The 57517-nt window shown below is 50.6% G+C and carries 59 protein-coding genes and 1 riboswitch (1 of these 60 only partly in view); of the genes, 46 read left to right on the forward strand and 13 right to left on the reverse strand.

Annotation, left to right across the window (positions count from 1 at the left end):
- Nucleotides 1-144 precede the first annotated feature (144 nt).
- A complete protein-coding gene (locus BUA12_RS10885) occupies nucleotides 145-1356 on the reverse strand; it encodes an ABC transporter permease (RefSeq protein WP_072710645.1) in 1212 nt (403 codons plus the stop codon).
- A complete protein-coding gene (locus tag BUA12_RS10890; RefSeq protein ID WP_072710646.1) occupies nucleotides 1349-2248 on the reverse strand; it encodes an ABC transporter ATP-binding protein in 900 nt (299 codons plus the stop codon). The genes BUA12_RS10885 and BUA12_RS10890 overlap by 8 nt, the downstream gene beginning before the upstream one ends.
- 79 nt (nucleotides 2249-2327) lie before the next feature.
- On the opposite strand from BUA12_RS10890, the gene BUA12_RS10895 reads away from it, so the two are divergent.
- The 6 genes from BUA12_RS10895 (at nucleotide 2328) to BUA12_RS10920 (ending at nucleotide 7883) form a co-directional block, all read left to right on the forward strand.
- Complete coding sequence (locus tag BUA12_RS10895) at nucleotides 2328-4100, forward strand: ABC transporter ATP-binding protein (protein WP_072710647.1); 1773 nt, start codon at nucleotides 2328-2330, stop codon at nucleotides 4098-4100.
- The gene (locus BUA12_RS10900) at nucleotides 4097-4651 is read left to right on the forward strand and encodes a VanZ family protein (RefSeq protein WP_072710648.1); all 555 of its coding nucleotides are present in this window, start codon (nucleotides 4097-4099) and stop codon (nucleotides 4649-4651) included. Before BUA12_RS10895 ends, BUA12_RS10900 begins: the two co-directional genes overlap by 4 nt.
- Nucleotides 4652-4680: 29 nt before the next feature.
- On the forward strand, nucleotides 4681-5085 hold the full coding sequence (locus BUA12_RS10905; RefSeq protein WP_072710649.1) for a PH domain-containing protein: 405 nt from the start codon (nucleotides 4681-4683) through the stop codon (nucleotides 5083-5085).
- 75 nt (nucleotides 5086-5160) lie between these two features.
- Nucleotides 5161-6081, forward strand: a complete 921-nt coding sequence (locus BUA12_RS10910) for an ABC transporter substrate-binding protein (RefSeq protein WP_072710650.1) — start codon at nucleotides 5161-5163, stop codon at nucleotides 6079-6081.
- Between the two features lie 63 nt (nucleotides 6082-6144).
- On the forward strand, nucleotides 6145-7014 hold the full coding sequence (locus BUA12_RS10915) for a M23 family metallopeptidase (RefSeq protein WP_072710707.1): 870 nt from the start codon (nucleotides 6145-6147) through the stop codon (nucleotides 7012-7014).
- Nucleotides 7014-7883: a DNA-3-methyladenine glycosylase family protein gene (locus BUA12_RS10920; RefSeq protein WP_072710651.1), complete on the forward strand. Its 870-nt coding sequence runs from the start codon at nucleotides 7014-7016 to the stop codon at nucleotides 7881-7883. Before BUA12_RS10915 ends, BUA12_RS10920 begins: the two co-directional genes overlap by 1 nt.
- Nucleotides 7884-7924: 41 nt before the next feature.
- On the opposite strand, the gene BUA12_RS10925 is transcribed toward BUA12_RS10920, so the two are convergent.
- Nucleotides 7925-8122 (reverse strand): hypothetical protein, encoded by a 198-nt coding sequence (locus BUA12_RS10925; protein ID WP_072710652.1) that lies wholly within the window; start codon nucleotides 8120-8122, stop codon nucleotides 7925-7927.
- Between the two features lie 96 nt (nucleotides 8123-8218).
- Between BUA12_RS10925 and BUA12_RS10930 the strand changes: the two genes are divergently transcribed.
- Nucleotides 8219-8524 (forward strand): thiamine-binding protein, encoded by a 306-nt coding sequence (locus BUA12_RS10930; protein WP_072710653.1) that lies wholly within the window; start codon nucleotides 8219-8221, stop codon nucleotides 8522-8524.
- A 29-nt stretch (nucleotides 8525-8553) separates the two neighbouring features.
- Nucleotides 8554-8871, forward strand: coding sequence for a hypothetical protein (locus BUA12_RS10935; RefSeq protein ID WP_072710654.1), 318 nt, complete (start codon nucleotides 8554-8556; stop codon nucleotides 8869-8871).
- Between the two features lie 79 nt (nucleotides 8872-8950).
- Here the strand turns inward: BUA12_RS10935 and nagA are convergent, their stop codons facing one another.
- Nucleotides 8951-10108, reverse strand: coding sequence for an N-acetylglucosamine-6-phosphate deacetylase (gene nagA / locus BUA12_RS10940; protein WP_072710655.1), 1158 nt, complete (start codon nucleotides 10106-10108; stop codon nucleotides 8951-8953).
- 126 nt (nucleotides 10109-10234) lie between these two features.
- Between nagA and nagE the strand changes: the two genes are divergently transcribed.
- The 5 genes from nagE to BUA12_RS10965 all read left to right on the forward strand — a co-directional run bounded on the left by nagE (nucleotide 10235) and on the right by BUA12_RS10965 (nucleotide 14766).
- Nucleotides 10235-11704: an N-acetylglucosamine-specific PTS transporter subunit IIBC gene (gene nagE, locus BUA12_RS10945; RefSeq protein WP_072710656.1), complete on the forward strand. Its 1470-nt coding sequence runs from the start codon at nucleotides 10235-10237 to the stop codon at nucleotides 11702-11704.
- A gap of 85 nt (nucleotides 11705-11789) precedes the next feature.
- Complete coding sequence (locus tag BUA12_RS10950; protein WP_072710657.1) at nucleotides 11790-12896, forward strand: iron-containing alcohol dehydrogenase; 1107 nt, start codon at nucleotides 11790-11792, stop codon at nucleotides 12894-12896.
- Nucleotides 12897-12936: 40 nt separating this feature from the next.
- Complete coding sequence (locus BUA12_RS10955) at nucleotides 12937-13353, forward strand: (deoxy)nucleoside triphosphate pyrophosphohydrolase (RefSeq protein ID WP_072710658.1); 417 nt, start codon at nucleotides 12937-12939, stop codon at nucleotides 13351-13353.
- Entirely contained in the window at nucleotides 13350-14414 is a 1065-nt protein-coding gene (locus BUA12_RS10960; protein WP_072710659.1) for an NAD/NADP octopine/nopaline dehydrogenase family protein, read from the forward strand. Before BUA12_RS10955 ends, BUA12_RS10960 begins: the two co-directional genes overlap by 4 nt.
- A gap of 133 nt (nucleotides 14415-14547) precedes the next feature.
- Nucleotides 14548-14766 carry a heavy-metal-associated domain-containing protein gene (locus tag BUA12_RS10965; RefSeq protein ID WP_072710660.1) on the forward strand — a complete coding sequence of 73 codons (219 nt, stop codon included), beginning with the start codon at nucleotides 14548-14550 and terminating at the stop codon, nucleotides 14764-14766.
- 33 nt (nucleotides 14767-14799) lie between these two features.
- Here the strand turns inward: BUA12_RS10965 and BUA12_RS10970 are convergent, their stop codons facing one another.
- The gene (locus tag BUA12_RS10970; RefSeq protein WP_072710661.1) at nucleotides 14800-15213 is read right to left on the reverse strand and encodes a DUF2188 domain-containing protein; all 414 of its coding nucleotides are present in this window, start codon (nucleotides 15211-15213) and stop codon (nucleotides 14800-14802) included.
- 72 nt (nucleotides 15214-15285) lie between these two features.
- On the opposite strand from BUA12_RS10970, the gene BUA12_RS10975 reads away from it, so the two are divergent.
- Together BUA12_RS10975 and BUA12_RS10980 are read left to right on the forward strand one after the other, a co-directional pair.
- Nucleotides 15286-15684: a secondary thiamine-phosphate synthase enzyme YjbQ gene (locus BUA12_RS10975; protein ID WP_072710662.1), complete on the forward strand. Its 399-nt coding sequence runs from the start codon at nucleotides 15286-15288 to the stop codon at nucleotides 15682-15684.
- A 158-nt stretch (nucleotides 15685-15842) separates the two neighbouring features.
- Nucleotides 15843-16028, forward strand: a complete 186-nt coding sequence (locus BUA12_RS10980; protein ID WP_072710663.1) for a hypothetical protein — start codon at nucleotides 15843-15845, stop codon at nucleotides 16026-16028.
- Nucleotides 16029-16407: 379 nt separating this feature from the next.
- Here the strand turns inward: BUA12_RS10980 and BUA12_RS10985 are convergent, their stop codons facing one another.
- On the reverse strand, nucleotides 16408-17586 hold the full coding sequence (locus tag BUA12_RS10985) for a metal ABC transporter solute-binding protein, Zn/Mn family (protein ID WP_072710664.1): 1179 nt from the start codon (nucleotides 17584-17586) through the stop codon (nucleotides 16408-16410).
- A 253-nt stretch (nucleotides 17587-17839) separates the two neighbouring features.
- On the opposite strand from BUA12_RS10985, the gene rpmG reads away from it, so the two are divergent.
- On the forward strand, nucleotides 17840-17989 hold the full coding sequence (rpmG, locus tag BUA12_RS10990; protein WP_072710665.1) for a 50S ribosomal protein L33: 150 nt from the start codon (nucleotides 17840-17842) through the stop codon (nucleotides 17987-17989).
- A gap of 163 nt (nucleotides 17990-18152) precedes the next feature.
- A complete protein-coding gene (locus BUA12_RS10995; protein WP_072710666.1) occupies nucleotides 18153-19028 on the forward strand; it encodes a bifunctional 5,10-methylenetetrahydrofolate dehydrogenase/5,10-methenyltetrahydrofolate cyclohydrolase in 876 nt (291 codons plus the stop codon).
- Here the strand turns inward: BUA12_RS10995 and BUA12_RS11000 are convergent, their stop codons facing one another.
- On the reverse strand, nucleotides 19029-19406 hold the full coding sequence (locus BUA12_RS11000) for a YolD-like family protein (protein WP_072710667.1): 378 nt from the start codon (nucleotides 19404-19406) through the stop codon (nucleotides 19029-19031).
- A gap of 137 nt (nucleotides 19407-19543) precedes the next feature.
- Here BUA12_RS11000 and BUA12_RS11005 point away from each other — a divergent pair, with 137 nt between their 5' ends.
- Nucleotides 19544-19828, forward strand: a complete 285-nt coding sequence (locus BUA12_RS11005) for an alpha-amylase (RefSeq protein ID WP_072710668.1) — start codon at nucleotides 19544-19546, stop codon at nucleotides 19826-19828.
- A gap of 282 nt (nucleotides 19829-20110) precedes the next feature.
- Here BUA12_RS11005 and BUA12_RS11010 read toward each other — a convergent pair whose 3' ends face one another.
- Genes BUA12_RS11010 through BUA12_RS11020 form a run of 3 tightly spaced genes read right to left on the reverse strand, consistent with a single transcriptional unit; the run spans nucleotide 20111 to nucleotide 22830 of the window.
- Nucleotides 20111-21031: a manganese-dependent inorganic pyrophosphatase gene (locus tag BUA12_RS11010; RefSeq protein WP_072710669.1), complete on the reverse strand. Its 921-nt coding sequence runs from the start codon at nucleotides 21029-21031 to the stop codon at nucleotides 20111-20113.
- Nucleotides 21032-21089: 58 nt separating this feature from the next.
- Complete coding sequence (locus BUA12_RS11015; RefSeq protein ID WP_072710670.1) at nucleotides 21090-21641, reverse strand: cysteine hydrolase family protein; 552 nt, start codon at nucleotides 21639-21641, stop codon at nucleotides 21090-21092.
- A 4-nt stretch (nucleotides 21642-21645) separates the two neighbouring features.
- Nucleotides 21646-22830, reverse strand: a complete 1185-nt coding sequence (locus tag BUA12_RS11020) for an MFS transporter (RefSeq protein WP_072710671.1) — start codon at nucleotides 22828-22830, stop codon at nucleotides 21646-21648.
- Nucleotides 22831-22933: 103 nt separating this feature from the next.
- Here BUA12_RS11020 and BUA12_RS11025 point away from each other — a divergent pair, with 103 nt between their 5' ends.
- The 11 genes from BUA12_RS11025 to BUA12_RS11075 all read left to right on the forward strand — a co-directional run bounded on the left by BUA12_RS11025 (nucleotide 22934) and on the right by BUA12_RS11075 (nucleotide 36253).
- The gene (locus BUA12_RS11025) at nucleotides 22934-24385 is read left to right on the forward strand and encodes a nicotinate phosphoribosyltransferase (RefSeq protein ID WP_072710672.1); all 1452 of its coding nucleotides are present in this window, start codon (nucleotides 22934-22936) and stop codon (nucleotides 24383-24385) included.
- A gap of 6 nt (nucleotides 24386-24391) precedes the next feature.
- Nucleotides 24392-25219 (forward strand): NAD(+) synthase, encoded by an 828-nt coding sequence (gene nadE, locus BUA12_RS11030; RefSeq protein WP_072710673.1) that lies wholly within the window; start codon nucleotides 24392-24394, stop codon nucleotides 25217-25219.
- Nucleotides 25220-25243: 24 nt separating this feature from the next.
- Nucleotides 25244-25906 (forward strand): DUF2179 domain-containing protein, encoded by a 663-nt coding sequence (locus BUA12_RS11035; protein WP_072710674.1) that lies wholly within the window; start codon nucleotides 25244-25246, stop codon nucleotides 25904-25906.
- Complete coding sequence (locus tag BUA12_RS11040; RefSeq protein WP_245772811.1) at nucleotides 25860-26051, forward strand: NETI motif-containing protein; 192 nt, start codon at nucleotides 25860-25862, stop codon at nucleotides 26049-26051. Before BUA12_RS11035 ends, BUA12_RS11040 begins: the two co-directional genes overlap by 47 nt.
- 247 nt (nucleotides 26052-26298) lie before the next feature.
- The gene (locus BUA12_RS11045) at nucleotides 26299-27762 is read left to right on the forward strand and encodes a PQQ-dependent sugar dehydrogenase (protein ID WP_245772812.1); all 1464 of its coding nucleotides are present in this window, start codon (nucleotides 26299-26301) and stop codon (nucleotides 27760-27762) included.
- A 320-nt stretch (nucleotides 27763-28082) separates the two neighbouring features.
- A complete protein-coding gene (gene purB, locus BUA12_RS11050; protein WP_072710676.1) occupies nucleotides 28083-29378 on the forward strand; it encodes an adenylosuccinate lyase in 1296 nt (431 codons plus the stop codon).
- Nucleotides 29379-29397: 19 nt separating this feature from the next.
- Nucleotides 29398-30084, forward strand: a complete 687-nt coding sequence (locus BUA12_RS11055) for a M15 family metallopeptidase (protein ID WP_178138265.1) — start codon at nucleotides 29398-29400, stop codon at nucleotides 30082-30084.
- A 127-nt stretch (nucleotides 30085-30211) separates the two neighbouring features.
- Nucleotides 30212-30880: a heptaprenylglyceryl phosphate synthase gene (pcrB, locus tag BUA12_RS11060; RefSeq protein ID WP_072710678.1), complete on the forward strand. Its 669-nt coding sequence runs from the start codon at nucleotides 30212-30214 to the stop codon at nucleotides 30878-30880.
- A 30-nt stretch (nucleotides 30881-30910) separates the two neighbouring features.
- Complete coding sequence (pcrA, locus tag BUA12_RS11065; RefSeq protein WP_084670164.1) at nucleotides 30911-33073, forward strand: DNA helicase PcrA; 2163 nt, start codon at nucleotides 30911-30913, stop codon at nucleotides 33071-33073.
- A 7-nt stretch (nucleotides 33074-33080) separates the two neighbouring features.
- Nucleotides 33081-35051, forward strand: coding sequence for an NAD-dependent DNA ligase LigA (gene ligA / locus BUA12_RS11070; RefSeq protein WP_072710680.1), 1971 nt, complete (start codon nucleotides 33081-33083; stop codon nucleotides 35049-35051).
- Nucleotides 35052-35053: 2 nt separating this feature from the next.
- Nucleotides 35054-36253, forward strand: a complete 1200-nt coding sequence (locus BUA12_RS11075; RefSeq protein WP_072710681.1) for a CamS family sex pheromone protein — start codon at nucleotides 35054-35056, stop codon at nucleotides 36251-36253.
- A gap of 115 nt (nucleotides 36254-36368) precedes the next feature.
- Here BUA12_RS11075 and putP read toward each other — a convergent pair whose 3' ends face one another.
- Complete coding sequence (gene putP / locus BUA12_RS11080) at nucleotides 36369-37928, reverse strand: sodium/proline symporter PutP (protein ID WP_072710682.1); 1560 nt, start codon at nucleotides 37926-37928, stop codon at nucleotides 36369-36371.
- Nucleotides 37929-38221: 293 nt separating this feature from the next.
- Here putP and gatC point away from each other — a divergent pair, with 293 nt between their 5' ends.
- The 5 genes from gatC (at nucleotide 38222) to fdhA (ending at nucleotide 43433) form a co-directional block, all read left to right on the forward strand.
- The gene (gene gatC, locus BUA12_RS11085; RefSeq protein WP_072710683.1) at nucleotides 38222-38512 is read left to right on the forward strand and encodes an Asp-tRNA(Asn)/Glu-tRNA(Gln) amidotransferase subunit GatC; all 291 of its coding nucleotides are present in this window, start codon (nucleotides 38222-38224) and stop codon (nucleotides 38510-38512) included.
- Between the two features lie 11 nt (nucleotides 38513-38523).
- Nucleotides 38524-39999, forward strand: a complete 1476-nt coding sequence (gene gatA, locus BUA12_RS11090) for an Asp-tRNA(Asn)/Glu-tRNA(Gln) amidotransferase subunit GatA (RefSeq protein ID WP_072710684.1) — start codon at nucleotides 38524-38526, stop codon at nucleotides 39997-39999.
- On the forward strand, nucleotides 39999-41429 hold the full coding sequence (gatB, locus tag BUA12_RS11095) for an Asp-tRNA(Asn)/Glu-tRNA(Gln) amidotransferase subunit GatB (protein WP_072710685.1): 1431 nt from the start codon (nucleotides 39999-40001) through the stop codon (nucleotides 41427-41429). Before gatA ends, gatB begins: the two co-directional genes overlap by 1 nt.
- 55 nt (nucleotides 41430-41484) lie before the next feature.
- Nucleotides 41485-42090 (forward strand): class I SAM-dependent methyltransferase, encoded by a 606-nt coding sequence (locus BUA12_RS11100; RefSeq protein WP_072710686.1) that lies wholly within the window; start codon nucleotides 41485-41487, stop codon nucleotides 42088-42090.
- Nucleotides 42091-42218: 128 nt separating this feature from the next.
- On the forward strand, nucleotides 42219-43433 hold the full coding sequence (gene fdhA, locus BUA12_RS11105) for a formaldehyde dehydrogenase, glutathione-independent (RefSeq protein ID WP_072710687.1): 1215 nt from the start codon (nucleotides 42219-42221) through the stop codon (nucleotides 43431-43433).
- A 123-nt stretch (nucleotides 43434-43556) separates the two neighbouring features.
- Here fdhA and BUA12_RS11110 read toward each other — a convergent pair whose 3' ends face one another.
- Nucleotides 43557-44312 carry a hypothetical protein gene (locus tag BUA12_RS11110; RefSeq protein ID WP_072710688.1) on the reverse strand — a complete coding sequence of 252 codons (756 nt, stop codon included), beginning with the start codon at nucleotides 44310-44312 and terminating at the stop codon, nucleotides 43557-43559.
- A 126-nt stretch (nucleotides 44313-44438) separates the two neighbouring features.
- Between BUA12_RS11110 and BUA12_RS11115 the strand changes: the two genes are divergently transcribed.
- The 10 genes from BUA12_RS11115 to BUA12_RS11160 all read left to right on the forward strand — a co-directional run bounded on the left by BUA12_RS11115 (nucleotide 44439) and on the right by BUA12_RS11160 (nucleotide 55842).
- Complete coding sequence (locus BUA12_RS11115; protein ID WP_072710689.1) at nucleotides 44439-44948, forward strand: GrpB family protein; 510 nt, start codon at nucleotides 44439-44441, stop codon at nucleotides 44946-44948.
- 93 nt (nucleotides 44949-45041) lie between these two features.
- Complete coding sequence (locus BUA12_RS11120; protein ID WP_072710690.1) at nucleotides 45042-45956, forward strand: diacylglycerol kinase; 915 nt, start codon at nucleotides 45042-45044, stop codon at nucleotides 45954-45956.
- Nucleotides 45957-46013: 57 nt separating this feature from the next.
- Nucleotides 46014-47780: a 5'-nucleotidase C-terminal domain-containing protein gene (locus tag BUA12_RS11125; protein WP_072710691.1), complete on the forward strand. Its 1767-nt coding sequence runs from the start codon at nucleotides 46014-46016 to the stop codon at nucleotides 47778-47780.
- A gap of 11 nt (nucleotides 47781-47791) precedes the next feature.
- The gene (gene rlmD / locus BUA12_RS11130; protein ID WP_331463077.1) at nucleotides 47792-49156 is read left to right on the forward strand and encodes a 23S rRNA (uracil(1939)-C(5))-methyltransferase RlmD; all 1365 of its coding nucleotides are present in this window, start codon (nucleotides 47792-47794) and stop codon (nucleotides 49154-49156) included.
- 71 nt (nucleotides 49157-49227) lie between these two features.
- A complete protein-coding gene (locus BUA12_RS11135) occupies nucleotides 49228-49767 on the forward strand; it encodes a GNAT family N-acetyltransferase (protein WP_072710692.1) in 540 nt (179 codons plus the stop codon).
- Nucleotides 49768-49962: 195 nt separating this feature from the next.
- Nucleotides 49963-51021, forward strand: a complete 1059-nt coding sequence (locus BUA12_RS11140) for an ABC transporter ATP-binding protein (RefSeq protein WP_072710693.1) — start codon at nucleotides 49963-49965, stop codon at nucleotides 51019-51021.
- A gap of 133 nt (nucleotides 51022-51154) precedes the next feature.
- Complete coding sequence (locus BUA12_RS11145; RefSeq protein WP_072710694.1) at nucleotides 51155-52252, forward strand: extracellular solute-binding protein; 1098 nt, start codon at nucleotides 51155-51157, stop codon at nucleotides 52250-52252.
- Nucleotides 52253-52279: 27 nt separating this feature from the next.
- Nucleotides 52280-53947 (forward strand): ABC transporter permease, encoded by a 1668-nt coding sequence (locus BUA12_RS11150; protein WP_072710695.1) that lies wholly within the window; start codon nucleotides 52280-52282, stop codon nucleotides 53945-53947.
- A gap of 185 nt (nucleotides 53948-54132) precedes the next feature.
- A riboswitch (TPP riboswitch) is annotated at nucleotides 54133-54224 on the forward strand.
- 74 nt (nucleotides 54225-54298) lie between these two features.
- Entirely contained in the window at nucleotides 54299-54967 is a 669-nt protein-coding gene (tenA, locus tag BUA12_RS11155; RefSeq protein WP_072710696.1) for a thiaminase II, read from the forward strand.
- 83 nt (nucleotides 54968-55050) lie between these two features.
- Nucleotides 55051-55842, forward strand: a complete 792-nt coding sequence (locus BUA12_RS11160) for a VLRF1 family aeRF1-type release factor (protein ID WP_072710697.1) — start codon at nucleotides 55051-55053, stop codon at nucleotides 55840-55842.
- Between the two features lie 40 nt (nucleotides 55843-55882).
- Here the strand turns inward: BUA12_RS11160 and BUA12_RS11165 are convergent, their stop codons facing one another.
- Nucleotides 55883-56302, reverse strand: coding sequence for a hypothetical protein (locus BUA12_RS11165; protein WP_072710698.1), 420 nt, complete (start codon nucleotides 56300-56302; stop codon nucleotides 55883-55885).
- A gap of 175 nt (nucleotides 56303-56477) precedes the next feature.
- Here BUA12_RS11165 and BUA12_RS11170 point away from each other — a divergent pair, with 175 nt between their 5' ends.
- Nucleotides 56478-56714, forward strand: a complete 237-nt coding sequence (locus tag BUA12_RS11170; RefSeq protein WP_072710699.1) for a DUF1413 domain-containing protein — start codon at nucleotides 56478-56480, stop codon at nucleotides 56712-56714.
- Between the two features lie 54 nt (nucleotides 56715-56768).
- On the forward strand, nucleotides 56769-57517 hold the 5' portion of the coding sequence (locus tag BUA12_RS11175) for a DUF429 domain-containing protein (RefSeq protein WP_072710700.1). Its footprint extends 13 nt past the window's final position; the window shows 749 of its 762 coding nt (coding positions 1-749); its start codon is at nucleotides 56769-56771; the stop codon falls past the right edge of the window.

Genomic DNA, 57517 nt, shown 5'->3' on the forward strand with positions numbered 1-57517 from the left:
CTCCCGCTGCGCATTCACGGCGGTTTTTGGAGCTGAGTGAGCAGTTTTGATCTCCCGCTGCGCATTCACGGCGGTTTTTATTGTCATATGATTACCTCACAATTCAAAAATGAAAACCCCCGGAGTCTCCGGGGGTTTTCATCATTATTCGCCTTTATTGAATTTCTTTATATTTTTGATGATGCCCTGGTCCGTCGACAGGATGCTGCCCTTATAAATCCGGGCGGCGAAGTAGACGGCCACTGCGATGGTGATCAGGATCACGAGGATGCCAGTCCACACCGTCAGGTGGGAGGTGGCCGGATCCAGCACCCTGAGCGGCATCACAAATGGTGTGAAGAACGGGAAGTAGCTTGTAATCCTGACAAGCAGGTTGCCCGGGTCGAACAGGTTGAACATGCCGAGGTACATTCCGCCGAGTGACATCATCGTCACCGGCAGCAGTGCCTGCTGCAAGTCTTCCATCCGGCTGACGAATGAACCGAGCAGAGCGGAGACCGACAGGTACAATACCAGCCCGAGCAATAAGAAGATCAGGCTGTAAACGACCATCGGCACCGTGCGATCATTCGCTTCCAGGCCGAATTCGGATATCAATGAACCGATGTCCACAAGATAGAGCACCGCAATGATCGTCACGACGAAGAAAAACAGCTGGGTGAGGCTCACGCAGATGATGGCGAGTATTTTCGCAAACAGATGGTTGACCGGCGAGACGCTCGAGACGATCATTTCAATGACCCTCGATGATTTCTCCATCGCGATTTCGGTGCCGATCTGGCTGGCGTAGTTGATGACGATGAAGAACATGACGAATACGGTGATATAGAAGATGACGACGTTCAAATAGTTCGGCTCTTCGATTTCAATGATTTCTCCTGTGTCAGCGTCCGTCACTGCAGCGCCGGTGTCGTAATCGATCGTGATGCCGGCTGCCATCAAGTTTGCTTCCTCCTCCGACAGATCAAGGGACTCGATGACCATCTGACGATTGACCGCGTCCAACGCCATTTCAATTTCCGTCTGCTGTGCGGTGTTGACTTCATTGTCGCTTTCCACGGTTGCGGACAGCGGCACGGTCTCTTCAACCGTCAATGTGATGTCACCGCCACTGTCCACCACGTCGATATCGTCACTGATTTCCGACATCACTGCCTGAAACTGTGCGGTGAATGTTTCGGAAGCCTCGACTTCGATTGTGCCGACTTCTTCCGAACCGTCGAATAGATTCATGATCTTATCGAAGTTGCCGGCAAGGATGATCAGCAGCATCACTATGATGGTGGTGATGATGAATGATTTCGCTTTGACTTTGGAGAGGTAGGTGTGCCTGAAAGTGGTCATGAATTTATTCATATTGACGACCCACTTTCGCAATGAAGATATCATTCAGGGAAGGTTCGTTCACCTGGAACCGTTTGAAATAACCGAGTTTGATGATCTCGTTATAAATGTCTTCAGCATATCTCTCTTCGGAAATCCTGATGACATTCTTGTTACGGTTGGTCTTCATCTCAATCACACCCGGAAAATCCTTTAAAAATGAAATATCATGCCGCCCCTCGATGATCAGTTCTTTCTGGCCGAAGTCCGCTTTGATGTCATCAATATTCCCGCTGACGACCTGGGTCCCCTTATTCAAGATGCACAGCTCTTCGCACAGTTCCTCCACATGGTCCATGCGGTGTGTGCTGAATAATATGGTGGCACCATTATGATTCAGGTTCTTCACGGCTTTCTTCAAAATCTCCACATTCACGGGGTCGAGTCCGCTGAACGGTTCATCGAGGATGATCAGTTCCGGTTCATGGATGATCGAAGCGATCAGCTGGATCTTCTGCTGGTTGCCTTTCGACAGTTTTTCTATCTTCTTGTGCTTGTTTTCCGGCACCTCGAATTCTTCCAGCCAGAACTCCAGCTTTTCATCGATCTCGTGCTTCTTCATGCCTTTGAGTCTGGCCAGATACTGGATCTGTTCATCGACCCGGAGTTTCGGATGGAGCCCGCGTTCTTCCGGCAGATAGCCGATGCTGTCCGTCATTTCATAGCCGATTTTTTCACCCTTATATGTAATCTCTCCGGCGGTCGGTGCGAGCAGGCCGAGGAGCATCCGGAAAGTCGTCGTTTTGCCGGCCCCGTTGCCGCCTAAAAATCCGTACATGCTGCCGGCCGGCACTTCAATATTGATGGTGTCCACTGCTGTAAAGTCCCCGAATCTTTTCGTCAGATCTGAAAGTATGAGGCTCATATTTATTCCCCCTTGGATAAAATTAGTTTATCATATTAGAATACGCGTCAAACAGTAAAAACAAAATGAGGAATCAATCATGGGAAATATAAAGGAAAATAAAACATCTGCAGCGACTTTCAGGGACTTCATGTCTTTATTGGAGAGGACGCGGGTGAATAAAGGGCTGTTCATCACAGGCATCATCCTGTCCTTCTTCGGTACGGCCGGTTCGCTGATCGTACCGCTCCTGACGCAGTCTTTCATCGACGGCTTCAACACCGAAATGTTCACGGCCGGCCTGGCCGCGGCGATCATCGGCCTGTTTCTGGTGAGTGCGGTGCTGGACGGCATCTCGTATTATGTCCTCGCAAAAGTCGGGCAGACGATCATCCGGCGCCTCCGGGAGATGGTGTGGGATAAGTTCCTGAAACTGCCCGTGAAATATTATGATGCGACGAAGAGCGGTGAATCCGTGAGCAGGCTGGTCAACGATACAGCCATCATCAAAAATTTGATCACTTCGCATTTCCCCCAGGTGATCACCGGGACACTGTCCATCGTCGGGGCTGTCATCATCCTTTTCATACTGGACTGGCGGATGTCTTTGATCATGTTCATATCGGTGCCGCTGTCACTTTTCGTCATACTGCCGCTCGGGCGCCGTATGGGCAGGATATCGAAGCAGCTGCAGGATGAGACCGCAACTTTCACAGGGACCTCCCAGGAGACGCTGGGGGAGATCCGTCTGATGAAATCATTCAACGGTGAAGCGTATGAGCGGAAGAGCGGCCGCAGGGGCATCCAAACCTTATACAGGTACGGTATGAAGGAGGCATTCATCAATGCACTGCTTTCACCCATCATGTCGACTGTCATGATGTTCGTCATCATCCTGATCATCGCGTACGGCGGTCTGCGTGTCGCCGACGGCACGATGACCATAGGGACGATGGTCGCATTCCTGCTGTATCTGTTTCAGATCATCATGCCGATGACCATGTTTGCCATGTTCTTCACCGAGCTCAATAAAGCACTCGGGGCGACGGAGCGGATCATCGGCATCTTGAAGATGGCGGATGAGCCGGATGCCGGTACGGCCAAAAAGCAAGAGATCACATTCAACAGCATCGCATTCGATGATGTCAGTTTCGGTTATACTGAGGGGGCACCGGTCCTCGAAAACATATCGTTCCGGGCGGAACCCGATCAGAAAGTGGCATTCGTCGGGCCGAGCGGCAGCGGTAAATCGACGATATTCTCGCTGATTGAACGGTATTATGAAATCGATGAGGGCCGGATTCTGATCGACGGCGAGGACATCAGGAACATCCCCGTGTACGAACTGCGCAAAAACATCGGCTATGTGGCACAGGAAAGTGCGATCGTCTCGGGCACCATACGTGAGAACATCACTTACGGACTGCGGGAGGGTGAATATAGTGAAGAAGATATAGAAAGGGCGGTCCAAAGCTCATATGCTTCCGAGTTCATCGGGGAGCTTGAAGACGGCATCGATACGGAAGTCGGGGAGAGGGGCATCAAACTTTCCGGCGGCCAGCGCCAGCGGATCGGCATCGCAAGGGCTTTCCTGAAAGACCCTGAAATACTGATGCTGGATGAAGCGACAGCGAGCCTCGATTCACGTTCCGAGCGGTTCGTGCAGGAAGCGCTGGATGAGCTGATGAAAGGGCGCACGGTACTGGTGATTGCGCACCGCCTCAGCACGATCATCAATTCAGACAATATCTTCTTCATTGAAAACGGACATCTGACAGGCAGCGGGACGCATACCGAATTGATGCGCATGCACGCCATGTATAAGACGTTTACGGACCAGCAGTTCACTCGGGATCAGGGGTTGAGGACGTGATTGAACTCTATCATGCATTCGCACCCCTCATACCTGTCTTTTTCCTGTTATTCATCGGCATCGTGACGGTTTTTTTGGTGTTGAATAAAACAACCGGTCATGAACTGAATAGCCTCAAGCGGAAAATCCACCTGCTCCTATATATAGGGTTCACCGTAAATATCGCCGGCATGCTGCTGGTCACGCTGATGCCGACGGATTACCCGGACAGGATGGTGCAGCTGATACCTTTCCTGAGCATCATCGAAACGTTGGAGTATGCGACACCGCGGGCGATCTTCAATTCAATCGTGCTGAATGTCATATTGTTCATACCATTCGGTTTTTTCACATACATTTTGACAAGGCGGCCCCTGTTCACGATTTCCCTTGCCATCACCGTTTCCTTCACCATCGAAGTGCTTCAATATGTGCTGCCGATCGGGAGGATATCGAACATCGATGATGTGATATTGAACACCGCAGGCGGCATCATCGGGATGCTGTGCGGCATGCTTGCTTTAAAAACACAGATTGTTTATAATATTCTCACAAAGGGAAAGGGAAAGTAACGCAAAACAAACAAAGGGGGTTTTGCCATATGGATAAGAACAGGCATTTATACGATTTGAAAGAGCATATACTTTCAGAAAATGAAGCCATCGGACCGGAGCTGATCGGGACCATCGAATTCGAAAGCGACGGACGCTATATTTTCCAGGGTTCCCTGGTACCGACGACGGACCGGTTATTCGTCAATATAGAGAGTACTGATGGGGAGCTTCAGTATCATCAGCTCGATTATACGGACATTTCATTGGTCACAGTGGAAAACCGGCCTTTATCAGGCAGGATCGTCCATTTCTGGATCGGGAAGAAAGTTGAAGTATCGATGAATGTGACGCATGAGAAGAACTTGAAGAAGTTTTTGGAGTTCTACCGCAAGCACAGGGCGCGCGCATTGAAATATGACAACTACATCTTTGAAAAAGCGCGTGGAATATGAATTTTTAAAAAGACCGGTCAAAAACCGGTCTTTTTATTGTATAATGGAGGGGATATTTTTTAGGAGCAATCATTTATGAAGATTAAGATTTTAATGCTGCTGACAGGCGTCCTTATATTGACCGGCTGCAGCAACTTCAGGGAAACAAGTGTATCGGAAGATGGGGAGATCCGTATGCTGATGACGGATAACGAGGGAGAGGTGGAAATCCCGGCAAACCCTGAACGCATGGTGCTGATGCGGCCGGTCGATGTGCTCAATGCGCACCTTTTGGGCGGCGACATCGCAGCCGTGACGGAGACCGTGCGTGATAATGAATTCGTCAATGCACATCTCGATGATGTGGCCTTCGTCGGGGAAGAAGATTTCGATGCAGTGCATGAGGCCGATCCCGACCTCGTCATCATCAGCAGCCAGCATATGGGGCGCAGTGAGTATCAGGAACTGGCTCCGACGCTTTCACTCAATTACAGTGATGAATTCTTCAATTCATATGGAGACCGCGTATATTTGATGCAGCTTGCCAAGATGGGCGTGATCCTCGGCGCACGGGAAGAGGCGGAGGCACTCACGAACGACTGGATGGAACGGATGACCGAACACAGGCGTGCACTCGATTTCGACCCGGGTCAATATGAGGCGGCAGTGCTGGTCGAAGGGGCGGAAGGCTTCTTCATCTATGATGAATATTCATCATACGGCACCGAGATCATGTACGACCTTTTGAATTTCGACGTTGCCGAAGACATGCGCGGGCTGAGGCATGAGGAACCGTTCAGGCAGTTCCGCCCGGCGGAGCTCGAGGGGCTCGGCACCGATTATGCACTGGTCAATAAACGCCCCGGGACCGACGGGGAGGCACTCGCCGCTGAACTATCGGAGGTGCTGGGCATTCCCGGGGCGCATGTCCTTGTCGTCGAATCGGAGGACTTCATCACCAACGATTTGATCTCGCTTGAAGGCCAGGCCCGCATCATCATTGAAAAGTTCGAGTGAAGTGGATGCCGTGACGCATCCGCTTTTTTTATGTATGATGAAAGCATTAAGGACGGTGGTCATATGACAACGGAAAATATTCACCCTGAAGAGTTCGGATACCATTTTTCAAGCGGGAACTTCGATAGGATTTACAGGCAGACGGCCTCACTGTTCAAAGCCCGAATGAATATGGATGATTTTGCCGAAGCGGCGGAAGAGTTCAGGGACGGCACCGAAAAGTTCCAACTGAAGCATCAGTCGCAGCTGGAACCCGGCATCAGACGGTTCTGCTGGGTGGATGCCGGGACTGAACGGATGATCGTCACGGCTTTCAATGATGCCGGTGAGATCGTCGGTGTCCAGTTCGATATATATGAAAAGTTCAAAACGGACCGGGTGCTCACCATCAACCGCTACCAGCTGCCGTTCACCGGTGAATGGTTCGTGCTGTGGGGCGGTGCGAACAACTTCGTGAACTACCATTATCCGCATAAACATCAGCGCTATGCCTATGACTTCATCAGGAAAGAGGGGGGCATGGCACACTCCGGCGACCCGGATGATCTGAACGCATATTACGCCTACAGCAGTCCCGTGACGGCGCCTGCTGCCGGTAAAGTGGTGCGGGTGCTGGAGGGTATCGCCGATAACGCACCGTTCGAGATGAATACGGATGCCCCGGAAGGGAATGCGATCATCATCGAACATGCGAACAAAGAGTATTCGCTGCTCGCCCATCTCAGGAACCGTTCGATCCTGGTCGAAGCGGGTGATGAGGTGTCTGCCGGCGAAATGATTGCGCAGTGCGGCAACAGCGGCGCTTCCGACACGCCGCACCTCCATTTTCACGTGATGGACGGCATCGAACCCCATGAAGCGGACGCCATACGCATCCAGTTCGCCTCCGGACGCGAACCTGTGCAGGGGGATACTGTGAGGGGGCGAAAGTGATGGAGATAAAGGCCCGCGGCCCTTACAGTTTCGAAGAGACGTTACGGTATATGAAGCGGCAGGATGACTGCCTCTACACTGTGAAGAATGATGCGGTCTATAAGGCTGAGCGGTTCGGCGGCCGTAAAGTGCTGATGAAGCTGACTGCCGGAGAAAAGAACGGTGTGCGCGTCGAAGTTTTATTGAACGAAGGGGCGGCCCTCGAAGAGATACGGGAGTACTGCATCGAATGGCTGGATCTGGATTATAATCTGGAGGCTTTTTATGCGTTCGCCCGGAAAGATGCACGTTTAAGACGGGTGGTTGAAAAGCGTCACGGCTACAGGATGGTCGGAAAAGTCGATATCGTCGATGCCTTCCTGTGGGCGATACTCGGCCAGCAGATCAACATGGCTTTTGCGTACGTCCTGAAGCGTCGTATCATCGAACATCATGACCATCATGTCGAGTATGAAGGCGGAAAATACCCTCTGCTGCCCAGTGCGGCGGAGATAGCCGCAATGCGCGGTGAAGTGTTGCGGGGGATGCAGATTTCGGGGCGGAAAACGGAATATATACACAGTGTGATGCACAGTGTCGATGCCGGAGAACTTTCAAAATCACACCTTCGGACATTCGATGAATATGACGGAATGTTGAAATATATGACCGGCTACAGGGGCATCGGTCCGTGGAGCGCGAATACGGTGCTGATGCGCACTTTGAAATGCAGGAACGCCGTGCCCGTCGGTGATGCCGGGATCAAAAATGCACTCCGGCACGTCGACGGCATGGATGCGGCCCCGTCCAGGGCATACATCGACAAAGTCACCGGCGCATGGGGCGATTTTGGGATGTACGGCACCCTTTACATGTGGGAAATGCTGTAAAACCCGTTGAAGATCAAAAATAAACCCATCAGCCGACGGGTTTATTTTTGATCTTCATCACGCCGCGGCGTCTCGCGTCTGAATGCGACGATGAGGCTGACGACGACGATGAGTACGAGGCCGAACATCAGCGGGATGCGGAATTGTTCGGGGATGCTGTCGTGCAGGAAATAGTAGATTGCGATGGCGGCGATGAAAGTGAGCAGAAAGTTGAGCCATTTATATGCAGCAGTGTCCATAAGACCTCCAGATTATTGATGTGATTGATAGTCATCCATTTTTAATAATGTTATCATAAATTTAAAGGGAACCATTACTAAATAGGAGGAATTAACATGAATTATATTATGAGCATTCAGTTACTCCCGCATTATCCCGATAAGAATGAAGTATTTTCAAACGTGGACAGTGCCATCGATATCATTGAAAACAGCGGTCTCACGCATTTTGTCGGCCCGATGGAAACGACGGTCGAGGGCAGCATCGATGAACTGTTGAACCTTGTGAAAAAATTGAACAGCCATCTGGGGGAAGACGGTGCAGACAGGGTGATCAACAATATCAAACTTGTCCAGTCGTCTGAAAAAATCTCCATCAAAGAGATCCTGAAAGATTACTATGAGTTCGACGAAGAAGAGTAAGCAGGAAGCATCAGGGGCGGGGTGGAACTATGGCGAAATGTCCGATATGCGGGCATGCGTGGACCTATAGACAAAAAGTGCTGGGGTATGCACTGAAGCCGAGGACGCGGACGAAGTGCCCGGCCTGCCGTGCATACATCGAGCCGTCCACCGCATCGATCATCTTCGATTATATGGCGATCATCGCCCTGGCGGCGCTCGTCTTTGCCGGCATCCCGCTCATGCACCTGCCGGTGACGACTTCGGTCATGCTGACGGGTGCCCTCATACTCATCTATATATTGGTGATCATACCGTTGACCGTCCGCTTCAAACAATATGATTATAATATTAAAACACCCGGCTAGGGTGTTTTTTATTTTGCCTGCAGGCGGGCTGGGGTGGAAGCTGTGGAACCGCAACATCAATCCGCAACCGCCTCAAAGGTTACGAATCCGGATGATTTCCATAATAAACTTCACCGCGCACAATTGTCATTACCAGCTCTTTATCCTCATCATACATCACGAGGTCCGCAGGATGCCCTGCACGGATCAGTCCGCGTTCGCCCGTCAAGCCGAGCGATTGCAACGCATTATATGAAGTCATCCTCACGATGTCGGTCCAGCCGCAGCCTGTGAACTCAAACATGTTTTTAACCGCCTGTTTCATCGTGAGCACGCTGCCGGCAAGCGTGCCGTCTGCAAGACGCGCCGCGCCGCCCTCGACGAACACCTCCTGGCCGCCGAGATCATATACGCCGTCGCCGAGCCCCTGCGCCCGCATGGCATCGGTGATCATGATCATCCTGCCGGAAGTGATGTTGTCATAGGCGAGCTTGACCATTTCGGGGGCCGAGTGGATGCCGTCGGCAATGAGCTCCACATAAGCATCGCCGAGGAAGCTGTAGCCGACGACCCCCGGCTCCCGGTGATGGAGCCCGCGCATCCCGTTGTAGAGGTGCGTGATGTGCTGGAGGCCGTGACGGCGCGCATCTTCGAGCTGCCGGTATGCCGCATCCGTATGGCCGGCGGAGGGGAGGATGCCGAGCGCCTTCATCACCGAAGGCATTTCATATCCCGCATCCTCCTCGGGCGCGTATGTCATGATGCGGATCCGGTTTCCGGACCACGCCTGCAGTTTGCGGAGTGTGTCTGCATCCGGCGGCAGTATGCACCCAGGGTCCTGTGCACCAGGGTGCTTCCCGGAAATGAAAGGTCCCTCCAGATGGATGCCAAGCATTTCGGCGCCGCCGGCATATCGATGGGCGGAAAGGTTTTCGAGCGCGGCCTGGATGTCCGAAAGTGCAGTCGTCATGGTCGTCGCCAGGAATGCGGTCGTGCCCGTCCGGGGCAGGTGCCGGCTGATGGCAGTGATATAATTTTCATCCGCATCCATGGCATCCACACCGGCCGCGCCGTGAATATGAATTTCCACGGCCCCGGGCATGAGGTGCCGTCCCCTGCCGTCGATCGTCCGGGCCGCAGAAGGGGTTTCAGGCATCGGCCCGGCGGATGAAATAATTCCCCCCTCGATCAGCAGCCAGTGGTTTTCAAGCACTGATTCATGGGTGACGAGTGCGATATTCGTGATCAACAAAGACATGACGGATGCCCCCTTAAATGTAATTTAACAAAAAAACTGACTATTTCCACATTATTTTATGTGTGGTACATTTGTGTAAGACACACGTTGTACATATTTTATCATTTTTTCATGAGGGGGAGAAATATGTTTCGTTATATTCAAAACATGGGGCGTGCGTTCATGCTACCGGTGGCGGTGCTGCCGGCAGCGGCAATCCTGCTCGGTATCGGGTATGCCATCGATCCGGACGGCTGGGGGGAGAATAACCTTGCTGCGGCGGTGCTGATTAATGCAGGGAACGGGATTCTGGATCATCTGGCGCTGATATTCGCTGTGGGTCTCGCATTCGGCATGTCGAGGGACAAGAGCGGAGCGGCAGCTCTTTCGGGCCTGGTATCATTCCTTGTAGTGATCACTCTGCTCAGTGCCGATGCGGTCGCAATGTATACGGGTACATCGCCGGATGAAGTGAATGCGGCGTTCGGGGTCATCGAGAACAACGTTTTGATCGGCATTGTGACGGGTCTGATCGCCGCAGCACTTTACAACAGGTTCAGTGACGTGAAGCTGCCGGAGTACCTGGCTTTCTTCAGCGGCCGCCGTGCGGTGCCGATCATCGCATCATTCGTCATGATTGTCGTCAGTCTGGTTTTATTTTTCCTATGGCCGTTCCTTTACGGGGCGCTCGTGACATTCGGTGGATGGATACTGAACATGGGGGCGGTCGGTGCGGGGATTTACGGGTTTGCCAACCGGCTGCTGATTCCGACGGGTCTGCACCACGCCCTGAATTCGATCTTCTGGTGGGACACAGTCGGCATCAACGACATCCCGAATTTCCTTTCCGGCTCGGGTGAACAGGGGATCACCGGCCGTTATCAGGCAGGGTTCTTCCCGATCATGATGTTCGGACTGCCCGGTGCGGCACTTGCGATGTATCATACCGCTAAATCGAAGTATAAGAAGGCGGCAGGGTCGCTCCTGATCACGGCTTCGCTCACCGCTTTCCTGACGGGGGTCACGGAGCCTATGGAATTCTCATTCATGTTCCTGGCACCGCTCCTGTATGTGGTCCATGCACTGCTCACGGGACTCTCGATGTTCATTGCGGCCTCATTCGAGTGGACGGCAGGCTTCGGTTTCAGCGCGGGCCTCGTCGATATGGTGCTCAGCCTGAACAATCCGGTTGCGAACCAGCCGTGGATGCTGCTTGTGCAGGGCGTCTTCTTCTTCATCCTTTACTATGTCATCTTCAGGGCACTCATCCCTGCACTTGATTTGAAGACGCCGGGCCGGGACGATGCGGTCCTGAGCACTGATGGTGAAACTGCAGACCCGGATGAAGAAGCGGTCCAAAAATCCGGTGCGGACGACAAGTATACACGGAAGGCGGATCAGATCATGATCGGCCTCGGCGGCAAGGGGAACATCGATACGGTCGATTACTGTACGACACGCCTCCGCGTCAATGTCCACGATGAATCGAAAGTGGATGAGGGGCAGATAAAAGCTGCGGGCGTGCACGGCATCGCAAGACCCGGCAAAAACAATGTCCAGGTCGTCGTCGGCACCGAAGTCGAACATGTTGCGGAAGAAATGAAGAAACTGATGTAAACGGGGCACCTCTTCCGGGGTGCTTTCTTTATTGCCGAACGGGTAAAGATGGTAGTATGTATGTAAAGCGCAGGGGGGATCCGGCATGTTTTCATATCATCATCCCGTCAAGATCCATTTTGGACCGGGGATATTTTCGGAACTGTATCATGTACTCGAACCTTATAATTTTTCGTCTTTCATCATCGTCATGTCGAATTCCCAGATCGATAACGGATTGGACCGTCTGGTGGCTTCGCAGTTTGGGGATGACGTCAAAGACGTGGTGACCGGCATCACGCCGAATCCGACGCTCGAGGACGTCCGCCGGATCGTCACCGTGATGGAGGAACATGAGGCGGACTGCCTCATTGCGATCGGCGGCGGCTCGGTGATGGATGCAGCGAAGGCGGCCGGGGCCGTTTATTTGCAGAGCATCGATATCAATCATCTGCTGGAGCATACGGATTTTTCCGAAAGCCTGCCGGTGATTGCGATACCGACGACGAGCGGTTCGGGATCCGAAGTGACGCCGACGAGTGTCATCAGTGATGAAGCGCACAGGCTGAAAGTGCCGCTCATAGGGGAAGGGCTGTATCCGGAGGCTGCGGTGGTGGACCCGGAGCTGACCCTGACACTGCCGGCCGCGGTCACAGCGGTTTCCGGCATCGATGTGATCTGTCATGCACTGGACTGCCTGGGATCTGCCGGCCATAATACGATATCGGATGCACTTGCCGTGTCGGCTGCGAAACTTGCATTTGAAAACCTTGAACGTGCATATCATGAGCCGATGAACACCGGGGTGCGGGAAAACATGTCGGGCGCAAGCCTGATGGCGGGCGTTGCCGTTTCACAGACCGGCACTGCGGGCTCGCATGCGATGAGTTATCATCTGACTTCCCATTACGATGTACCGCACGGGGAGGCCTGCGCACTGACGGCGGGTGAGTGGTATATCGTCAACGCGGGGGCGAACCTGAAGCTCGATGACCACGCGAGGATGATCGGGTTTGAGGATGCCCGTGATTTGAAGCGCGGTCTTGATGAACTGAAGCTCGCGACAGGACTTGCCATGACAATCGACGATCTTGGCATCGACCGTGGGGAGATGAAGGCGATCGTCGAGCGGGGATTCGAATACCGTGATATGAAGAACAATATTGCACAACCAGATCAGGCGGAAGTGCTTAAGTTTTTAAGTGAAAAGTGAATCTGGTATAATGACTGCAAAATGGAAAAGGGACTGAACTATGGCAGGAAAAAAATACATCAGGGTCGTCGGGGCGGTCATCGTGAATTCCGATGATGAAATATTATGCGCCCAGCGACCTTCGGATAAGAATCTGGCACTGAAATGGGAATTTCCCGGTGGCAAGGTGGAACAAGGCGAAACTGAAACAGAGGCACTGACGCGCGAACTTCATGAGGAAATGGAATGCCGGATTGAAGTGTCCGATAAAATCACGACGACGGTATACGAATATGATTTCGGCATCGTGGAACTCACCACTTATTATGCGGAAGTGCTTGCAGGGGAAATCAAACTTTTGGAACATGTCGATATGAAATGGATGAGCCGGGAGAACATCGGTGACCTTGACTGGGCACCGGCGGATATACCGGCAATAGAATTAATCCAAAACAAAAGGGAGCTATCAAGCAGATGAAAGTCTCGATAATAGGGGCAGGTAACGGTGGAATTGTAGCAGCGGCGGATTTGACTGAAAAGGGACATGAAGTGACTTTATACCATTCAAAGAATGCTTTGAAGGATCCACACCCGAATATCATAGAAGGGAACGTGGGCTTCAAGGGCAGACTGGTCCACTTTCAGCAGTATACACAGGATCCGAAACTGGCTGTGGCCGAGGCGGAAGTCATCATGACCTGCCTGCCGACCAACGCACTGCTCGATATCTTCAAAGAGATCAGTCCGCATCTGAAAGACGGACAGATGATCTATATCAACGGTGCAAGTTCGATGTTCAGCATTTTGATCCATAATTATCTGAAGGAGACCAGACCGGAGCTTGAAGTTTATGTCGGCGAATCCATGTCGCTCACATATGCGGCGAGGTATGACTACACGGCAAACGAGGCGGAGGTCATCCTTTACAGTCATCACAATCTGTTCAGTGCATATCCGGCGGCACATACCGGCATCATGCTTGAAAAACTGAACCGGATGTATGATTGTTTCGTGCCGGCGAAAAACGTGATGGAACCGGCCCTGAACAACGGTAATCCGGAAAGCCATCCGGCACCGGCCATCTTAAATACGGGGTTCATCGATAATCATGGTGATGAGTTCTACCTGTATAAGGACGGGGTGACAGAGCATACGATAAAAGTGATCGAGGCAATCGATTCCGAGCGGCAGGGCATATGCAGGGCACTCGGACTTGAAGCGGTGGACAAATCCGAACGCTCCGTGCGCAGTAAGTATTTCAAGCCGGGGGAATCCCTGCAGGGCCAGTACAATACAAGCCCGATACTGAAAGACCTGGTCGGTCCGACATCACTTGAGAACCGTTACATCGTCGAAGATGTGACGAACGGCCTGATGCTGTGGAAGAGCATCGCCGAAGCGGTGAAGGTGAAGACGCCGACCATCGACTCGATCATCCATCTGACGCGGTTGATGCTGGATGAGGGATATTTCCAAAACCCGCTGACACTGGAACGGCTCGGCCTTGATGCCGGACGGGACTTGAACTCACAAGTATAGTGTGGAAGATGCCGGCCGGGGGCCGGCTTTTTCATTTCCGAAAACACCCTCAAAACTTGACCTGGGTCAATTTTTATAAGCGGAAAAGCCTCTATAATGAAGTTAAGATCAGATACAGAGGAGGCGTTATTCCATGAGGACAAATTTGAAGACAGATGACCTGACATGCCCGAGCTGCATCAAAAAGATTGAAAACAGCATCGGTAAAACGGCTGGCGTCAGCAGTGTGGATGTGAAGTTCAACCTGAATAAAGTGACCGTAGAACATGACGGGACGGTCAAAGGTGAAGAGCTGAAGCACACCATCGAAAAGCTCGGTTATCCGGTCAAGTCCATTAAAACTTCAGCGTGATAATGAAAAAAGCAGCTCAGGAGAGCTGCTTTTTCAATCGTTTTTATTATGGATTTTCACTTTCGTACTGCGCTTATCGGCAATTTCCTTCGCACGTTTTTCCGCTTCATCCTTTTTATCGTATGTGTCACTCGCCTGTTTTGCGCCCACCGTCTTCACTTTCCATTCGTCATCTTCAAAGTATACCTCAACGTCATTGTCGATCAGGTCCGGTCCGCGGCTGTTGTCGTCATCATGGTCCTTGAGATCTTTATTCTCAAGTTTTTTAAGATCTTCTTCGGAAGCATCCTTGTACCATTCCTGGGCTTGTTCCGTGCCGATCGGAATCGCCCGGCCTTCATCATATCCTTCTTCAAGCATCGCATTGATGATGTCGATCGCTTTTCTCCGTTCAAGACGGTCGAGGTTCTTCAGGGAATCCGGATAGTCATTCATTGTGTAAGCCAAGATAGTACACTCCTTTTCAAGATTCTAGTATCATTATACCCGAATCAAAATTTTTTAATGGGGGAGAGCGATATGATTTTCACTTTTGAGGTTGAGACAACCGAACGGAATGAATTCATCAATATCGACCATCTGGCCAAGGAAGTCTTGCAAAGAAGCGGCATGACCGATGGGATCATTACCGCATTCACACCCCACACCACCTCCGGTGTCACCATCAATGAAAATGCGGACCCGGATGTGACAAGGGATCTCGTCTACGGTATGGGGGAGACGTTCGAAAATAAAAAAGAATACCGGCATGCGGAAGGCAACTCCGATTCCCATATGAAATCTTCGCTGACAGGAGCGAGTGAGACGCTGATCGTCCACGGGGGCGAAATCATCTACGGCACATGGCAGAGCCTTTATTTTGCGGAGTTTGACGGACCGAGGACACGAAAGGTTTATTTTAAAGTGCTTGAGGGGTAGAGTATAAAAAAGCCCGCACCTTTTAGGAAAAAGTGCGGGTGAATATCAGGAAATATTACTTATGCAATTCAAACTGTCTATATTCTAGCTGCATTTCTGACATTTGTCCATAAGTATTTCCTGAGTTTTACAATATTTACAATCGGGAGGTTTTAAAGGTGTTTGGTCTGATCAAAGGACTGCTTGGGTTCCTGTTCAAACTGTTCATCGTCGGCCTTGCAGCCACAGCGATAGTGGTTGCTGTCGTCGTATTCCTGTTGAAGAAAGATGTGGATGAACTCAAAGAATTCACGGAGCAGCTGAAGCGCGAAGGTCTGGAAGGATTGAAGATGAACCAGCAATAATTAATGTAGATGGGGCCGGGACTTGCATCCCGGCTTTTTTGTATGGGACGGGACCGGAGGAGAGGGGGCAGGGTCCGGATAGAACCGGGGGCATGGGTGTGTCCGTCTGGATATAGGAATGGAATCCGGACAGAACCGGGGACGTGGGTGTCGCTGTCTGGATATAGGAATGGAATCCGGACAGAATGGGGGACGTGGGTGTCGCTGTCTGGATATAGGAATGGAATCCGGACAGAATGGGGGACGTGGGTGTCGCCGTCTGGATATAGGAATGGGATCCGGACAGAAACGGAGGTGGGTGTACTTCCGCCCGACTCCGTAATCAAAAGTGCATCGACCTGCAACCAACACCCAAAAAAAAAGAGGCCTCAGGGCCTCTTTACTCATTTAAAACTCTATCGAGCACAGAAATGTTATCACGCATGAGCGACTGGTACGTCGCATCGTCTGCATCTTCATCAGTCAGCACTTCCAGGTTGTGGAATTCCAGTGTCTCCGTGCCGGTGGAGCTCTGAATCGTATCCGTGACACGGGAAGTGACGTTCTGTTCATACAGGATATAATCTACATCATTTTCCTCGATATCATCAACGATTGCCGTGAGATCCTGCTGGCTGGGCTCTTCATTGTTCAGGCCATTGATGGCCGCCTGTTCAAAACCGTATCTGTCAGCCAGGTAACCGATGGATTCATGTGAAATATAGACAATGTCGCGCGTTGTATCTTCAGTGACCGTTTTTAAATCTTCATCGATCTCATCCAGATCGGTAATCAGCGATTCATAGTTCTCTTCATAGAGCGACGCTTGCTCCGGGTTCAAGTCGACCAGTTTATCTTTAATTTCTTCTGCCATGGACTGTGCAAACACGGGATCGAGCCATACGTGCGGATCGGTGGAGCCGTGATCATGGCCGTGTTCTTCATGCTCTTCGTGGCCGTGTTCTTCGTGCGCTTCATGGCCGTGTTCTTCATGCTCTTCATGGCCGTGTTCTTCATGCTCTTCATGGCCGTGTTCTTCATGCGCTTCATGGCCGTGTTCTTCATGCGCTTCATGGCCGTGTTCTTCATGCTCTTCATGGCCGTTTTCTTCATGCTCTTCGTGGCCGTGTTCTTCATGCGCTTCGTGGCCGTGTTCTTCGTGCGCTTCATGGCCGTGTTCTTCGTGCTCTTCATGGCCGTGATCGTGGTCATGTTCAAGTAACTGATCATCCGAGATGCTTGCAGCAGCCGGTAAAAATTCGGTGTGGCTGTCGACTGCATTTTTGATGGTGTTTGCGACCGGATCGAATTCATCCGTCGTATAAACGAAGAGGTCGCCTTCGGCAAAACCGACCATATCTTTCTGCGTCGGCTCGTAAGTGTGGATATCCACACCCTTCGGATAGATCGTCTGGACATTCACGGTGTCCCCGCCGATCTGTTCTGTAAAGCTTTTAAGCGGGAAGACGGTGGTGTAGACTTCAAGCGGTCCGTCTTCTGCTGCGCTGCTGCTTTCATTGCCGCAGGCGGCGAGTGTGAGCAGCATGACGGGTATCAGTGTTTTTATTATTCCTTTCATGAAAGGGCTCCTTTAAATAAGAATCATTACGTTTTAAAATTATATCGTAATGGTTACGATTAATCAACACTTATTTAAAAAATTCATTATTAATAGCGGTTGAAAAATTACGCGAAAACGTGTAGAATAGGTTGGTAACTATAAATGAAGGTCTTGAATATATACGAGTCATCCAGCACGCCGGATGATCAACTGGCCAGTTGATTAGTAAACAGACCTCATGTTCAAGAATATTATTTAGGAGGGAATATTGATGAGAGTAAATGTAACTTTAGCTTGTACAGAATGCGGTGACCGCAACTACATTACAACTAAAAACAAAAGAAATAATCCTGAGCGTATTGAAATGAACAAATATTGCCCAAGATTAAACAAATACACGTTACACCGTGAAACGAAATAATAATCTTAAAAAGTGTAAAGTCTAAATATTTGGACTTTACACTTTTTTTGTGAATAAAGCCGGGTGAGCCGTATTTTGTCCCGGCTGTATCGTTTTTGATTTTAATGGTGTCTGTATATGATATAATCAACTTAAAATTAAGATTGAAAAAGGAGTACAAAAAATGACTACAATAATGGATGGTAAGAAAGTGGCCGCTCATTTATCCGAAGAAATCAAAGAGGTCGTCGAGAAGTCGCACAGCCTCGGCATCACACCTAAAGTCGCCCTTGTCAGAGTGGGTGATTTGTCGGATTCAATTTCTTATGAAAATGCGGCTGTCAAACGCTTCGAAAAATTGGGCATCGAAACAGAACGATTCTCTTTTCCTGAAGACGTTTCGGCAAGAGCTTTCTTAAGCCGTTTCAGGGAAATCAATGAGGATTATTCCATCAATGGCATTCTGCTGCTCCAGCCGATCCCGAAACACATTGATATGAAACGGGTGGTTGAAATCATGAACCCGATCAAAGATATAGATGGCATGACACCCGATAACATGGGGAAACTCATCGTCAAGGAAAAGAATCGCCTTGAGCCCTGCACCCCTGCTGCCGTCATGGAAATGCTCAAATTTTATGACATTGACCTGAAGGGTAAAAATGTGACGGTGGTCGGTGCAAGTGCCGTAGTGGGCAAGCCGCTGTCCCTTCTGCTCATGAACCAGGAAGCGACCGTGACGACATGCAACCTGTATACGGACGACCTGGTGGCAAAATGTAAAGATGCAGATGTCATCATCAGTGCGGCGGGCGCCGTGAACCTGATCGACGAACCGCACGTAAAAGAAGGTGCAGTCGTCGTAGATGTGGGCATCAATTTCAATGAGGAAGGTAAACTTGTCGGAGACGTGAATTATGAAGCTGTGAAAGACAAAACTTCTTATATCACACCGGTTCCGGGCGGCATCGGGGCAATCACGACGACCGTGCTCGCTTATCACCTGATGCTTGCGACAGATTACCAGAAAGAACCTGTACTATTCCTGGAAAACCACTGATCAGATCATAAAGATATTCAAAATATCGATGAATGAAATGAAGGCCATCTCTTCATCATCATTCTTTTGTCCGATGACCATCATGCTCCAGACATCAACGGAGATGACCTTCATGTCGACGGAGAATCTGCAGCCGTCATAATAATACTCGATACGCACCTGCCTTTTTAAGGCAAGTGCGTTTTTTAATGTGCGGTCGATTTCCTCCAGACGGTCATCCGATAATTCCGGACGGCTGATCTTCACCTGGCTCTCCTGCATTTTCCGCACATTTTCAAACTGCTCCGGCATCGTGGCGAATGGTGCCCATTTAATCATGCCGCGGCCCTGCGGGATATTTGAATTCAATGATTCTCTCGGCATCTCACGATAATCCATCACAATCCCCCTCTTTCCTATATTCTTTCATTACCCACATTATAAGAACATATGTTCTGTTAAGCAAGGGCGGAATTTATTCACCGAGTGTAGAATCGTGTTAAAATGAATTCAACAATGAGAAAAAAGGTGACATGATGAAGAAATTGATCGTAATACTCATATTATTCGCAGCAGTGATCCTGGTGCTTACACTGCCGCTTGCACCGGAGACGAGCGATACCGAAAGGGTGATCGTCGACCATACCCTCGGCGTGGTGGTGCACCCGGTCTGCTTTGAAGAGGCGGGCCTCACGAATTACATAGATGAAGTATCCTACAGCAATGCCATGGAAAACTATGAATATGAAATTTTGGGGGAGTGCTCCGAGGAGAGGCTGCAGACAGGAAGAACGAGCATCTTAAGCAAAATATTTGATTAATAAAAATATATTGTTTTTTCTGACAATTGATGATACACTATGCACATACCATTATTTCATTCTTTCAACTATTATTTGGAAATAGCCTTCCAATGCAGAAAAGGAACCGGAGACGGTTCCTTTTCTGTGTCTTCAGAGGGTGAGGGCAGGCCGGAATATGGCAAGATTGTGAACCTCGCACGCGCAACACCGGCCACCACCATGAAACATCAAAAATGAAGACCGGCCGGAAACCGCCATTGCGGCAGTTCCGGCCGGTCTTCAGCATCCGAAGGCCTTTATTTATCCAAGCGCTTTTGTGATATTCGGCACCACTTGTTTTTTACGGGAGACGACGCCTTCCAGGAAGGCCGTATCTTCATCGAGGGAAACGTCGAAAGCCTGTTCAACGACACCTGCATCGGTGCCGAGGGCGATCACTGACGAATTGGATTCCAGGATGTTCGTGATGACGAGCACGAACAGGTCGTAACCTTCTGCGTCGATTTCTTTCTGGATCGCTTCGGTGAGTTCCGTTTTGCGCTCGAGCACTTCATCGACATCGATGACATTGACTTGGGCGATGCGTGTCGTCTTCGGACCCATTTCGAATGTCTTTGCATCGCCCGTCAAAAGTGCCTCGGCGGATTTATCCTTCGTCGAAGCGCCCGCTTTCAGCATTTCAACGCCGTATTCGTCCGGGTCGACACCGGCGGTTTCCTGAAGTGCACGGGCAGCTTCAACATCCTCATCCGTCGTGGTCGGCGATTTGAATAGAAGTGTATCGGAAATGATTGCCGACAGCATCAACCCGGCCATTTCACGGCTGATTTCAAGGTCTTTTTCCTTGTAGATCTTATGAAGGATCGTCGCTGTACATCCGACGGGCTCGGCTCTGTAGTAGAGCGGGCCTTCCGTCTGGAAGTTCGCGATGCGGTGGTGGTCCACAACTTTCAGGATGTTCGCCTGACCGATGTTTTCAGCGGACTGCTGGAACTCATTGTGATCCACGAGTATGACCTCGTCACCTTCGCCGACACCCGCGATCAGTCCGGGTGCTTCAACGCCGAAGTGATCGAGCGCATACTGCGTCTCTCCGTTGAGTTCGCCGAGGCGCGCCGCAACGACGTCATTGCCCAATTTGGTTTCAATATCCGCGAGTACTATCGCAGAGGTGATCGTATCTGTATCAGGATTCTGATGTCCAAAAATTTTAACAGCCATTTTGAAACTCCTTTTCAATCTGAGATATATTCATTTTAACATTTGATGTGCGTGCTTGCTACGGGTCGACGACGGCACCGAGCGTATTTTTGAAATGCGCGAGTGCCACTTCGTGCGCTTCCGGATTGAATGAGGCGACACATGATTCCGGCACGATGATATCATAGCCGAGATTGTAGGCGTCCATCGCGGTATGCATGATGCATATGTCCGTCACGACGCCTGTGAGGACGACCGTATCGACCCTGCGTTCCTGCAGCAGCTGGTGGAGCCTTGTACCGCAAAACGCGCTGTAGCGTGTCTTATCGAGGAAGAACACATTTTCCTGCGACTTGATTTCCTCGTATTTGGCCGAGACTTCCCCGTACAGTTCGCGTCCCGGCGTGCCGTCGATGTTGTGGGGCGGGAAGAGCTTGTATTCAGGATGGTGCGTGTCACCCTCGAAATGCTGGTCCATCATGAAGAATACAAACGCATCATCCTGTACAGCTTCGTCAATCTTACCTGCAATATTCCCCTCAATGGCCATCGCGGGTTCCCCGGCTGTGAGTTTTCCGTCGGGTGCCACAAAATCATAAGAGTAATCGATCACCAGTAAAGCTTTGTTCATTTAATCATTCCTTTACATCATTTCTTTTAATCGCCATATATACTATATTCAACATGAAGACGATGAGAATCGCAACCACGAAGAACATGAAATACACTTCACCCCCGGTTTCAGTGATGATCGCCCCGCCGATCACGGGTCCGATTATGCTGCCGATGGAGAAGGCCATGCCCGCAATCAGGTTTCCGGCAGGGAGGTTATATGCCGGTGTCATATCCGCCATATAGCTGATGCCGAGCGAATACATGGAACCGACGAAAACCCCGGCGAGCGCAAATAAAACCATCAGCAGCCAGAATGAATCCGTGTAGACTTCCATCAGGAAAAACGCGCCGGCGCCGAGGAGGAGCAGCGCGCTGATCAGGCGCGCCCGGCCGACTTTGTCCCCGAGGATGCCGATCGGGACCTGCAGGAGTATCGCACCGAAGGAGAACATCGGCAGTATCCACGTCACCTGGGAGATTTCAAAGTCGTTCCGGAGGGCGAAGACCGGGAAGTTCGTATTCAACGACCCTTCAAAAATCCCGAAGAGCATCGGCGCGAGAAAACACGCCCAGCTTGTGATGATGACGGCCCTGAAGTTCTTTAAAGTGTTGAAGAAACTGCTCGGCGCCCCGGAATCGACAGGTTTTGCACCCGGCGCATCCGGAAGCAGGAAAATCAGCGGCCAGGCGATCATCGTGAGTACGCCTGAGACGATGAACGGCAGGGCTTCATTGATGACGACAAGTTCACTCACTTTCGGCCCGATCATGAAGCCGAATGAGAAGAAGAGCCCGTAAAATGCGATGATCTTCCCCATCTGACGGGGCGGTGTCGATTGGATCAGCCATGTCTGCGTGCTGAAATGGAGCATATTATCCGCGACCCCGACGATCAGCCTGAGGACGAACCAGAACCAGATGGCTTCAAACGCCGGGAATAAAAACAGGGCGACCCCGACGGTGGCGCCGCCGATGATGATCATGGGCATGTAGCCGTATTTCCTGAGCGGCGCCTCGATGAATAAGGCGGATACGAATACGCCGATGTAGAGGCCGGAAGCGTGCAGTCCGCTCAACGCCGGAGAGATGCCGCGGTCTTCGAATATGAAGGAGATCAGCGGGAGCAGCAGCCCCTGTGAAAACCCCGAGATGCAGACGATGATGGAAAGTATGATGAATTTGCGTTTAAAGCCGTTCGTGTCCATAAAAGCCTCCGATGTTTGAATGTTATAATCCGCCGGACCTGTGGTAAAATGATTGTAACTGAATTATAACCGATTGAACGGACATACAGGAAGGACGGAAGATATGTATCAATATGAAGATGACAGTTTCATGCTCCATACGGATTTGTACCAGATCAATATGACTGAAGTCTATTATAATGAAGGCGTACATGAGCGCACAGCCATTTTCGACCTTTATTTCAGGAAAATGCCATTTGAAAATGGTTACGCCGTATTTGCAGGACTTGAGAGGGTCATCGACTACATTTCAAATTTAAGATTCAGCGATTCGGACATAGAATACCTGAGGTCGCTCGACTATGATGAAGCGTTTTTAAGTTATTTGAAAGCCCTCAGATTTACGGGCACCATCCGCTCGGTGGAAGAAGGACAGGTCGTCTTCAACAACATGCCGCTCCTGCAGGTGGAAGCGCCGCTCGCGCAAGCCCAGCTCATCGAGACGGCGCTTTTGAACATCGTCAACTACCAGACGCTCATTGCGACCAAAGCGAGCCGCATCCGTCAGATTGTACCGGATGACACGCTGATGGAGTTCGGTTCGAGGCGCGCCCATGAATTCGATGCGGCGATATGGGGGGCGAGGGCGGCTGTCATCGGCGGCTTCGACGGCACAAGCAATGTCAGGGCCGCGAAGCTCTTCGGCCTGCCGCCGAGCGGCACCCATGCCCACGCAATGGTGCAGGCATACGGTGACGACTACGAAGCATTCAAGGCATATGCAACGACACATAAAAACTGTGTCTTCCTGGTCGATACGTTCGACACCCTCCGTTCGGGTGTGCCGAATGCAATCAAAGTCGCGCGTGAGATGGGGGATGAGATCAACTTCATCGGCATCCGCCTGGATTCCGGCGACATCGCCTACCTGTCCAAAAAATCGCGGGAAATGCTGGACGAGGCAGGTTTCCATGATACGAAGATCATCGTCTCCAATGACCTCGATGAACTCACGATACTGTCGCTGCAGTCGCAGGGGGCGAAAGTCGACAGCTGGGGCATCGGCACGAAGCTGATCACGGCTTACGACCAGCCGGCACTCGGTGCCGTCTACAAACTGGTTGCGGTTGAAGATGAGGATGGGGAACTTGACAGCCGCATCAAGATTTCCGGCAATGTCGAGAAGGTGACGACTCCGGCGAAGAAGAACGTCTACCGCATCATCAACAGTCATACCGGCATGAGTGAGGGGGAGTACATCACCCATTACGAAGAAGAAGTGGACACCGGTGCACCGCTGCTCATGTTCCATCCGATCCATACGCTCAAACGCAAACTGGTGCATTCGTTCGAAGCGGTGGAGCTGCTGAAAGAGGTTTTCGTCGATGGTGAACTGGTTTACAAATCCAATTCGGTGGAAGAGATAAGGGAGCGCCTCGATTATAATCTTGGCACTTTATGGGAAGAGTATAAGCGATTCCTGAACCCCGAAGAGTACCCTGTGGACCTGTCCCGGGAGCTGTGGGACATCAAGCAGGAGCTGATCGAGGATGCAAGCAATAAAAAATTGGAGTGATCATATATGAGACCACGTCAGGAAGAAATCATCAAAAACTTACATGTTAAAAATGAAATCTCACCTGAGGAGGAAGCAAGGGAAATCATCGATTTCATGAAAGGATACTTAAAAGACCACCTTTTCCTGAAGTCCCTGGTGCTCGGCATATCGGGCGGACAGGACTCCTCCCTGCTCGGAAAACTCGCACAGATGGCAGTGGATGAGCTGAACGAGGAACAAGGCACGGGCAATTATGCATTCCACGCATTGAACCTGCCTTATGGCGAACAGCAGGATGCACAGGATGCGCTGGACGCGGTGGAATTCATCAATCCGACATCCGTCAGGAAAATCAACATCAAAGCCTCCGTCGATGCGAGCATCGATGCACTGCACGAAGCAGGCTATGAAATCAACGATTTCGTCAAGGGCAATGAAAAAGCGCGTGAAAGGATGAAGGCGCAGTATGCGGTCGCTGCGACGATGGACGGGCTCGTACTCGGTACGGACCACGGGGCCGAAGCGATCACGGGATTCTACACGAAGCATGGCGACGGGGCATGTGACCTTGCACCGCTCGTCGGTCTGAACAAACGTCAGGGCAAGGCTATTTTGAAGTATCTGGGCGCACCCCGCCATCTTTATGAAAAGGTGCCGACAGCGGACCTCGAGAGCGACCGTCCGATGCTCAGTGACGAGGAAGCGCTCGGTGTCACGTATGATGCCATCGATGATTTTCTGGAAGGCCGGGAAGTCAGCGATGAGGATTACGAGACGATCATCACCTGGTATGAGAAGACGGAACACAAACGTGTCCTCCCTTATAACCGCTACCACAAACCCACAGACTAACTCAGACCGGAAGGAAAATGTAAGATGCTTGAGATGATTTCCGAAAGTGCACTTCTGATGGTGATTGTAATTTTCGTCATCAATATATTTTATGTCAGTTTTCTGACTTTGCGCACGGTGGCCCTCACGAAGGGCTACCGATACTTAGCGGCGTTTGTAAGTATTTTGGAAACGTTCGTTTATGTCATCGGCCTCGGCCTCGTGCTTGACAACCTGGATCAGCCGGTCAATGTCATCGCTTATGCGCTCGGTTTCGGGGTCGGCATACTGACAGGCCTGTACATCGAGGAGAAACTGGCACTCGGTTATATGGTGGTCAACGTCACGAGCAGCCAGAATGATAAAGATCTGCCGGACCATTTGAGGACGCTCGGTTACGGTGTCACACACGGCACACAGTACGGTCGCGACGGCGCACGTACGACGATGCAGATCCTGACGCCGAGACGTTACCAGCGCAAGCTGATCGAGACGATCAAGGAGCTGGATGAACGGGCGTTCATCATCGCCTACGAGCCGAAGACGATCCACGGCGGATTCTGGACGAAGAAGGTGAGCAGCCGTAAAGTTGCGAACTACGAACCTGAACATGTCGAAGAGATATTGGAAGAAATCTATGAAGAGGAAGCTGCTGAAGCAAATGACGAAACCAATGAAAAAGAAGAAGTTCAAAGTCGAAAAGAATGAAACAGTAAAGGACTGCCTCGAGCGTATGAGGGGTGAGGGCTACACGCCCGTCAGACGGCACGAAGTGCCGGTCTTCAAGGAAGAGGGCGGCAAACCCGTCGTCAGTCATCAGGAGATACAATTCGAAGGCAGGAAGATGGAATGATTTCAGGAGAGTCGGGACATGACGTCCCGGCTTTTTATTTTGATCGGGGGTGCTCACAGTTCACTTGGCTCTGAAAACACCGAAAGTGTACACTTAAATCAGTGCAAAGTGATATTATAAATGACGCATGACACATAAAGGGATAAATAACATTTATAATGTAATAAGTAAAAATATTATTGAATTTTTAGATAATTGTGATAAAATTATCCTCAAAGGATTCATAATTCAGTAAGGAGGGGAAACAATGAGTAAAGTTTCGTGGTCAAGGTGGATGTTCTTTATGATGCTGATTTTTGTATTGGCTTTGGCAGCATGCGGCGATGGTGATACTGCAGAAGAAGAATCACCTGAGGAGTCGGATACTGCAACGGAAGAGGAATCAACCGATGAATCGGAAGATGCAACGGAAGAGGAATCAACCGAGGAATCGACCGAGGAATCGGAAGATGCAACGGAAGAGGAATCGACCGAGGAATCGGAAGATGCAACGGAAGAGAGTGATGACGAGGGCGCTGAGGAAAGTACAGATGCAGATGAAGAATCTGAATCGGCAGAATCTGAACCAAGAGTGACCGACTTTGAACCGGCATTCCCGGAACAGACAAGGGCACCTGAAGTGGAGACTGAAGCAGAATTGGATGTGGAAGTTGTTGTTGAAGGTCTTGGTGTGTCCTGGGGTATGGAAGAGTTTGACACAGACCGCATACTTGTCACGCAAAGGGATTCAGCAGAGCTCCTTATTGTGGACCTTGAAGATGGCTCAGTTTCAGATCCAATCGAAGGCACCCCGGAAGTGAACAACGAAGATCAGGGTGGTCTGCTTGATGTGACCATTGCACCTGACTTTGACGAATCAAGGTTGGTATTCCTGACGTTTTCTGAAGATATTGAGGGTGGTACTGTCACTTCTGTCGGTAAGGGTGCTTTATCAGAAGATGAAGCTTCACTTGAAGATTTTGAAGTGATCTTCCAGGCGACACCGGCATATGATGGTACATTGCACTATGGTGGACGTATCATCTTTGATGAAGAGGACAACCTGTTCCTGACAACCGGTGAGCGTTCGGATGACCCGATCCGCGAACGTGCACAGGACTTGGATGCTTACCTGGGTAAAGTCATCCACATTACACAAGATGGAGAACCGGTGGATTCAAATCCATTCATCGAAGATGAAGATGCACTGGACGGTATCTACAGCTACGGTCACCGTAATATTCAAGGTGTGGACTTCCACCCTGGAACCGGGGACTTATGGATTGTTGAATTCGGTCCCCAGGCCGGGGATGAACTGAATATCATCGAGCCGGGCAATAACTATGGATGGCCGACTGTTTCCTATGGTATCGAGTACACTGGTGAATTGGTCAATGAGGGTATTTCAGAACATGAGGAACAGGGCTTTGTGGAACCAAGATATTATTGGGATCCGACAAGTGCACCAAGTGGTATGTCATTCTATGATAACGATGCCATTCCTGAATGGGAGAACGACTTGTTCATCGGTGGGCTGGCGCCGAACTATATTGTACGTGTCGTCATTGAAGATGACACCATCGTCGGGGAAGAACGTCTATTGACCGAAGAAGGAGAACGCTTCCGTGATATTCTTGTCACCGAGGATGGCGCGCTGATTGCAGCCACTGATGGCGGTCTGATTTATCAGATCACTGCAGAAGGTGAAGGCACAGAAGAAGACGACGAATAATTCGCTACCCTCTAAAAGCACCCATGCTTATGTCAAGGCCATTGAGATGAGGGGTGCGACAATATTAAAGAAGCAGGCATTCGTGAATGCCTGCTTCTTTTTTGATGCCTGGGCAGATTGAAAAATTAAAGGTGGGCATGCAAAAGAATACTTAAAATATATTCAATGTGTCGTCAAAATTGACATCCGGGGCTCTTGTCGCTGAAAACTGCGGCAGGTGAACATACGGAAGGTCCCTCCGTAATTTTTCACGCGGGCATGCGGAAGATATTCATTATCTGTTATAATGACAGAGATAATGATTAAAGGAGCGAGCAGTTATGATTTCACGTTATACGAGAGATGAAATGGGTGCCATCTGGACGGATGAGAACAAGTACAAAGCCTGGTTGGAAGTCGAGATACTCGCGGCTGAGGCATGGGCGGAGCTTGGCACCATCCCGAAAGATGAAGTGAAGAACATCAGACCGAATGCAAAGATCGATGTGGAGCGCATACTTGAAATAGAAGCGGAGACACGCCATGATGTCGTCGCATTCACGAGACAGGTGTCGGAAACGCTCGGTGAAGAGAAGAAGTGGGTGCATTACGGGCTGACTTCGACGGATGTTGTGGATACGGCGCAGAGCTACATGATCAAACAGGCGAACGAAATCATCGAGCGGGACCTGGAACGTTTCATCGAAGTGCTCGGTGAGCGTGCGAAAGAGCATAAGACGACGCTGATGATGGGGCGTACGCACGGTGTGCATGCGGAACCGACGACATTCGGCATCAAGCTCGCACTCTGGTATATGGAAATGAAACGCAACCTGAAGCGTTTCAAGGCGGTACGCGAAGAAATCGAAGTGGGCAAGATGAGCGGTGCCGTCGGCACATTCGCCAACATCCCGCCGGAAGTGGAAGAGTATGTATGCGGACACCTCGGCCTCGGTTTTGCGGAAGTTTCGACCCAGACGCTGCAGCGTGATCGCCATGCCCATTACATCAGCGTGCTTGCACTGATCGCGACATCAATCGAAAAGTTCGCAGTCGAGATCCGCGGCCTGCAGAAGACCGAAACGCGGGAAGTCGAGGAAGCTTTCGGCAAAGGACAAAAAGGTTCCAGTGCCATGCCGCATAAGAGGAACCCGGTCGGCAGTGAGAACGTCACGGGGCTTGCGCGCGTCATCCGCGGGTACGTCTCCACGGCTTACGAAAACGTGCCGCTCTGGCATGAACGGGACATCTCCCATTCATCGGCCGAACGTGTCATGCTGCCGGATGTGACGATCGCGCTCGATTACATCCTGAACAGGTTCACGAACCTCGTCAAAAACCTCACGGTGTTCGAAGATAACATGAAAACGAACATCGATAAGACGTTCGGGCTCGTTTACTCCCAGCGTGTCATGCTGACATTGATCGATAAGGGGCTCGCCCGCGAGGAAGCATATGACCTCGTCCAGCCGAAAGCGATGGAATCATGGGAAACGCGGCAGCCGTTCAAGGAACTGATTTCAGCAGACGGGCGTATTACGGATGTGCTGAGCCGTGATGAGATCGATGGTTTATTCGATGAAAACCATCACCTGCAGCGGGTCGATGTCATCTTCAGACGTGCAGGCCTCGAGTAAAATAAAAAGAGGTGTAAATGTGAAACCAACCCCCCGTTTGTTTTTAATCATGGTGCTGGGCGTCGTCCTGACAGGCTGCACCGAGGCTGCAGCGGAACCTTCGGACCAGCCTGCCGGCACATTTGAAAAGACGGTCGAAGAATATGATGTAGGCAGCTTCGCCGTCCCGGTCTTCAGGGAGGTGGACGGCGTCACATATATCAATGACATCCTGATCGTCAACCGGGAGTATGATCTCCCGCCGGACTACAACCCCGGCCTCGAGCCGGAAGTCATCGATGCCACCGGGCAATTGATGGAGGATGCTGCGGCTGAAGGGTTCAGCCTCGTCATCGTCAGCGGCTTCCGTTCATACCAGGATCAGGAAGCTGTCCATGAGGACTTCGTCGACCGTCTCGGCCCGGAAGAGGCGGAGCAGTATACACTTCCGCCCGGCCACTCGGAACACCAGTCCGGGCTTGCCGTCGATATCGGGACTGTGGAGAGTGCATCGTCGGCTGCCGTTTCATTCGGTGAGACCGAAGCATATGCGTGGATGAAGGATGTGGCGCATGAATATGGCTTCGTCATCCGCTATCAGGAAGGGAAGGAAGACATCACCGGCCTGAGTTACGAACCGTGGCATCTCAGGTATGTCGGCGTCGAGCCGGCAACGGAGATGTACGAAGAAGACCTGGTGCTGGAAGAATATCTCGGCATAGATTAAACCAACGTCATGATAAGTATCGCTTATCATGACGTTTTTATGGCAATCGGCGATTTCATACATAATTGATAAAAAGATATGCGTTAAGATGATATAATATTTTTATGAAATTATTGGGGGTTTTAAAATGTTGAAGGATGCAAGACATATATTCAAGCTGGACCCCGCCAAAGAAATGACGGATGAAGACCTGGAGAAAATAGCAGAATCCGGCACGGACCTGATCCTCGTCGGCGGCACCGACGGCATCACCGAAGATAACGTCCTGAATGCCCTGGCCAGGGTGCGGCGCTTTTCCAAGCCGGTGGCCCTTGAAGTGACGGATAAGGATTCGGTCATCCCCGGGTTCGACCATTACTTCATCCCGAGCGTCTTCAATACGACGGATATCAGATGGCAGCACGGTCTGATGCTGGATGCCCTGAAGGAGTACAGCCATCTGATCGATTACGATGAGATGTCGCTGCTGCCCTATCTGATCATGAACGAGGACTGCAAAGCATTCAAAAAGTCGGAGGCGGAGCCGGTGACGATGGAGATGCTGCCGCACTACGTCGATATGATCGACAAGCTGTATAAGACTGAGTATCTTTATATCGAATACAGCGGTATGTACGGTGATCCGGCAGTGATGGAGACCGTGAAGGCGCATGCTGAAAATACGCATGTCATCTACGGCGGTGGCATATCTTCAAAAGCACAGGCCGAGGAGATGGCGCAGTTTGCGGACACCATCGTCGTCGGCAATATCATACATGATGATGTGAAAAAAGCGTTGCGTACTATCATTAATTAAATTGGGGTTTTTAAAATGGATTTATCCTTGATGAATAAAGAACAAAGACAGGCGATCAGGCATACGGAAGGGCCGCTTCTGATCATGGCAGGGGCGGGGAGCGGGAAGACCCGCGTCCTCACCCACCGCATCGCCTATCTGCTTGCCGAAAAGGGCGTGCCGCCGTACAACGTATTGGCGATCACCTTCACGAACAAGGCTGCACGTGAAATGAAGGAAAGGGTCCATAAGCTGATTCCGGACCCGGAAGATGCGGAGCGGATATGGATTTCGACGTTCCACTCGATGTGCGTCAGAATCTTGAGGCGCAACATCAACTACCTGGGCTATGAAAACAGTTTTTCCATCCTTGATCCGACGGACCAGAACTCGGTCGTCAAAGGCATTTTGAAGAACAGGAACCTGGATGTGAAACAGCACCATCCGAGGAAGATCTTGTCCTACATATCGGATCAGAAGAACCAGCTGATCGATGCCACGACGGCGATTTCCGAAGCCGACGGCCACTTTGAAGGGCTGTACAGTGAAATCTATAAGGATTACCAGGAGATACTTTACCGCAACAGTTCGCTTGATTTCGACGATCTGATCATGCTGACGATCGAACTCTTCAAAAAAGAAGCGGATGTACTGAATTATTACCAGAACCGTTTCCAGTACATCCACGTGGATGAATACCAGGATACGAACCACGCCCAGTATGAACTCGTGAACCTGCTTGCCGGGAAATACCGCAACATCTGCGTGGTCGGTGATTCGGACCAGTCGATCTACAAATTCCGCGGCGCAAATATAGAAAACATATTGAACTTTGAAGATGATTACCAGGATGCGAAAGTCATACTGCTCGAGCAGAACTACCGGTCGACTGAAACGATCCTCGATGCAGCGAATGCCGTCATCGGCAACAACACTTCAAGGAAACCGAAAGCGCTGCGCACGGAACGGAAGGGCGGCAAGAAGATCAAGACGATCCTTGCAGACTCGGAACGTGCGGAAGGCCAGGAGGTGCTGCGTCACGTCATGGCGCTCTCGCGTGAGTATTCCTACAGCGACATGGCGGTGCTCTACCGGGCCAACTCGCAGTCCCGTGCAATCGAGGATGCTTTCGTCAAAGGCAGTGTGCCCTACAAGATGATCGGCGGCATGAAGTTTTACAGCCGAATGGAGATCAAAGATCTCATGAGCTACCTTAAAGTCATCCAGAACCCGCATGACGACATCAGTTTCGAACGCATCATCAATACACCGAAGCGCGGCATCGGCCAGAAGACGGTCGAAAAGCTGCTCGCCTACGGCAGCAGCAACGGCATCAGCATGTACGAAGCGGTCATGCAGGCGGACTTCGTCGGCATCCCGAAAAGTGCGGTGGTGACGCTGATCAAACTGGATGAGATGCTGCAGAATCTGAAAGAGAAATCCAAGTACATGATGATCACCGAACTGGTCGATGAAGTGCTGGAGGATACGGGATATATCGATGCACTTGAAAAAGAGGACACGCTCGAATCGAGGAGCCGCATCGAGAACCTTGAAGAGTTCAAGACGGTGACGCGTGAGTTCGATAATGAAAACGAGATTTCCGATGAACTTTTATTCGACTTCCTGAGTGACATGGCACTCGTCTCCGATCAGGACGGTGTGGAGGCCGACAGCGGTGTGACGCTGATGACGATGCATGCCTCGAAGGGCCTCGAGTTCAAAGTGGTCTTCGTCGTCGGCCTTGAAGAAGGCATCTTCCCGTCACAGCGGGTGATGTATGATGACGATGAGCTGGAGGAGGAGAGGCGTCTGATGTATGTTGCACTGACACGTGCCGAAGACCAGCTGATCCTCTCCCGGGCGGACTCGCGCATGATCTACGGCAAGAGGGAGAGCAATGTGCAGAGCCGGTTCTTAAATGAAATCCCGGCCGGACTGATCGACGGGGAAGTCGTTGAAATCGATTCGGCGAAATCCAAGAGCCCGTTCCAAAAGGCCGGACGCGCCCACCGCAGGACACCGACGGTGCTCACGGACAACAGCGGCGTGACGTTCAAAGTCGGCGATAAGGTCGCCCATAAGAAGTTCGGCGACGGCATCATTTCCAACATCAAGGGTGAGGGTGACTCCAAGGAGCTCGACATCATTTTCACAAAAGAAGGGCCGAAACGCCTGCTCGCGAATTTCGCACCGCTTGAAAAAAAGGAGTAGATGATTCATGGAAGAGAAGATAAAATCATTGCAGGAGCGGCTGAACCGCTACAATTATGAATATCATGTACTGGATGCACCGACGATTCCTGACAGTGAATATGACAGGTTGCTTCATGAATTGATCGAATTGGAAGAAGAACACCCTGAATTCAGGACGGGGACTTCACCCACAGTGCGGGTCGGCGGCGCCGTTTTGGACCGCTTCGAAAAGGTGGCTCATGATACGCCGATGCTGAGCCTCGGCAACGGCTTCAATGAAGAGGAACTGCGTGCATTCGACAAGCGCGTACGCGACAATGTCGGCGAAGTCGAGTATGTATGCGAGCTGAAGATCGACGGTCTCGCCGTATCGCTGAAGTACGTGGACGGCGTGTTCGTCCAGGGTGCGACGCGCGGCGACGGGACAATCGGGGAAGACATCACTTCGAACCTGCGCACGATCAAGGCCGTGCCGCTGACGCTCGGGGTCCCGATGTCATTTGAAGCACGCGGTGAAGCGTATATGCCGAAGCATTCCTTCCAACGCCTGAACGCAGCGCGGGAGGAGCGGGGGGAGGCGCTGTTCCAGAACCCGAGGAACGCTGCAGCCGGCTCCCTCAGGCAGCTCGACCCGAAGCTTGCAGCACAGCGGCACCTGTCGATCTTCCTCTACAGCGTGAACGACCTCGCCCAGATTGATGCATCGACCCAAAGTGAGGCGCTCGACATACTCGATGATCTCGGCTTCAAGACGAATAAAGAGCGCCGGCTCGCCCGCAGCATCGAAGAAGTCATCGAATATGTCGAATACTGGACGAATCACCGGGCGGATCTCGACTATGACATCGACGGCATCGTCATCAAGGTGAATGACCTGGAGACGCAGGAACAGCTCGGCTATACGGTCAAGTCCCCGCGCTGGGCCATCGCATATAAATTCCCGGCCGAAGAAGTCGTGACGGAAATCGAGGACATTGAGCTCACGGTGGGCCGCACCGGGGCCATCACCCCGACGGCGATACTGACGCCGGTCAAAGTCGCAGGCACGACCGTGGCGAGGGCGTCCCTCCACAACCATGAACTGATAGAGGAACGTGATATCCGGATCAATGACAAAGTGGTCATCAGGAAAGCGGGGGACATCATCCCTGAAGTCGTCCGCGTCATCATGGAGGAACGGACGGACCAGGAAGTCTACAAAGCACCGACCAACTGCCCAGGCTGCGGGCATGAAACCGTCAAACTCGAAGAGGAAGTCGCCATCCGCTGCATCAATCTGGCGTGTCCGGCGCAGCTCGTCGAAGGCATCATACACTTCGTCTCAAGAGGGGCCATGAACATCGACGGCCTTGGGGAAAAAGTCGTCGCCCAGCTGTATGAGGCCGGTCTGATCAAGGATGTCAGCGACCTGTATAACTTGAAATACGACGATCTGATCGAACTTGAGCGTATGGGGGACAAGAAGGCGACCAATCTGCTGAATGCGATTGAAGCATCCAAGGACAACGATTTGAGCAAGTTGCTGTTCGGTCTCGGCATCCGTTTCCTCGGCGCCAAAGCATCACGTCTGATTGCAGAAGAATTTAAAGATATTGATACGATCATTTCAAAGGAGGAAGAGGATTTCATCCAGATTCCCGAAATCGGCGAAAAAATCGCCAAATCGATCGTGACCTATACACATAACCAGGATTTCCAGGAATTGATCGGGAAGTTGAAGGCATACGGATTGAATCTCACCGAAGCAGTCACCGTGCCGCAGAGTACGGCGTTTGAAGGCATGACGTTCGTGCTGACAGGAAAGCTCAGTCAGCTGACACGCAATGAAGCCAAGGGAATGGTTGAAAAAGCCGGCGGGAAAGTGACCGGCAGCGTCTCAAAAAACACGGATGTGGTCGTCGCCGGTGTTGATGCCGGAAGCAAACTCGAAAAAGCACGGGCGCTGGATGTTACAATATGGGATGAGAATGAATTTATTGAAAAGATGGAGCAATAATGATGAAAATTAAAGCAATGATGATACTCATGGCCGTCATGCTCGCCGCCTGTAACGCAGCACCCGGGCCGGAAGCGGAAGAGGGGCCGGCGGAAGATGACAATGTGACCACCACGCCGGCCGCCGAACGGGAAGAGACACTCACTCAGAGCAGCAGCACGGCAGGTTACTATCAGACCGTCATTCCGTATGAAATCTCCCCGTCGAGAGGCCTTACGAGCACGAATATGGTCTCGAGCTATAATATAGAAGCATTTGAAAAAGGCTTGTTCGATATCAGCAAAAATGTATTCCCGGTCGATGAGTACATCTTCCGTGAAGGCCAGATATTCACAGAAGAGATGGTCAGGGGCTTTTTGGGCCGCCAGTACACACGGGAAGAAATAGAGGAGATGTCCGAGGAGGAGCTTGCCGACAGCAATGCCTTCAGCAACCTCGGGCTCAATCCGTCGACTGGCGGGGAAGAAGATCCGGAAGTGATTGCGGAGGAAGCACCGCTGTACCTGTCGCATATATTGGAACAGAACTATCTGCTTGCGGATGAGGAAGGTGAACTGACACTTGACGGCATCACGATCGGACTTGCGATGAACAGCACATATTTCTACCAGACCGAACAATACGGCACGACTTATTCCCGAAGCCTGGATGAAAGCGAAGTCCGTGAACAGGGCCAGAGGATGGCGGATGAAATACTCGAGCGGCTGAGGGCGAATGAACGTTACAGTGATCAGACGATCGCTTTTGCGATATTCATCCAGTCCGGCGACACCGCCATAACCCCGGGGAATTTCGTGTCATACGCCGTTGCGGAAGGCGGGGATGATACACTCTCATCCTTCAACGACATCAACGAGGACTACGTGCTCTTCCCTTCTTCCGAGGGGGCTGAGTTCAATGAACAGATCAACAGCGATTACGAAGTCTTCAACCGTAACCTTTCCGCTTATTTCGATAATTTTACGACGTCCATCGGTCACGGCAGGTTCATAGACGACTCGCTTGAGACACTCACGATAGAGATCCCGGTCCAGTACACCAGCTACGGTGAAATCATCGGGCTCTCCCAATACGTCCATGGGCTGCTCGGAGACCATTTCGCCGGATCGGCCGTCGAAGTATCCATCGCGGACAAGAGCGAGACATATGCACTCATCACCAAAGATGAGAACGACGAAATCAGTACACATATTTATGAATGATGATGTTCATTTGAAACGCCCGCCGGTTGTGTCCGGCGGGCGTTTTATTTCCCCCGGCTTCAATAATGCGAAAAAGGGCCGGGACCTCAGTCCCGACCCTTTTAAAAAATCAATCTCAATTTTTAAGAACGCGTTCCGTTTCATCGAATTCAGCTTTCATTGCAGCTTCTTTCTCATCTGTAGGTGTTGCCATCTTACTCACGACAATACCTGCAATCAGTGCCAGGATGAAGCCCGGGATGATTTCATATAATCCCGTTCCAAATCCATCTGCCATAATCCAGATGATGACGGTTGCTGCACCAGTGATTATAGCTGCGACTGCACCGTTCCTGTTCATGCCTCTCCAATGCAAGGCGAGGATCATGACCGGACCGAAAGCGGCACCGAAGCCTGCCCATGCATTCGCAACGATATCCAGAATGACGGATTCGTCGTCCCATGCAATGATGATTGCAACGAGGGACACGAGAATGACCGCAAGTCGGCTGGCAAGAACATACATATCATCCAGCTGTTTATCCGTTTTCGTTTCTTTGTTGATGACTTTCTTTCTGACGAGCCTGTAAAAGTCCTGGACAAGTGAACTTGATGTGACAAGCAGCTGTGATGAGATTGTACTCATGATCGCTGCGAGTATCGCTGCCAGGAAGAATCCGCCGATGACCGGATGGAAGAGCACCTGACTCATCAAGATCAGAATTGTTTCAGGATCTTCGATGGCATGCTGCGTCTGTTCGATGAAAGCAAGACCGAGCAGACCTGTAAGTGATACACCGACCAGGCCGATGATCATCCATGTGATACCGATGCGCCGTGCCGCCGGCAGCAGCTTATGAGTCCTGATGGACATGAAACGCACGATGATGTGCGGCTGTCCAAAGTAACCGAGCCCCCATGCGAGGTTACTCAGTATGGTGACGATGGATACCCCGGTCACCAGTGATAAGTAATCGACATCAGCGACTGCACCGAGCTGGTCTATCGTGACAAACGGCTCGACATCGTTCCCGGTCAAATAAAACCAAGTGACGATGGGAATGAGCACTATGGCAATGATCATGATGACACCCTGCACAAGGTCGGTCAGGCTTACGGCCAGATAACCGCCAAGGAAAGTGTAGACCACGACGATGCCCGCAGTGATGATCAGTCCCCAGTGGTATGGGATGTTGAATGCATTCTCTGCAAGCTTACCGCCTGATACCATGCCACTTGCGGTGTAGACCGCAAAGAAAATGACTATGACAAGACCCGCAACGATTTTAAGAATATGATTGTTATCCTTGAAGCGGTTCTCCAGGAAGTCAGGGATGGTGATCGAGTTGCTGGCAACTTCAGAGTATACACGTAGTCTTGGTGCAACCACCCAGTAGTTGACATAGGCACCGATCGTCAAGCCGATACCGATCCATGCACTGGATAAACCAACACTATACATATCTCCGGGCAGACCCATCAGCATCCAGCCGGACATGTCCGATGCCCCGGCGGATAACGCGGTCACCCAGGGACCAAGACTTCTGCCGCCCAATGTGTATTCATCCATATTGGATGTGGACTGCTTATAGGCATAAACACCTATACCGATCAGCAATACAAAATAGAGAAATATCATGACTATTTCGACCCATCCTGCAGTGAAACTGAAACCATTCATTGAATTTAGAATCATTTTCTCGCCTCCTGTTGATTACGATACATAACCCGTTTTCCCATTGCAACATATGATTTTATTTCGTAATCGTGATAAATTGTGCCAAACCCTAATAAGATGGGGGCTTTGCAGCATGTAAAGATACACAAATAAGTTTACAATATTTGACTACGATAAACAATCTATTTTTTTGGAATTAAACGAATAATCCGAAAATGCAGAGGCGACTTCACCTTATAGTGAGATTGATTAGATTTTTACCCTGATATTTGATAAAATCTAAATGTTGTTAAAAAAATGGGAGGGTTACTATGTCTGAAATTACCAGCGACGTCGTAAGGCACGTTGCAAACCTTGCAAGGATCGATCTTCAGGATGAAAAAAAGACGCAGGAATTCACTGAGGAACTGGATGAAATCCTCAATTACGCCAAACAATTGGAAGACGTTCAGTTATCCGATACTGAACCGATGTTCCATGCGCTGGATCTGACTAACGTGATGCGTGAGGACGAAGCGAAAACGCCGCTCACCCAGGACGAAGCTCTGAGCAATTCAAAATCCACAGAAGATGGACAATTCAAAGTACCTAAAATGCTGTAAGGAGGCAGACCGTGAATATATATGAACTGACAGTAGAAGAACTCTACGACAAAATTCAGCAAAAAGAATTGAAGCCTTCGGAAGTCGTCGGTGCTTTATTCGAAGATATCGATAAAATCGACGAAACACTGGGCTCTTTCTTATTTGTGAACAAGGAAGACGCAATGAAGGAAGCTGCGAGGCTGGACGACTTGCAGGCACAGGATCAGATGGACGGTGAGCTGTTCGGAATCCCGATGGGAATCAAAGACAACATCATCACCAAAGGTGTGCTCACCACCTGCGCAAGCAGGATGCTCGAGGATTTCCACCCGATATACGATGCGACGGTGATGGAGAAGCTGAATGCCGAATCACCGGTCCTCATGGGCAAAAACAACATGGACGAATTTGCGATGGGAGGGTCCAATGAGAACTCCTACTTCAAGAATGTGCGCAATCCGTGGGACACGGATGCAGTACCGGGCGGATCATCAGGCGGGTCTGCAGCTGCCGTGGCCGCAGGACTTGTACCGTTTTCCCTCGGATCCGACACGGGGGGATCGGTCAGACAGCCCGCATCATTCTGCGGCGTGGTCGGCATGAAGCCTACATACGGCCGTGTATCAAGGTATGGCCTGGTGGCATTCGCATCCAGTCTGGATCAGATCGGACCGCTTACGAGGAACGTCCGTGACAATGCAAAAATACTGAACCTGATTTCAGGTACACATAATAAGGATGCGACCAGCATGCCGGACGTCGAAGAAGATTTCTTAAAGAGCATCGACGCGGACCTCACCGGCAAGAAGATCGCCCTGCCTGATGAGTATGTCGAAGAAGGCATCGATGAGGAAGTTGCGGAAGCCGTCAAAAATGCCGTCAAGGTTTTTGAAGATTTGGGTGCAACGGTTGAGCGCGTATCGTTTTCCGACATCAAATATGTCGTTTCAGCATATTACCTGATCGCGTCAAGTGAGGCGAGCTCGAACCTGGCGCGCTTCGACGGCATCCGTTTCGGCCACAGGGCGGAAGGTGCAGAAACACTGGAGGAATTGTATAAGAAAACACGTGCCGAAGGTTTCGGCGAGGAAGTGAAACGCCGCATACTGCTTGGCACTTTCGTCCTCAGTGCAGGCCATTACGACCAGTATTATATCCGTGCACAGAAACTGCGCAGCGTCATAGAGGCGGACATGGAACGGATCCTTGAAGATTATGACATGATCATCGGGCCGACGACGACGACTCCGGCATATGACCTGGGTGAAAAGATAGATGATAAATTGCAGATGTACAAAGATGACATCCTGACGATCCCTGCAAACCTGACAGGTATGCCGGCCATCTCCATCCCGTGCGGCGTCAGTTCCAAAAACAGGCCGATCGGCATGCAGATCACCGGCAGGCATTTCGCAGAGGCCGAGATTTATAATGCGGCGTATAAATTCGAAGAGCAGTTCAACCTGCACAACGAACTGAAAGAAATTCAAAAGGAGCTGAGATAATGCATTTTGAGACAGTGATCGGACTTGAAGTCCACGTCGAATTGAAAACTGACAGTAAGATGTTTTCAGATGCACCGGCTCACTTCGGACAGGAACCGAACTCAAGCCTGAGCGTCGTCGACCTCGGGTACCCGGGCACACTGCCTGTACCGAACAAAGAAGCGGTCAATTATGCGATGAAGGCGGCCATGGCCCTGAACATGGATATTGCGGACGTGACGAAATTCGACCGTAAAAACTATTTCTACCCGGACAATCCGACAGCGTACCAGATTTCACAGTTCGATAAACCGATCGGTGAAAATGGCCATATCGATATAGAAGTGGATGGCGAAACAAGAAGGATCGGCATCACGCGCCTTCACCTCGAAGAGGATGCAGGCAAATCCACACATAAAGACGGCTATTCCCTTGTGGACCTGAACAGGCAGGGGACACCGCTTGTCGAAATCGTCTCGGAGCCGGATATCCGCTCGCCGGAAGAAGCGTATAAATATTTGGAGAAGCTGAAGGCGATCATCCAGTACACAGGTGTGTCCGATGTGAAGATGGAGGAAGGGTCACTCAGATGTGATGCGAATATTTCCCTCCGTCCGTACGGCCAGGAAGCATTCGGCACGAAGGCCGAGCTTAAGAACCTGAACTCCTTCAACTTCGTTCGGAAAGGCCTTGAGCATGAGGAAATCCGTCAGGAGAAGACGCTGCTGAAAGGCGGCGAGATAGAACAGGAAACGCGCCGTTATGATGAAAAGACGGGTAAGACGATCCTCATGCGCGTCAAGGAAGGATCGGATGACTACCGTTATTTCCCTGAGCCGGACCTCGTGGACATCCATATCGATGATGAATGGAAAGAGCGCATCAGGCAGACGATACCTGTATTGCCGGATGCCTTGAAGAAAAAGTATGTTGAAGAATACAAGCTGCCTGAATATGATGCAGAGGTGCTGACATTGAGGAAGGAGACTTCCGATTTCTTCAATGAAATGGTGGAATCCCACGGTGCGGATGCCAAACTTGCTTCAAACTGGCTGATGGGCGGCGTGAGTGAATACCTCAATAAAAACCAGGTGGAACTTGATGAAATCGCGCTCACCCCTCAAAATCTGACAGAGATGATCGGACTGATCGAAGACGGCACGATCTCAAGCAAGCAGGCCAAAAAGGTGTTCAATGTCCTCGTTGAAAAAGGCGGGGAAGCGAAGTCCGTGGTCAAGTCACTCGGTATGGAACAGATCTCCGATCCTGCCGTCCTGACAGAAATGATCACTGAAGTTCTGGACGCGAATCCGCAGTCGATCGAAGACTTCAAGAACGGCAAAGACCGCGCAGTCGGTTTCCTGGTCGGCCAGGTGATGAAGAAGTCAAAAGGACAGGCCAACCCTAAAATGGTCAACCAGATTTTAGTTGAAGAAATGAATAAGAGGTAATATATTTGGGACAAACTCACATGGTGGGTTTGTCTTTTTTATTGGGAGGGATCGGATGGATACCGAGAAGCATATCAAAAAATTCGACAAGCAGGTGGGCATTTACGAAAGGATGCGTAACAATGACAGGTTCCATAAGCACCGCAGCGCCTTGTTCGGCGGGGCATACGGTGAAGTGCTTGAAGTTGCCGTGGGGACCGGCCTGAATTTCCCCCATTATAAGGGGGTGGACCACCTGACCGCAGTGGACTTCAGCAAAAAGATGCTGGAATCGGCTGAAAAAGAGGCGGTGAACCACCCGTTCCCGGTGCAGTTCATCAACGAAGATGTCGAGGCCCTGACGTTCGCGGACAATTCTTTTGATACCATCGTCTCATCGCTCAGCTTCTGTTCATATGAGCATCCGGGGGAAGTGCTGAACCGATTCAACAGGTGGTGCAGGCCGGGCGGCAGGATTTTGCTGCTTGAACACGGACTCGGCCGCAGCAAAGTGCTGCAGGTGATCCAAAAGGCAGTCGATCCCCTGACCATGAGGACGATCGGCTGTCATCAGAAGCGGGATATATCCAAAATCGTCGGTGATTCGGACCTTGAAATCATGAATCTTGAGCGGCGTGTATTCGGGGCCGTCTATCTGGTGGAGGCAGCACCGCAAAGATAGATGGACATCAAGTTGACAGAAAATTTAAAATCGATTAGAATGGATTTAGTATTGATGGAAGCGTATACACCGGCTTTGATGCATGACCCTTAAGCTTATCCGCACAATTATTTTCTAGGAGGTTCAACATGGCTGGAAACCGTGGTGTAGTTTATACTGGAGCAGGTAGCGTTGAAATAAGGGATATCGATTATCCGGATCTCGTACTCAGGGAAGGTCCCGGGGTACCGAAAGAGAACGTTGGACGGAAATGTGAGCATGGTGTCATTTTGAAGGTCATTACGACGAACATCTGCGGCAGTGACCAGCATATGGTCAGAGGAAGGACGACGGCGCCTGAAGGACTTGTCCTCGGCCATGAGATCCTGGGGGAAGTCATTGAAGTGGGCAGGGATGTGGAATTCGTCAAAAAAGGCGACATCGCCTCAGTGCCTTTCAACATCGCATGCGGCCGCTGTGTCATGTGTCAGGAACAGAAAACACATATTTGCCTGAACACCAACCCGGAACGTGCCGGTGCGGCCTATGGCTATGTGGATATGGGCGGCTGGGTCGGCGGCCAGTCCGAATATGTGATGGTGCCATATGCCGACTTCCAATTGCTGGTATTCCCGGACAGGGATGTGGCGATGGATAAGGTGCTGGACTTGACGATGCTCTCGGACATCTTCCCGACGGGCTATCATGGCGCTTATTCGGCAGGCGTCAAGACCGGTTCTACGGTATATATCGCCGGGGCCGGCCCGGTCGGTCTCGCTGCAGCACATTCAGCGCAGCTTCTCGGGGCGTCCCGCGTCATCGTCGGAGACCTGCAGGATGAGCGCCTCAAGCAGGCGGAAAGCTTCGGATGTGAGACGGTCAACGTCTCGAAGCATGACCGGTTGAGTGAACAGATCGAAGATCTGCTCGGAGTGGACGAAGTGGATTGTGCCGTCGATGCCGTCGGCTTTGAGGCATCAGGACATGGTGCCGATGCAGGGGAGCAGCCTGCGGCTGTGCTCAACAGCATCATGGACGTGACGACAGCCGGCGGTAAGCTCGGCATCCCGGGCCTCTATGTCACTGAGGATCCGGGGGCATCCGATAAGGATGCACAGCTGGGCACCCTGAAAGTGCGTCTCGGCCTCGGCTGGGCCAAAGCACATACATTCGTTACAGGACAGACGCCTGCAATGAAATACAACCGTGACTTGATGAAGGCCATCCTGTCCGGCCGTGCAGATATTGCGAAAGCGGTCAATGCGACGGTCATCAGCCTCGATGAAGCACCGGATGGATACCAGGATTTCGACAAGGGCGCAGCGAAGAAATTCGTCATCGATCCGCATGGTTCATTGAAGTAAAAAGCATATCGTTTTGTAAACCCCGCATCCTGGAGGATACGGGGTTTCATTTTCGATGGAGACAGGGCTGATGAACGATTGAATCCCAAAAAAAGCCCCTCCAAGCCGGAGGGGATGATTCGATCATGACGCACTGATCAAGTAGTCGTATATGTTTTCGATGATTTCATCTTCAGCTTCCGGGGTCATCGCTCCCTCAGCTTCAATCTCCTGATTGTCGATGTAGTAATAATCATTTGCCGTGAAATATGTTTCGTCCGCTCCAAGCACCTCTGATAAGATGCCGTCCCCGTCTTCGTCCAGACCGGGATTACCCAGTAAAAAGACTGTTCTGTCGGTATTGTAGATGTTCACGTAGGCGACACCGAGTGCCTCCCGGTCACGCGCCGGGAGCACGCCGTCGTTGTAATCACGGATCTGCAGTGCATCGATGATCACCGCATCACTGTTTCCGTTGATCTCCAGTGCACTTAAATCCGTTGTGTTCCCATCAATTTCCAGCCTGTTGAACTGGATCGTCCCGGTCTCGAATGTTTCCTCCATCTTTCCAATGAATGCATCGCTGTAATATTCAGGGAGAAGGACATCGATGATCATCACTTCATTATTTTGCACCGCTTCATCATGGATGTCGTCCAGGGTTTCCTGATTGAAGGCAATTTCAGCTTCAGGTGCGCTTTCCGCCGCCCCGTCATTAGCAGTTTCTTCCTCATCTCCGGAAGTTTCGTCCGGTCCTTTTTCATCATTTGCCGAAAATTCAGCTGAAGTTTCCGTTTCTTCCATTGAACCTGCCTGTTCGACACTTGGCTGCATGGCAAAATTGACATACAGGCCGCCGGTAAATAAAATTAAAGCAACAACCAATAATATTTTCTTCATGAGGTCCTCCTGGAATGTGTATATATTATTCTGATGTTTCTGTGATATAATATGTAAAATAAAGAAATATCATACTATATTATACACAAAATGATCTTGATTGATAATATATAAGGATGAATATATATGCTTACTATGAATGAATATTATAATATAACAAAACACCATTACATGGAAGCGTCGATGGAGATGCTGGAACATTTCAGGGAAAATGTCATTGAAGTTCACCACATTGGCTCCACAAGTATCAAGGAAGTGAAGGGTTACAACGATATTGACGTCCTTGTCATCCTGAAAACAATCACGGACGTATCCGATCTGGCAGAGATACTGATGGCTGAAGGCTATGAAATTGTAGAAGATTTCAACCGTTATTTCAGTGAGGAGACGATCGCACGCGGCAAATTCGGTGCGTTCAATGTGAATTTCATTTTCACGCCGCGGAATCTCAACAAAAAATCGCAAATACTGTTCTGCAAGAAGGTACTCAAAGAAGATCAGGCGCGTCTCTCGACTTTCCAGACTTTAAAAAAACAATACGATGACGGGGAATTGAATGAAGATCAATATGAAGAAAGGAAGAGACGGTTCTTTTCAGATCTGCTGGACAGTGCTGCAGATTTGAAGAGCGTATGATTTCACCGGCCTCCCTTCCAGTGTCATTCATATACACTATTTTCTTCAACGCCATGGATGGCTCAATTAATTTCAGAAGAGTAGGAGAAATAAATGAGAACTGCGAGGATCATCTACAATCCGACATCAGGTCGGGAAACTTTTAAAAACGAGCTGCCCGATGTCCTGATACGGTTGGAGCAGGGGGGGTACATCGCGAGTGCGCATGCGACGACGCGCGCAGGTGATGCAACGGAAGCGGCACGGACGGCATGTGAACTCGGCTTTGACCTGATCATTGCGGTCGGCGGGGACGGCACGGTCAGCGAAGTGCTGAACGGCATCGCCGATTTCGAGGAACGTCCGCATATCGGCATCATACCGATGGGGACGGTGAATGATTTCGCCTCTGCGCTCTATATACCGACTGATACAAAAGAGGCGGTCGATACGATTGTGGGCGGCCGGGCGATGTTCGTCGACCTCGGCAAGATGAACAACAAGTATTTCATGAATATTGCAGGCGGCGGCAAGATCACTGAAGTGTCGTACGAGGCGCCGAGCAAACTGAAGGCGATCATCGGCCCTTTGGCTTACTACATCAAAGGGATTGAAATACTGCCTCAGATGACGACGACGGATATCAGGATAGAGTATGATGAAAATGTGTTCGAAGGGGAAGTCATGCTGTTTCTGATCGGACTGACCAATTCCATCGGTGGTTTCGACAAGCTTGTGCCGGATGCAAAGTTCAATGACGGCATGTTCTCCCTGCTGATCGTCGAAGATGTGAGCCTCGTCGAACTGGCGCGCATCATGACGATGGCCACGCGGGGAGAACACCTGAAACATGAGAAAGTCCATTACGCGAAAGCGGGTGACATCAGAATATCTTCGTATGATGAAGTGCAGCTGAATCTGGATGGTGAATTCGGCGGGCTTTTGCCTGCGCGTTTCGTCAATTATCAGCAGCACATCGCAATCCGTGTACCGGATAAGTTTTATGAAGAACACATGTATAATGAGTGATGACAACACAGTGGGAATCCGCTGTGTTGTTTAGTCTTTAATCTACAGGAGGTCGACATGAAGCTGACCATTTTTGCAACGTCGGATGTCCATGGGACGATTTACCCCTATAACTACTTTGACCGTAAGCCCCTCCGGCATGGACTGCTGGTTTTAAGAACCTATATTGAACAGTATAAAAAAGAACGCCCGGATGAAATCGTGCTGACGGTGGACAACGGGGACCTGCTCCAGGGGGATGTCTGGAGCGACTACGACGTCGACCACCCGGATGATCCGCTGATCACGGCGCACCTGAACGGGATGTATGACGTGATCGGCCTCGGCAACCATGAATTCAATTTCGGCCTCGATTATCTGGACACCCTCTACAGCAAAGTGGAGACGCCGGTCATCAACTCCAACATCGATTTCCTCGGCTCGCCGCTGAAGGAAAAGATCAGGAAGAATGTGGTATTGGAATATGATGCACCGGACGGCAGGGTCAAGGTCGGTTTCGTCAGCGCGGTGCCGACACAGATCATGAAATGGGACAAACAGAATCTGGAGGGCAAAGTTGAAGTTTCACCGATGCAGGACTCGATCGACCGTGAGGTCGCGGTGCTGAAGGCACAGGGTGCGGACATGGTGATATTGCTGTCGCATTCCGGCATGAGCCGGGCCAAACAGGACCTTGAGAAGTTCGGGGAAAACCAGGCACTGCTCATGACGTTCCTGAAAGATATCGACGGCATCGTCTTCGGCCACACGCATGAAATGTTTCCCCACGATGCCTACGAGATCGATGTCAGCACGCTCGACATCGTCAAAGGCACCGTGAACGGCGTCCCGATGGTCCAGCCTGATGTTTCGGCAAGCCATCTCGGTAAGCTGTCCTTTGATATCGATATGACGGATGGCTTTGAAATCACCGATTCCCGGGCGCAGTTGATCAAAGCGTCACGGATCGAACCGGATGCGCACCTGCTGCAGAAATATGAAGGCCAGCACCAGAAAGTGCTGGAGTATTTGAGCACGGGGCTTGGAAAAATACAAAACCCGTGGCATTCATATTTTTCACGGGTCGCACCTTCATATCCGGTGCAGGCGGTCGCTGAAGCGGTGAAGCAATATACTCATGAAATCAAGGATGAAATCGGACTGCCTGACCTGCCGGTCCTCCCTTTCGCTTCAGCTGTGAAATCGGGGCGGGACGGCCCGGATGACTATACCGTCATCGAGCCGGGGCCGTCCACCTTGAGTGATGCGATCGATTTATATAAACATGCCAACAACTTCATGATCATCAAAGTGGATGGCCGAATTTTAAAGGAATGGCTGGAATGGAGTGCCTCCCAGTTCACTTCACCGGAGCATGACAGCCTGCTCCATCCGAACCGTTCGCGGGGAGGTTTCCCGGGCTACAACTTCGATCTGTTCACCGACCTGGAATATACGATCGATATCAGCAGGCCGCCGAGGTATGCGAGTGCGGCGAAGCAGATCAGCGACTCCGGGAGGATCGTCGCCATGTCGTATCGGGGTAAAGAAATCCAGGCGGATGATGAATTCATCATACCGGCCCACAACTACCGAGTTTCGTATACACCGTTTCTGCGTGAACAGGAAGTCCTGCATGAATCCGACAAATCGATACGGGATCTGGTGATCAAATACATGAAGGGCGCACCCGACTTTGAGCTGAAAAATCCAATCACCGTCATACCTTCAGGGAAATACCATTTCATATCCGCGACGAAAGCGCGTGGATATATCAAGGATGAGCCGATCAGGCACATCAGGGAAATGGGCGACGGTTTCAGTTGGTACGAAATTGAAATGTAAGAGGGATATAGATGATGCAAAGTGTCGTTAAAAATGAGTATTATACAAGTACGGTCGAGGATTATACACATCAGGGGCTCGGCGTGGTGAAAATCGACGGCTACCCGGTCTTCATCCAGGACGTGCTGAAAGATGAAAAGATAGAATTCAAAGTGATCAAGACGAATAAGAAATTCGGCTACGGCAGGATGATCAAAGTCATCGCACCGTCAAAGGAACGCATCATCCCGCCGTGCGAGTACTATTACCAGTGCGGCGGCTGCCAGATCCAGCCGCTCAGCTACACCGAACAGCGAGCCTTCAAAAAAAGCACCGTCGAAGCGAACATCAACCGGCAGGCCGGCCTGGGGGTGGAGATCCACGACACGATCGGCATGGGTGATCCGCTTTATTACCGTAACAAATCCCAGATGCCCGTCCAGAAGGTGGACGGCGAAATCAGGCTCGGTCTCTACAGGCCGAGGAGCCATGACGTGATCGACATCAAACACTGTTACATCCAGAAGGATATCCATAACGACATCATGAATGAAGTGCGGGAACTCCTTAAGACGTTCGAGATCTCCATTTACGATGAACATAAGCATAAGGGTCTGCTGCGCCATCTGATCATCCGTTCGAACCATGATGATTCCGAAGTGCAGGTGGGCTTCATCACCAATGGGCATAAGAACCCGTTCGCGGGCATCATCCAGATCCTCACTGAAAAGTTCCCGATGATCACAAGCGTCGTGCAGAACATCAATAAGGATCAGACGAATGTGATTTACGGCTCGGAGACGAAAGTGCTCTACGGCAATGAGTACGTCACCGACGCGCTGCTCGGCAAGAAGTTCAAGATCCGAACACGCTCGTTCTATCAGGTGAACCATGAACAGACGGAGAAGCTGTATACGGAAGCATTGAAACTTGCGGACTTGAAAGGCGACGAGACGATCATCGACACGTACTGCGGCATCGGCACGATCGGCCAGGTCGCAGCGGACCATGTGAAGAAACTCATCGGCATCGAAGTCGTCGATTCGGCGATCGAGGATGCGAGGGAGAATGCGCAGCTGAACGGCATAGAAAATGCCGAATATCATCTCGGCAAATCGGAAGAAGTGATGAGGCGGCTCGTCGCAGACGGCGTGCAGCCGGATATCGTGTTCGTCGATCCGCCGAGGAAAGGCTGCCACGAAGACTTCCTTCAAAGCCTGATCGACGTATCCCCTGAAAAAATCGTCTATATATCATGCAACCCGAGTACGCTGCAGCGGGACTTGAAGATATTGAGCGGAGAGGGCGGATACGAAGTCAGTCCCGTCACACCCGTCGACCTCTTCCCGCAGACGAACCATGTTGAAGCGGTGACTGTGCTGACGAAACACGAATAGTGGACACCTGAATTCCAGTACACCGACATTAATATGGATGTGAGTTTATAAAAGGAATTAGGTGAAGAATGATGAAAATCATCAATATGTCGGAGCTTGATGAAGCACAGCTGCACCAGGCTGCAGAGATTTTGACGGACACTTTGAACATCGGTTATCCCACTTTCAAGGATGCGATGGAAGAGGTCAGGGAACACCTCGTCCCTGATAACACGCTGCTTGCGGTTGTGGAAGGGGCCGCAGTCATGGGCTGGGGCGGCATCCTTGCACCGGAATATGACGGCAATGTCTTCGAGCTGCATCCTCTTGTTGTAAGGGAGGACCGGCAGGGCGAAGGCATCGGAGGCGCGCTTGTGGAAGCTCTGGAAGGTGCCGCAAGGGAACAGGGGGGTCTCACCATCTGGCTCGGAGCGGATGATGAGAGTGAAGCGGGGGAAACCTCGCTGGCGGGTGTCGATCTGTATGATGACCTGCCGGCAAAACTTGCAGAGTTTGATCCCGGCACGCATCAGTCGGGGTTTTACTTCAAATTGGGTTATAAAATCATCGGCGTACTGCCGGATGCGAATGGACGCGGCAGGCCGGATATATTCTTCGGTAAGAGGTTATAGGAAAAATTTCGGACGGGTCCGAGTGTGCATTTATATCTTTAAGAGACTTTGTTCCATCAACTTCATATTTTTGTAAAGGGATATGCATTGACTTGAGCAGTCCCGCGTTATAATATTGAGGTAAGTGAAAACCATTCTCAATTAGTCAGGCGATGGATTGTAAAGTATTATGGAACCTTTCAGGAGGTAGTGGAAATGAGCTTCATTCAACTGAAAAATATCACTAAGGATTTCAATAGTAAAGGTGCTCCGGCTGTTGATGATCTGCATTTGACCATAGAACGGGGTGAAATCATCACACTGCTTGGGCCAAGCGGGTGTGGTAAGACGACGACCCTGCGGATGGTTGCCGGATTTGAAGAACCTGATTCCGGTTCACTTGAAATAGATGGTTCAACTGTTTTTGATGATCATAAATCCGTGCCCCCGGAAAAGCGTGGGATCGGAATGGTTTTTCAGGATTATACATTATTCCCACATATGACGATTGGAAAGAACGTAGCCTTTGGTCTGTCCAAGTGGAGCCGGCACGACAGGAAACATAGAACGAAAGAAGTTTTGGAGCTGGTGGGTCTTGGTGATTACGCTGACCGGCTTCCGAGTGAATTGTCAGGAGGTCAGCAGCAGCGCGTGGCTCTGGCACGTGCGCTGGCCCCAAAGCCCCATGTGATTTTGATGGATGAGCCTTTCAGTAACCTCGATGCAGGTCTGCGCGAAAAAATGCGGTTCGATGTAGAAAATATATTGAGGCAGGCAAATACAACCGCGATTATCGTCACCCATGACCAAAAGGATGCTTTTTCCATCTCCGATCGTGTAGTGGTGATGAACGAGGGTGTCATTCAGCAGATCGATGCCCCGAGAAGGTTATATCAATGTCCAGCAAACTGTTTCGTAGCGCAATTTGTAGGTAAAACGAATTTGTTGCAAGGCAGGCTTTGTCCGAATTTGATGCATGTGGATACCCATATCGGCCGGGTTTCCCTGCCTGAAAGAAGTGAGCGGTTGCTGGAGGAAGTCCAGATTTCCATCCGTCCGGAAGGCTGCCGCTTAACGGAGCAGGGAAAATACAGCGGGAGAGTCGAAAGGGTGACGTACAGCGGTGATTATCAGGAGCTGGAAATCAGCTTGTCTGAGAATTTATTGGTGGATGAACGGATGACCATTTATGCCCCGGTGGAAAGGTATGTTGAAATCGGTTCCATTGTATCGTTTGAAATCATCCCGCAATTGGTGGCACTTGTAGAGCGTTGATATTTATCGAGAAGAGCCGGCTGCACTTTCAGTGACCACTGCCATAAAAAGAAACGGATGCAACGCGCAGTGTAATTGAGAATGGATATCAACTGTACGGCTTACATAGAATAACTTACAGGAGGACTTAAAAATGAAAAGGTATTTCCAAGGATTATTGTTCATGATCTTGTTCAGTGCATTATTTGTTTTAGCTGCCTGCAGTCCTGAGGAAGCTGAAGGACCAGCGGATGGCTCAGCGGAAGATGAAGCATCGGAGGAATCAGATGAATTGGTCATTTATTCCGCCAGAAATGAACGGTTTGTAGAGGAATTGATCGATAAATTCACAGAGGACACCGGTATTCAGGTCTCAGCATTACACGGAGTGGATCCATTGCAGGTGGAAGCGGAAGCGAATAATGTACAAGCGGACATTTTCATATCCAATGACCTTGGCGCTCTTGGCTATCTGCATGGGGAAGGATATCTGGAAGGTTCCGAACCGGAGGGCATCGATGCGATTCCGGAGCAGTTCCGTTCCGGGGATAATGCATACTTTGCCGTTTCAGCCAGGGCACGGGGATTCATTTACAATAAGGAAATGATATCCGAAGAAGATCTGCCTCATAGCATGGAGGATCTGTTCGATGACGAATGGGCCGACTTGCCGAATGGATATGCCATCACCAGGGGTGGAAACGGCGGAATGATTGGGAATGTCTCTGCCCTAAGACACGAGTGGGGGGATGAGCGTGCATCTGAGTGGATCAATGCCATCCAGGATAATGCAGCGGGCATTTATGAAGGTCACGGTGATATCAGGCGGGCCGTCGGTGCCGGGGAGCATTCTTTTGGACTGGTGAATAATTATTATTACCATCAGCAACTGCTCGAGCCTTCCGATAATGATGTCGGATTCATCTACCCGGATCAGGAAGAAGACGAAATGGGTGCCATTGCGAATGCGGCGGGCATTGGTAATGTCAGCGGCGGACCGAATGATCAGAATGCCATCGTTTTTATTGAATGGCTGCTTGAACCGGAGAACCAAAAGCAATTTGTCGGCGAGTCATTGGAGTTGTTGATCAATTCCGATATAGAAGCGGATTATCCGGAAGAAGTGCAGGAGCATATCGTTGATTTTGAAGATTTGAAAATCCAGGATATGACAATCACCGATCTTGGTGAACATTTTGAAGGTACCAAGGAATTGATCGAAGAATCCGGGCTGGATTTGGAATTAAGATAGGCCCACAATCATTATAGGAGCATCTTTATGAGGGACAAGAAAGAAAAAAAACAGACGAATGAGGGCCGCCATAAGGATGGAAATTTAAGAATGCGGCCTCTTCCAAATCTTTTCAGAAAAGTGTCGCGGCGTGTCCGTGGAGCGAACTCCCCCGGTCCGGTTCTCCTGATTGTCGGTCTCATTGTGGCATTGATCATGACCATACCGATAGTATACGTCATGGTGCAATCATTGTTTGCAGGAACCGACCGCTGGATGCGCTTGCTGGATGAACGTATCCCGGGGTTGCTGTGGAATACGTTGTCCCTTACACTGGTCGTCACCTTTTTGGCAGTGGTCATTGGTGTCGCTTTAGCCTGGTTTGTAGTGAGGACCGATTTACCAGGGGGGAAGGTGTGGCGCTGGCTGCTCGCTTTGCCCCTGGTGGTGCCCCCATATGTAGGCGCGGTTGCTTATATCATCGTCCTCGGCCCGAGTGGCTGGATCAGCAGTCTTTGGGATCGGATTGGAGTGTTCGGGGAATATCAATTTGATATATACAATTTTTGGGGCGTGTCATTCGTACTGGTCATGTTCACCTACCCGTATGTGTATCTCATTGCAAGTGCATCACTAAAAAGGATGAACAGAAACTTTGAAGAAGTGGCCAGGTCACAGAACATGTCAACGAACCGCATATTCTGGACGATAAACCTCCCTTTCCTGCGCCCTGCCATTGGCGCCGGCGCCATCCTGATCGCCTTATATGTATTGTCTGACTTTGGCGCAATAGCAATGATGCGATATGTGACTTTCACTGCTGCGATCTATTTCCAGACTGCAGGCTTTGATACGGAAGCGGCCTCGGTTTTGAGCCTTGTGCTTATCTTAATCACCGTCATCATCTTATGGGTGGAAGGATTTTCTAAAAAGAAAAGTGATTATCACCAGACCTCCAACACATTTAAAGCACCGATCCAGCTTTCTCTAGGTAAATGGAAGCCGCTTGTTGTCCTGTTTGTCCTGAGTGTCTTTACACTTTCGGTGCTGGTCCCGTTTACAGTGCTCATTTACTGGTCCTTCATCGGCATTCAGATGGGTGCGCTTGATTCCAGGTTCTTCGGCTTCGTATGGAACAGCTTCCGTCTGTCGGGAACAGCCGCTTTAATGTGCATGCTGCTGGCGATTCCGGTCGTTTATTTGAAAACACGTTATCCTTCCATCGTATCCAGTTTCATCGACAGGCTCAGCTATGCCGGTTATGCGCTCCCGGGTGTAATTGTGGCCCTTGGGTTTGTTTTTATTTTCAATAACCATTTGCCGGCTTTATATAATACGTTTTTTGTATTGGTTCTTGCTTTCATCGTCCGCTTTCTTCCACAGGCGATGCAGTCGGCGAACGCTTCTTTGAGCCTGGTATCGCCCAGGGTGGATGAAGCGGCAAGGAGTCTTGGCTATCCGCCTTGGAAGGTATTGATCAAAGTCATCATTCCGTCCATACTGCCGGGTGTCCTTGCCGGGGGTGCCCTGGTGTTTGTCAGCTCGATCAAGGAGTTGCCTGCCACACTGATGCTCCGGCCGCCGGGCTTCGATACGCTTGCTGTGAGGGTGTACTTTGAGGCGACCGAAGGGATTTATCATCTGGCTGCACCTGCAGCATTACTGATCATCATCGTATCGGTCCTTCCGCTTCACATTCTGTTGAGGAAGTATTGATGATTGATGAAAAATTGCTCGATGACTTGCAGGTTCGATGGATACACCTGCACTTCAACTCAATGAGGCCAATGTGCCCCTTACGGCAGTCAGGGCAAAAGTACAAGACGACGAATCGGGATAAGAAGTGAGCGGTTCATTGAAGTATCCGCCTGACTCATGTATATTGGCAGTATAACCGAATATGTTTCAGCTGGGGGCAGCCTTTACGGCTTGAGAAGTACCCTTTGAACCTGATCTGGTTAATACCAGCGGAGGGAAGTGGAAATCGCCGATTATTTATGAAAGATCGAATATAAGGGCATGTCCCTCTCCTCCGTTGTGAATATCATCAACAGGAGGAATTTTTTTATGCGTTTTTCAGTAATGTTGCGGGAGAAGACGAAAGACAGCTGGGAGAAGAGTTTGAATCATCCATTCGTAAAGGGGATCGTGAACGGCGACCTGCCGCTTGAGACGTTCAAGAACTATATCATGCAGGATATCTATTATTTGAAACACTACGGCAAAGTCCACGCCTTCGCTGCTGCGCATGCGGATGACTTCGGAGTCTCGGCGAGCCTTTCTGAGAAAGCGAAGAACACGGCACAGGCGGAACTCACGGTCCACAAGGAGCATGCCGGCATATTGAACATCACGGATGAAGAAATGAAGCACTTCAAACCGGCACCGACGGCTTATGCATATACTTCACATCTGTACAGGGCGTCGTTGTCGGGCAGCCTCGCCCAAATTGTGGCAGCGATCCTGCCGTGCTACTGGCTGTATGCGGATATCGGGAGGAAGTATGCAGATGCAGAACCTGAAAGTGAAATTTACCGGAACTGGATACAAATGTATGCAAGCGACTGGTTCCAGGAATCGACGGCGGAGATGATCGATCTGATGGATGATCTGGCAGAGCAGGCGAGTGAAGATGAGAAATCTAAAATCATCGAACAGTTCGTCATCGCCAAGGAATATGAACTCGCGTTCTGGGAGATGTCCTATACGTTCGAGACATGGCTTTCTGAGAAATGACAAATGTTTCAAACCTCCGCCTGAAGGGAATTATGTATAGGTAGAAAGCGTACACATGAACATCTTTTAGAGGAGGCAAATATATGTCTGTAAGAAAAGATATCAATCGCATTGACGGCAGGGAAGATGACATCGGGGTACTGACATTGTACCTGCACACGGACGCAAGCAATCATGATCTGAACAACGGTGAGTGGAAAATCCATCTTAAGAACGAAATCAAGGAATTGAAGAATTATGCGGATAATACAGCACAGGAAGCGGAGAAGAAGGCTTTGAAGAAACTGCTCAAAAAGGTGGAAGACCGCGTCGGTGAACTGCAGAGGGATCTGCAGAAAGGTCTCGTCATCTTCGCATCGGCGGATGAGGACCTGTGGGAAGAGATGATCCTCCAGGTGCCCGTGACGACGACGATGCGCTGGGGTGATGCGCCGGCGGTCCAGCAGCTTCAGGAACTGATTCAGAGGTATCCGGCCACAGCCATCATCGCGCTTCAGCAGCAGGACGTCCGGTTCATCGAAACCGAACTGGGATCGATCAAAGACGAATCCACTTTCAGCTGGGACCTGGAACGTGAAGACTGGCTGGATCACGGCAGTGATTCACCGCCCGGCTCAAGACGGTCCGGTCAGGACCATTTCCAGCAGCGCTTCGAGGAAAATAAAAGCCGTTGGTATAAAAATCTTGCACCGCGCCTCAACAAGATGATCAAAGAGGGCGGGATGGAAGGCGCATACCTTGTCGGCAGCAGCGACACGGTCGGTGATCTGGAACCGCACATGGCATCCTCATATGTGAAGGGCGTACTGAACAAGAACATCGGCATGAAGCCGGCACATGAAATCGTTGAAGAAGTATACGACGAATTGATATAAGAAGTGAAAACAGGCATCCGATCGGATGCCTGTTTCTTTCCTATATCAACCAGGATATGAGTACACCGACCGAAAAGCCGAAAATGGAATGGCCCGCTGTCCAATTGAACCATGATATCCAGTCCTCGTGATCAGGCGGTGCCGGGGTCAGGGCACTCAGGAAATACAGGATGCCGCCGCCGAGTGAAAATACGAAGATGTACGGCCATATGGCATGTTCAAGGTCAAAAGGAATCAGAAGGTAAAACAAGATGACCGCACTCGATATGCATGTCACATAATGAAAAATCAGGCCGGTGATCTTTTTATCCGCCCATTGCTTGAGGCCGGGTATGTAGTCCATATTATAAAGCAGGATGTCTGCTTTGTTGCCTGTGACTATACGGACCAGTTTCATCACTGCAGCTAAAATGACTCCGGAAATTGTGCCGATTAAAATCAGCATCAGGAACGTGTCCATCACATCACTCCACTAAAATTTGATAATATGATCATAACTCTTTACCCCCGGAGAAGCTGCAGGAATCATGAAATGACGAAAATCGAAGATTTTATCTGTCTGAGCGACGGGAGGATTAATACCTTACTTGAACCGGGTATATAATTATGATCATAATAATGGGGGGTCGGAAATAATGGCTAAAAGTGAGAAGAAATTGCTGAATAAAGCATGGAAGGAAACGAAGCAGCTGCAGGACGGGGAGACTTTCCTTTTGAAAGACCTGTTCAAAGGCTACAAATGGAACAGACTGCCTACGGAGACAAGAACTGCGCTCGGCAGGGCATTCATGGAAAAAGCGGCCGGCAAAAAGTCGGTTGAAGTGATGGAGAAAACGTCTTCCAACCAGCAGCAGTACAGAAAAATAAGTTAGACTGGAGATGAGGGGGCCTGCCCCCTTATTTTTAATGAGAAGGCTGGTATTCAAATGAAATTCATCGGAATCGACCTTGCATGGACGTATAAAAATGAAACGGGCATCTGCATACTCGACAGTGACGGACATGTGGAGTATATGGATGCCCAAATCTATACAAATGAAGAAATCATCGAGTTGATAAAGGTACATCGCAATGAACACCTCACCATCGCCATCGATGCGCCGCTGATCGTTAACAATGCCGGCGGTTCGCGGGGCGCCGAGGGCGAAATGATGCGTGCGAAGATCAACGGGCACAGGCTCCGTGCATTCAATGCCAATAGAAATTACTTCAACAAGGTGTTCGGCGGCATCCGCGGAGAGGCGCTGATGCACATGATTCAGGAGGAGTTTCCCGACATGCAGACCGGCTTCAGCCGGACCGCATCCAGCATCGTCGAAACTTTTCCCACCGGCATCGTTGCCGGCCTGTTTCCGGAAATCGCCCCGGTGAAGTATAAACGTAAGCCGAAAATGACGCATGAAGAAACGGTGTCTGAAATGGGGCGTTTACTGGCCGGGTTTGAAAAGCTGGAAACGGGGGAAGAGCTGGTATCGAAACTTGAATCTTCACCGGGTACTGAGGGTGTGACAAAAAGGGAACTGAAGCACTTGGAAGATAAGGTGGATGCATTACTCTGCGCATACGCCATGTTTGCCCTCCACAAAGAGGTTGCCACGGCACAGACATTCGGGACCATCGACAAAGGGTTCATCACCATCCCCGTGAGGGGCCCGGGATCGGAACGGCCATCATC

Origin of the sequence: Lacicoccus alkaliphilus DSM 16010 (assembly GCF_900142805.1) — a bacterium.
GTDB lineage: Bacteria > Bacillota > Bacilli > Staphylococcales > Salinicoccaceae > Lacicoccus > Lacicoccus alkaliphilus.

Coding starts and splice junctions, on each gene's coding strand:
- BUA12_RS10885 (WP_072710645.1), bottom strand. CDS start 1,356: ATGAATAAATTCATGACCACTTTCAGGCACACCTACCTCTCCAAAGTC.
- BUA12_RS10890 (WP_072710646.1), bottom strand. CDS start 2,248: ATGAGCCTCATACTTTCAGATCTGACGAAAAGATTCGGGGACTTTACA.
- BUA12_RS10895 (WP_072710647.1), top strand. CDS start 2,328: ATGGGAAATATAAAGGAAAATAAAACATCTGCAGCGACTTTCAGGGAC.
- BUA12_RS10905 (WP_072710649.1), top strand. CDS start 4,681: ATGGATAAGAACAGGCATTTATACGATTTGAAAGAGCATATACTTTCA.
- BUA12_RS10910 (WP_072710650.1), top strand. CDS start 5,161: ATGAAGATTAAGATTTTAATGCTGCTGACAGGCGTCCTTATATTGACC.
- BUA12_RS10915 (WP_072710707.1), top strand. CDS start 6,145: ATGACAACGGAAAATATTCACCCTGAAGAGTTCGGATACCATTTTTCA.
- BUA12_RS10920 (WP_072710651.1), top strand. CDS start 7,014: ATGGAGATAAAGGCCCGCGGCCCTTACAGTTTCGAAGAGACGTTACGG.
- BUA12_RS10925 (WP_072710652.1), bottom strand. CDS start 8,122: ATGGACACTGCTGCATATAAATGGCTCAACTTTCTGCTCACTTTCATC.
- BUA12_RS10930 (WP_072710653.1), top strand. CDS start 8,219: ATGAATTATATTATGAGCATTCAGTTACTCCCGCATTATCCCGATAAG.
- BUA12_RS10935 (WP_072710654.1), top strand. CDS start 8,554: ATGGCGAAATGTCCGATATGCGGGCATGCGTGGACCTATAGACAAAAA.
- nagA (WP_072710655.1), bottom strand. CDS start 10,108: ATGTCTTTGTTGATCACGAATATCGCACTCGTCACCCATGAATCAGTG.
- nagE (WP_072710656.1), top strand. CDS start 10,235: ATGTTTCGTTATATTCAAAACATGGGGCGTGCGTTCATGCTACCGGTG.
- BUA12_RS10950 (WP_072710657.1), top strand. CDS start 11,790: ATGTTTTCATATCATCATCCCGTCAAGATCCATTTTGGACCGGGGATA.
- BUA12_RS10955 (WP_072710658.1), top strand. CDS start 12,937: ATGGCAGGAAAAAAATACATCAGGGTCGTCGGGGCGGTCATCGTGAAT.
- BUA12_RS10960 (WP_072710659.1), top strand. CDS start 13,350: ATGAAAGTCTCGATAATAGGGGCAGGTAACGGTGGAATTGTAGCAGCG.
- BUA12_RS10965 (WP_072710660.1), top strand. CDS start 14,548: ATGAGGACAAATTTGAAGACAGATGACCTGACATGCCCGAGCTGCATC.
- BUA12_RS10975 (WP_072710662.1), top strand. CDS start 15,286: ATGATTTTCACTTTTGAGGTTGAGACAACCGAACGGAATGAATTCATC.
- BUA12_RS10985 (WP_072710664.1), bottom strand. CDS start 17,586: ATGAAAGGAATAATAAAAACACTGATACCCGTCATGCTGCTCACACTC.
- rpmG (WP_072710665.1), top strand. CDS start 17,840: ATGAGAGTAAATGTAACTTTAGCTTGTACAGAATGCGGTGACCGCAAC.
- BUA12_RS10995 (WP_072710666.1), top strand. CDS start 18,153: ATGACTACAATAATGGATGGTAAGAAAGTGGCCGCTCATTTATCCGAA.
- BUA12_RS11000 (WP_072710667.1), bottom strand. CDS start 19,406: ATGGATTATCGTGAGATGCCGAGAGAATCATTGAATTCAAATATCCCG.
- BUA12_RS11005 (WP_072710668.1), top strand. CDS start 19,544: ATGAAGAAATTGATCGTAATACTCATATTATTCGCAGCAGTGATCCTG.
- BUA12_RS11010 (WP_072710669.1), bottom strand. CDS start 21,031: ATGGCTGTTAAAATTTTTGGACATCAGAATCCTGATACAGATACGATC.
- BUA12_RS11015 (WP_072710670.1), bottom strand. CDS start 21,641: ATGAACAAAGCTTTACTGGTGATCGATTACTCTTATGATTTTGTGGCA.
- BUA12_RS11020 (WP_072710671.1), bottom strand. CDS start 22,830: ATGGACACGAACGGCTTTAAACGCAAATTCATCATACTTTCCATCATC.
- BUA12_RS11025 (WP_072710672.1), top strand. CDS start 22,934: ATGTATCAATATGAAGATGACAGTTTCATGCTCCATACGGATTTGTAC.
- nadE (WP_072710673.1), top strand. CDS start 24,392: ATGAGACCACGTCAGGAAGAAATCATCAAAAACTTACATGTTAAAAAT.
- BUA12_RS11035 (WP_072710674.1), top strand. CDS start 25,244: ATGCTTGAGATGATTTCCGAAAGTGCACTTCTGATGGTGATTGTAATT.
- BUA12_RS11040 (WP_245772811.1), top strand. CDS start 25,860: ATGACGAAACCAATGAAAAAGAAGAAGTTCAAAGTCGAAAAGAATGAA.
- BUA12_RS11045 (WP_245772812.1), top strand. CDS start 26,299: ATGAGTAAAGTTTCGTGGTCAAGGTGGATGTTCTTTATGATGCTGATT.
- purB (WP_072710676.1), top strand. CDS start 28,083: ATGATTTCACGTTATACGAGAGATGAAATGGGTGCCATCTGGACGGAT.
- pcrB (WP_072710678.1), top strand. CDS start 30,212: ATGTTGAAGGATGCAAGACATATATTCAAGCTGGACCCCGCCAAAGAA.
- pcrA (WP_084670164.1), top strand. CDS start 30,911: ATGAATAAAGAACAAAGACAGGCGATCAGGCATACGGAAGGGCCGCTT.
- ligA (WP_072710680.1), top strand. CDS start 33,081: ATGGAAGAGAAGATAAAATCATTGCAGGAGCGGCTGAACCGCTACAAT.
- BUA12_RS11075 (WP_072710681.1), top strand. CDS start 35,054: ATGAAAATTAAAGCAATGATGATACTCATGGCCGTCATGCTCGCCGCC.
- putP (WP_072710682.1), bottom strand. CDS start 37,928: ATGATTCTAAATTCAATGAATGGTTTCAGTTTCACTGCAGGATGGGTC.
- gatC (WP_072710683.1), top strand. CDS start 38,222: ATGTCTGAAATTACCAGCGACGTCGTAAGGCACGTTGCAAACCTTGCA.
- gatB (WP_072710685.1), top strand. CDS start 39,999: ATGCATTTTGAGACAGTGATCGGACTTGAAGTCCACGTCGAATTGAAA.
- BUA12_RS11100 (WP_072710686.1), top strand. CDS start 41,485: ATGGATACCGAGAAGCATATCAAAAAATTCGACAAGCAGGTGGGCATT.
- fdhA (WP_072710687.1), top strand. CDS start 42,219: ATGGCTGGAAACCGTGGTGTAGTTTATACTGGAGCAGGTAGCGTTGAA.
- BUA12_RS11110 (WP_072710688.1), bottom strand. CDS start 44,312: ATGAAGAAAATATTATTGGTTGTTGCTTTAATTTTATTTACCGGCGGC.
- BUA12_RS11115 (WP_072710689.1), top strand. CDS start 44,439: ATGCTTACTATGAATGAATATTATAATATAACAAAACACCATTACATG.
- BUA12_RS11120 (WP_072710690.1), top strand. CDS start 45,042: ATGAGAACTGCGAGGATCATCTACAATCCGACATCAGGTCGGGAAACT.
- BUA12_RS11125 (WP_072710691.1), top strand. CDS start 46,014: ATGAAGCTGACCATTTTTGCAACGTCGGATGTCCATGGGACGATTTAC.
- rlmD (WP_331463077.1), top strand. CDS start 47,792: ATGATGCAAAGTGTCGTTAAAAATGAGTATTATACAAGTACGGTCGAG.
- BUA12_RS11135 (WP_072710692.1), top strand. CDS start 49,228: ATGAAAATCATCAATATGTCGGAGCTTGATGAAGCACAGCTGCACCAG.
- BUA12_RS11140 (WP_072710693.1), top strand. CDS start 49,963: ATGAGCTTCATTCAACTGAAAAATATCACTAAGGATTTCAATAGTAAA.
- BUA12_RS11145 (WP_072710694.1), top strand. CDS start 51,155: ATGAAAAGGTATTTCCAAGGATTATTGTTCATGATCTTGTTCAGTGCA.
- BUA12_RS11150 (WP_072710695.1), top strand. CDS start 52,280: ATGAGGGACAAGAAAGAAAAAAAACAGACGAATGAGGGCCGCCATAAG.
- tenA (WP_072710696.1), top strand. CDS start 54,299: ATGCGTTTTTCAGTAATGTTGCGGGAGAAGACGAAAGACAGCTGGGAG.
- BUA12_RS11160 (WP_072710697.1), top strand. CDS start 55,051: ATGTCTGTAAGAAAAGATATCAATCGCATTGACGGCAGGGAAGATGAC.
- BUA12_RS11165 (WP_072710698.1), bottom strand. CDS start 56,302: ATGGACACGTTCCTGATGCTGATTTTAATCGGCACAATTTCCGGAGTC.
- BUA12_RS11170 (WP_072710699.1), top strand. CDS start 56,478: ATGGCTAAAAGTGAGAAGAAATTGCTGAATAAAGCATGGAAGGAAACG.